Annotated in this window: 39 protein-coding genes; 7 read left to right on the top strand and 32 right to left on the bottom strand. The window is 74.0% G+C overall.

Annotated elements, in window-relative coordinates:
* Positions 1–143: 143 nt before the first annotated feature.
* From ACFWIC_RS26235 to ACFWIC_RS26265, 7 genes are all read right to left on the bottom strand, one after another.
* Positions 144–983 (bottom strand): S1 family peptidase, encoded by an 840-nt coding sequence (locus tag ACFWIC_RS26235; protein WP_380520163.1) that lies wholly within the window; start codon positions 981–983, stop codon positions 144–146.
* 287 nt (positions 984–1,270) lie between these two features.
* Positions 1,271–2,905 carry an RNA polymerase sigma factor gene (locus ACFWIC_RS26240; RefSeq protein WP_380360515.1) on the bottom strand — a complete coding sequence of 545 codons (1,635 nt, stop codon included), beginning with the start codon at positions 2,903–2,905 and terminating at the stop codon, positions 1,271–1,273.
* A 467-nt stretch (positions 2,906–3,372) separates the two neighbouring features.
* The gene (locus ACFWIC_RS26245; RefSeq protein ID WP_329882607.1) at positions 3,373–4,305 is read right to left on the bottom strand and encodes a FadR/GntR family transcriptional regulator; all 933 of its coding nucleotides are present in this window, start codon (positions 4,303–4,305) and stop codon (positions 3,373–3,375) included.
* A 198-nt stretch (positions 4,306–4,503) separates the two neighbouring features.
* The gene (locus ACFWIC_RS26250) at positions 4,504–5,409 is read right to left on the bottom strand and encodes a hypothetical protein (protein ID WP_329950013.1); all 906 of its coding nucleotides are present in this window, start codon (positions 5,407–5,409) and stop codon (positions 4,504–4,506) included.
* A gap of 3 nt (positions 5,410–5,412) precedes the next feature.
* Positions 5,413–7,551: an ATP-binding cassette domain-containing protein gene (locus ACFWIC_RS26255; protein WP_380520154.1), complete on the bottom strand. Its 2,139-nt coding sequence runs from the start codon at positions 7,549–7,551 to the stop codon at positions 5,413–5,415.
* 332 nt (positions 7,552–7,883) lie between these two features.
* Positions 7,884–8,642 carry an NUDIX domain-containing protein gene (locus tag ACFWIC_RS26260; RefSeq protein ID WP_380360510.1) on the bottom strand — a complete coding sequence of 253 codons (759 nt, stop codon included), beginning with the start codon at positions 8,640–8,642 and terminating at the stop codon, positions 7,884–7,886.
* A 112-nt stretch (positions 8,643–8,754) separates the two neighbouring features.
* On the bottom strand, positions 8,755–10,875 hold the full coding sequence (locus ACFWIC_RS26265) for a glycogen debranching N-terminal domain-containing protein (RefSeq protein ID WP_380520164.1): 2,121 nt from the start codon (positions 10,873–10,875) through the stop codon (positions 8,755–8,757).
* A gap of 786 nt (positions 10,876–11,661) precedes the next feature.
* Between ACFWIC_RS26265 and ACFWIC_RS26270 the strand changes: the two genes are divergently transcribed.
* Entirely contained in the window at positions 11,662–12,978 is a 1,317-nt protein-coding gene (locus ACFWIC_RS26270) for an alpha/beta fold hydrolase (protein WP_380360508.1), read from the top strand.
* 86 nt (positions 12,979–13,064) lie between these two features.
* Here the strand turns inward: ACFWIC_RS26270 and ACFWIC_RS26275 are convergent, their stop codons facing one another.
* Positions 13,065–14,849, bottom strand: coding sequence for a DUF4192 family protein (locus tag ACFWIC_RS26275; RefSeq protein WP_380520155.1), 1,785 nt, complete (start codon positions 14,847–14,849; stop codon positions 13,065–13,067).
* A 230-nt stretch (positions 14,850–15,079) separates the two neighbouring features.
* Between ACFWIC_RS26275 and ACFWIC_RS26280 the strand changes: the two genes are divergently transcribed.
* Together ACFWIC_RS26280 and ACFWIC_RS26285 are read left to right on the top strand one after the other, a co-directional pair.
* Positions 15,080–17,278, top strand: a complete 2,199-nt coding sequence (locus tag ACFWIC_RS26280) for a RecQ family ATP-dependent DNA helicase (RefSeq protein WP_329950009.1) — start codon at positions 15,080–15,082, stop codon at positions 17,276–17,278.
* Between the two features lie 368 nt (positions 17,279–17,646).
* The gene (locus ACFWIC_RS26285) at positions 17,647–18,366 is read left to right on the top strand and encodes a hypothetical protein (protein ID WP_355400233.1); all 720 of its coding nucleotides are present in this window, start codon (positions 17,647–17,649) and stop codon (positions 18,364–18,366) included.
* 163 nt (positions 18,367–18,529) lie between these two features.
* On the opposite strand, the gene ACFWIC_RS26290 is transcribed toward ACFWIC_RS26285, so the two are convergent.
* The 3 genes from ACFWIC_RS26290 to ACFWIC_RS26300 form a co-directional block, all read right to left on the bottom strand.
* Positions 18,530–18,925, bottom strand: a complete 396-nt coding sequence (locus ACFWIC_RS26290) for a hypothetical protein (RefSeq protein WP_329950007.1) — start codon at positions 18,923–18,925, stop codon at positions 18,530–18,532.
* Between the two features lie 395 nt (positions 18,926–19,320).
* Positions 19,321–20,031: a ribonuclease HII gene (locus ACFWIC_RS26295; RefSeq protein ID WP_329882599.1), complete on the bottom strand. Its 711-nt coding sequence runs from the start codon at positions 20,029–20,031 to the stop codon at positions 19,321–19,323.
* A 103-nt stretch (positions 20,032–20,134) separates the two neighbouring features.
* The gene (locus tag ACFWIC_RS26300; RefSeq protein WP_329950005.1) at positions 20,135–20,851 is read right to left on the bottom strand and encodes a TetR/AcrR family transcriptional regulator; all 717 of its coding nucleotides are present in this window, start codon (positions 20,849–20,851) and stop codon (positions 20,135–20,137) included.
* Between the two features lie 160 nt (positions 20,852–21,011).
* On the opposite strand from ACFWIC_RS26300, the gene ACFWIC_RS26305 reads away from it, so the two are divergent.
* Positions 21,012–22,559 (top strand): MFS transporter, encoded by a 1,548-nt coding sequence (locus ACFWIC_RS26305; RefSeq protein ID WP_380360498.1) that lies wholly within the window; start codon positions 21,012–21,014, stop codon positions 22,557–22,559.
* A 250-nt stretch (positions 22,560–22,809) separates the two neighbouring features.
* On the opposite strand, the gene ACFWIC_RS26310 is transcribed toward ACFWIC_RS26305, so the two are convergent.
* From ACFWIC_RS26310 to ACFWIC_RS26375, 14 genes are all read right to left on the bottom strand, one after another.
* A complete protein-coding gene (locus ACFWIC_RS26310; RefSeq protein ID WP_380520156.1) occupies positions 22,810–24,549 on the bottom strand; it encodes a DUF4153 domain-containing protein in 1,740 nt (579 codons plus the stop codon).
* A gap of 375 nt (positions 24,550–24,924) precedes the next feature.
* On the bottom strand, positions 24,925–28,116 hold the full coding sequence (locus tag ACFWIC_RS26315; protein WP_380520157.1) for an Ig-like domain-containing protein: 3,192 nt from the start codon (positions 28,114–28,116) through the stop codon (positions 24,925–24,927).
* Between the two features lie 119 nt (positions 28,117–28,235).
* Complete coding sequence (locus ACFWIC_RS26320; protein ID WP_329950002.1) at positions 28,236–29,153, bottom strand: carbohydrate ABC transporter permease; 918 nt, start codon at positions 29,151–29,153, stop codon at positions 28,236–28,238.
* The gene (locus tag ACFWIC_RS26325; RefSeq protein ID WP_329882594.1) at positions 29,150–30,157 is read right to left on the bottom strand and encodes a sugar ABC transporter permease; all 1,008 of its coding nucleotides are present in this window, start codon (positions 30,155–30,157) and stop codon (positions 29,150–29,152) included. The genes ACFWIC_RS26320 and ACFWIC_RS26325 overlap by 4 nt, the downstream gene beginning before the upstream one ends.
* A 236-nt stretch (positions 30,158–30,393) precedes the next feature.
* Positions 30,394–31,782, bottom strand: coding sequence for an ABC transporter substrate-binding protein (locus ACFWIC_RS26330; protein WP_380363564.1), 1,389 nt, complete (start codon positions 31,780–31,782; stop codon positions 30,394–30,396).
* A gap of 226 nt (positions 31,783–32,008) precedes the next feature.
* Positions 32,009–33,238, bottom strand: coding sequence for a cytochrome P450 (locus ACFWIC_RS26335; RefSeq protein ID WP_380520158.1), 1,230 nt, complete (start codon positions 33,236–33,238; stop codon positions 32,009–32,011).
* Between the two features lie 47 nt (positions 33,239–33,285).
* A complete protein-coding gene (locus ACFWIC_RS26340) occupies positions 33,286–34,533 on the bottom strand; it encodes a cytochrome P450 (protein ID WP_329882591.1) in 1,248 nt (415 codons plus the stop codon).
* Positions 34,530–35,249 (bottom strand): ATP/GTP-binding protein, encoded by a 720-nt coding sequence (locus ACFWIC_RS26345; protein ID WP_380520159.1) that lies wholly within the window; start codon positions 35,247–35,249, stop codon positions 34,530–34,532. Before ACFWIC_RS26345 ends, ACFWIC_RS26340 begins: the two co-directional genes overlap by 4 nt.
* Complete coding sequence (locus ACFWIC_RS26350) at positions 35,230–35,619, bottom strand: DUF742 domain-containing protein (protein ID WP_329882589.1); 390 nt, start codon at positions 35,617–35,619, stop codon at positions 35,230–35,232. The genes ACFWIC_RS26345 and ACFWIC_RS26350 overlap by 20 nt, the downstream gene beginning before the upstream one ends.
* Positions 35,616–36,071, bottom strand: a complete 456-nt coding sequence (locus tag ACFWIC_RS26355; protein WP_329882588.1) for a roadblock/LC7 domain-containing protein — start codon at positions 36,069–36,071, stop codon at positions 35,616–35,618. The genes ACFWIC_RS26350 and ACFWIC_RS26355 overlap by 4 nt, the downstream gene beginning before the upstream one ends.
* Entirely contained in the window at positions 36,071–37,810 is a 1,740-nt protein-coding gene (locus tag ACFWIC_RS26360; protein WP_380520160.1) for an ATP-binding protein, read from the bottom strand. Before ACFWIC_RS26360 ends, ACFWIC_RS26355 begins: the two co-directional genes overlap by 1 nt.
* A 223-nt stretch (positions 37,811–38,033) precedes the next feature.
* Positions 38,034–38,597, bottom strand: a complete 564-nt coding sequence (locus ACFWIC_RS26365) for a Clp protease N-terminal domain-containing protein (protein WP_380520161.1) — start codon at positions 38,595–38,597, stop codon at positions 38,034–38,036.
* Positions 38,598–38,600: 3 nt separating this feature from the next.
* Positions 38,601–38,837 carry an RNA polymerase subunit sigma-70 gene (locus tag ACFWIC_RS26370; protein ID WP_329882585.1) on the bottom strand — a complete coding sequence of 79 codons (237 nt, stop codon included), beginning with the start codon at positions 38,835–38,837 and terminating at the stop codon, positions 38,601–38,603.
* A 178-nt stretch (positions 38,838–39,015) separates the two neighbouring features.
* Positions 39,016–39,693 carry a nitroreductase family protein gene (locus ACFWIC_RS26375; protein ID WP_329882584.1) on the bottom strand — a complete coding sequence of 226 codons (678 nt, stop codon included), beginning with the start codon at positions 39,691–39,693 and terminating at the stop codon, positions 39,016–39,018.
* A 68-nt stretch (positions 39,694–39,761) separates the two neighbouring features.
* On the opposite strand from ACFWIC_RS26375, the gene ACFWIC_RS26380 reads away from it, so the two are divergent.
* Complete coding sequence (locus tag ACFWIC_RS26380; RefSeq protein ID WP_380363553.1) at positions 39,762–40,157, top strand: winged helix-turn-helix transcriptional regulator; 396 nt, start codon at positions 39,762–39,764, stop codon at positions 40,155–40,157.
* 369 nt (positions 40,158–40,526) lie between these two features.
* Here the strand turns inward: ACFWIC_RS26380 and ACFWIC_RS26385 are convergent, their stop codons facing one another.
* Together ACFWIC_RS26385 and nrdR are read right to left on the bottom strand one after the other, a co-directional pair.
* Positions 40,527–43,424: a vitamin B12-dependent ribonucleotide reductase gene (locus ACFWIC_RS26385; protein WP_329949996.1), complete on the bottom strand. Its 2,898-nt coding sequence runs from the start codon at positions 43,422–43,424 to the stop codon at positions 40,527–40,529.
* Between the two features lie 214 nt (positions 43,425–43,638).
* Positions 43,639–44,136: a transcriptional regulator NrdR gene (gene nrdR / locus ACFWIC_RS26390; protein WP_329882581.1), complete on the bottom strand. Its 498-nt coding sequence runs from the start codon at positions 44,134–44,136 to the stop codon at positions 43,639–43,641.
* 565 nt (positions 44,137–44,701) lie between these two features.
* On the opposite strand from nrdR, the gene lexA reads away from it, so the two are divergent.
* Positions 44,702–45,364, top strand: a complete 663-nt coding sequence (gene lexA / locus ACFWIC_RS26395; RefSeq protein WP_224281048.1) for a transcriptional repressor LexA — start codon at positions 44,702–44,704, stop codon at positions 45,362–45,364.
* A 185-nt stretch (positions 45,365–45,549) separates the two neighbouring features.
* On the opposite strand, the gene ACFWIC_RS26400 is transcribed toward lexA, so the two are convergent.
* Genes ACFWIC_RS26400 through ACFWIC_RS26420 form a run of 5 tightly spaced genes read right to left on the bottom strand, consistent with a single transcriptional unit; the run spans position 45,550 to position 53,751 of the window.
* Entirely contained in the window at positions 45,550–47,715 is a 2,166-nt protein-coding gene (locus ACFWIC_RS26400) for an ATP-dependent DNA helicase (RefSeq protein WP_380362734.1), read from the bottom strand.
* A 12-nt stretch (positions 47,716–47,727) separates the two neighbouring features.
* A complete protein-coding gene (locus ACFWIC_RS26405; protein ID WP_329949994.1) occupies positions 47,728–49,608 on the bottom strand; it encodes an IucA/IucC family siderophore biosynthesis protein in 1,881 nt (626 codons plus the stop codon).
* Positions 49,586–51,070 (bottom strand): SidA/IucD/PvdA family monooxygenase, encoded by a 1,485-nt coding sequence (locus ACFWIC_RS26410; RefSeq protein ID WP_329949993.1) that lies wholly within the window; start codon positions 51,068–51,070, stop codon positions 49,586–49,588. Before ACFWIC_RS26410 ends, ACFWIC_RS26405 begins: the two co-directional genes overlap by 23 nt.
* 15 nt (positions 51,071–51,085) lie before the next feature.
* Positions 51,086–51,880: a GNAT family N-acetyltransferase gene (locus tag ACFWIC_RS26415; protein ID WP_380520165.1), complete on the bottom strand. Its 795-nt coding sequence runs from the start codon at positions 51,878–51,880 to the stop codon at positions 51,086–51,088.
* Positions 51,772–53,751 (bottom strand): IucA/IucC family protein, encoded by a 1,980-nt coding sequence (locus tag ACFWIC_RS26420; RefSeq protein WP_380520162.1) that lies wholly within the window; start codon positions 53,749–53,751, stop codon positions 51,772–51,774. Before ACFWIC_RS26420 ends, ACFWIC_RS26415 begins: the two co-directional genes overlap by 109 nt.
* A gap of 356 nt (positions 53,752–54,107) precedes the next feature.
* On the opposite strand from ACFWIC_RS26420, the gene ACFWIC_RS26425 reads away from it, so the two are divergent.
* Complete coding sequence (locus ACFWIC_RS26425; RefSeq protein WP_380362739.1) at positions 54,108–55,286, top strand: trypsin-like serine peptidase; 1,179 nt, start codon at positions 54,108–54,110, stop codon at positions 55,284–55,286.
* The last annotated feature ends 51 nt before the right edge of the window (positions 55,287–55,337 follow it).

Here is a 55,337-nt window from a genome sequence, read left to right on the forward strand (position 1 = left end):
CCCCTTCTTTCTGCGGGTGTTGTGGGGGGGGGGGGGGGGGGGGGGGGGGGGGGGGGGGGGGGTGCCCCCGCGCCGGGGGGGCGGCCCCCCCGGCTCCGACGTTTTCACGCCCGGACTCCCGTCGACCCTCCGCGGCGGACCGGTTACAGGACGGCGCGCACCGCGTCCGCGACCGAACCGATCCGGGTGTAGACGCCCGGGTGGGCGGCCTCGGCGCAGCCCGTGCCCCAGGAGACCAGTCCGGCGAGCCTGCCGGCGACCACCAGCGGCCCGCCGCTGTCGCCCTGGCAGGCGTCCCTGCCGCCCTGCTCCTCGCCCGCGCAGACCATGCCCCGGGCGTCGAAGCGGCCGTCCGCACCACCCGAGTACGCCTGCGCGCAGGTCTGGTCCGGGACGATCGGCACGTCGACCCCACGCAGCGTGGGCGAGTAGTCACCGTGACCGGTGCTGTCACCCCAGCCGTAGACCTGCGCCCTGGTGCCCGCCAGGTACGGCCCGGTCTCGCCCTGACCGACCAGTTCGATCACCGGCCGGGCCTCCTGGGACTCGCCGAGAGTGAGCACCGCCACATCGTTCATGTTGGTGGCGAAGGCGTAGTCGGGGTGGACCCAGACCGCCTGGACCGGCACCTCGCGCCCCGCCCCGCCCCGCAGGTCGTCCCGCCCCACCACGACCCTGAGGCCCGGGCGCTCCACCCGCTGCCCCCTGGACTCGTCGTAGAAGCAGTGCGCGGCCGTCACCACCTTGGTCGGAGTGACCAGCGCGCCGCCGCAGAACTGCCCCGAGCGCCCGGCGCCGAACTGCTGGCGACTGGCCAGCGCCACCACCCAGGGCCGGTCGGCGGTGCTCGCCGCCACACCACCGACGATCCGCCCCTTCGCCTGGGCGGCGGGCACCGCCGGCCCCAGGGCGATCAGCGGCGCGGGCAGGGCGGCCAGCAGGGTCAGGACGGCGGCCCGGCGGGCTCGGCGCACCGGGCGCACCGCGTGCGCCGTCGGCGAGTGCACCGGGGTCGGGGCGGCGGTCGGCAGGTCGGCGCGGTCCGGGCGGTCCGGGTTGGGCGACACCGTGTCTCCAGGTGGCTCGGCAGCAGCAGGCAACCGGCACAGCGTAGGTGAACGGCTACGGTGAGCGACCCCCTGCGGCCGCACAGCCACCCGGACGAGCGACAACGGCCACCCGGACGGTGACGCCGACCGCCCCCGAACAGCCCGAAGGCCCGGAGCGTTCGCTCCGGGCCTTCGGGCTGGACCTGCGACGGTCCGACGGATCAGTCCAGGTAGTCGCGCAGCACCTGCGAGCGCGACGGGTGGCGCAGCTTGGACATGGTCTTCGACTCGATCTGGCGGATGCGCTCACGGGTGACCCCGTACACCTTGCCGATCTCGTCGAGCGTCTTCGGCTGACCGTCCGTCAGGCCGAAGCGCATCGAGACCACGCCCGCCTCGCGCTCGGACAGCGTGTCCAGCACGGAGTGCAGCTGCTCCTGGAGCAGGGTGAAGGAGACCGCGTCGGCCGGGACGACCGCCTCGGAGTCCTCGATCAGGTCGCCGAACTCGCTGTCGCCGTCCTCACCCAGCGGGGTGTGCAGCGAAATGGGCTCGCGGCCGTACTTCTGGACCTCGATGACCTTCTCCGGGGTCATGTCGAGTTCCTTGGCCAGCTCCTCCGGGGTGGGCTCGCGGCCCAGGTCCTGGAGCATCTGGCGCTGGACGCGGGCCAGCTTGTTGATGACCTCGACCATGTGCACCGGGATACGGATGGTGCGGGCCTGGTCGGCCATCGCGCGGGTGATCGCCTGACGGATCCACCAGGTCGCGTAGGTGGAGAACTTGTAGCCCTTGGTGTAGTCGAACTTCTCGACCGCACGGATCAGGCCCAGGTTGCCCTCCTGGATCAGGTCCAGGAAGAGCATGCCGCGACCGGTGTAGCGCTTGGCCAGCGAGACGACCAGACGGAGGTTGGCCTCCAGCAGGTGGTTCTTGGCCCGGCGGCCGTCCTCGGCGATGATCTCCAGCTCGCGCTTGAGCTTGGGGGCGAGCTTGTCGGCGGCCGAGAGCTTGTCCTCGGCGAACAGGCCGGCCTCGATGCGCTTGGCGAGCTCGACCTCCTGCTCGGCGTTGAGCAGCGGGACCTTGCCGATCTGCTTCAGGTAGTCCTTGACCGGGTCGGCGGTGGCACCCGCCACGGCGACCTGCTGGGCCGGGGCGTCGTCCTCGTCGTCGTCGGAGAGGACGAACCCCTCCGACTCCTCCTCCGGAGCGTCACCCTCGGCGGCGGGCTTGTCGCCCGGGAGCGCCGCGTCCTCCAGCTCCTCCTCGCCGAGCAGCTCCTCCTCGCCGGCCTTGCCGGTCTTGGTGGCGGTGGTCTTCTTGGCGGCCGTCTTCTTGGCCGGGGCGGCGGCCTTCTTGGCGACCGCCTTCTTGGCGACGGCCTTCTTGGCGACGGCCTTCACGTCGGCGGCGACGCCTGTCCCCTCGACCGTGATCTCGGCGGACACCGTGCTGACCGGCGCGGCAGCGGCCGCGACCGCGGGGGTGGAGACGGGCGCACCGGGCGCGATGCGCACGGGCGGCTTGGTCGGAGTGGCGGGGGTCCGGGTGGTGACCGCCTTGGTGGCCGTGCGCTTGGTGGGGCTCTTGGCAGCGACGCTCTTGCGCTTGGCGCCGGCCGGTTCGGCCGCGCTGACCATGAGATCCACCCCCTCCTCAATCAGAACCTGGTTGAGGCTGCGCATGACGTTCTTCCACTTGGTGACCGGGATCTGGTCCGCCTCGAACGCCTGGCGTACGTCGTCACCGGCGATCTGCCCCTGGGCCTTGCCCCGCTCGATGAGCGCCAGCAGAGCCGCGGACTCGGCGATCTCGGGGGGAAGCGAACGGGATGTGCTGGCCGACACGAACAACCTCTCGGACGATGAGTGGACTCGAACCCGTACCGGCCGCCCGAGCGGGCGGGGAAGGAGATCGCGCGTCGGGCACGCGGTGTCGATTCCGACCGACTCGGGTTTGAGGACTGGGTTTGCAGGACGGCAGCAGCGCCGCGGACCAACACAGCATTCTGACACGTTGGGGTATTCCGGAGCTGCTCCCGCTCAGGAGACATCGCTGCTACACGTCAAGTGTTACGCATGGCCTTCGTGTCGCGGGTCACACCGTTCGCTCTCCGCGGCCCGGGGCCGACTTCCATCATCCCTCACTCGCGCCGAAGCCCGTCACCATGGACACGACACTTGGGCCACCGGGGCGACACCCGGCCCGTTCCGCCGCCCACCGCCCGGACACGCAGAGGCCCTCCGGCTGCGCCGTGGCGGCAGCCGGAGGGCCGGTGGTCGCGGGGAACGGGGGGAACACTCGACCCCGAACGGACCGCTCAGTGCTCCCGGGGCGCCGGGACCGACGGCTCGATCTCGGGGTGGACGGTGAGCAGCGCCCGCGTCGCGGCCTCGGCCGCGGTGCCGTCGCCGGCCCCGAGCGCGTCCACCAGCCGGGCGTGCAGGCTGACGGAGGCCTCGACCGGCCGCTCGCAGGAGATGACCGGGCCGCCGGACACCTGGAGCGCGCAGGCGACGATCCCGGAGAGGTGCTCCAGCATCCGGTTGCCGGCCAGCTGGAGGAGCAGCCCGTGCAGCTCGGCGTCGGCCCGGGTGAAGGTCGAGTGATCGGCCTGGGCTGCGGCGTGACCCATGATCTCGACCAGCTCGACCATGCGCTGCTGGACGTCCTCCCGGCCGTGGCCGGCGGCCAGCCGGGCCGCCAGCGGCTCGATCGCCCAGCGGAGCTCGAACAGCTCCCGGCGCTGCTCGTCCCGCTGGGGGCCGAAGGCGCGCCACTCGATGATGTCCGGGTCGAGCAGGTTCCAGTCGCTGACGGGGCGGACCCTGGTGCCGACGTTCGGCCTGGCACTGACCAGACCCTTGGCCTCCAGCACGCGCAGCGACTCGCGGACGACGGTGCGGGACACCTCGAACCGCTGGCCGATCTCCTCGGGGACGAGCGGCCGGTCGGCGCCGAGGTCGCCGGAGACGATCATCTGGCCGAGCTGCTGGACCAGCTGGCCGTGCAGGCCGCGGCCGCGGCTGCTGGTGGTCTTGCGGCCGACCCGGGCGAGGTCCGACTCGGCGCCCTCCCAACGGGGCGCCGGCGGGGTCGGCCGGTCGGCGTACGAGAAGCGGTCCAGGTCGCCGGAGCCGGGGATGGCCCCGTCGGCGGAACGGGCAGGGGTCATGGTGGGGTGCGCAAGGGTACTCACAGGTCCTTTGTCGGCGATCGGGGAGCACAGCTTGAGAATTCTCGTGAAAAGCACACGAAAGGGTGATCGACCGTGACTGGATAATTGACTTCTTATCAGGAAGAAACGCTCATTGCGGTCACTGGTGGCCGATCTTGGCGAACCGTCAGGGGCCGGACGCCGCCGTTCCGCGTCTCCACGCACCTCCCCGACGGCCGACCCGCAGTCCGTCCGCAGTCCGCCGGGCGGCCGTGTCCCGGCCCGCGGGGTGGCTCAGAGCGCCCGGCGCCGGGCCTGGACCAGCAGGGTGGTCAGCAGCAGTACCAAGGCCGGCGCCGTCACCGCGGCCAGCAACGCCGGGTCGGTCAGGGCCGACCCGCTCTCCGCAACCCGGCGGTCCCCGCCGTACACCCATCCGTACGCCCACTCGACCCCCGACTGGAACGGCAGCAGCTCCGCCGCCCGGGTCGGCCACGCCGTCCCGGTCTGCCGCAGCAGCAGCGCCACGCCCGACTCCAGCAGCGGCGGCAGCGCGCAGAGCAGCAGCACCCCGGCAGCGGCGCTGCGGGTGAGCGAGGCCGTCAGCACCCCGGTCCAGCCCGCCACGACCACCAGCAGGACGAAGGCCAGCAACGCGGCCGGCGCACCCTGCCCGGCCGCCAGTGCCACGGGCGCCAGCACGGTCGGCAAGTCGCCGAGCCCGCCCAGGCCGGCCGAGGCCAGCGCCTCCGCCACCCGACCGGAGAGCGCGGCCGGCTCGGACCACGCCGTCACCGTCGCCCCTGCCGGCAGTGCGAGGTGCACGGCCACCGCGTCGACCAGCAGCGTGACCAGCGCCAGCAGCGCCGCCACCGAACCGGTCACCAGCAGCTTGGCCGTCAGCAGCCGCACCCGGCGCGGGTACGACACCTGCGAGGCCGCCAGCCCCGGGTGCCGCACCTCGTGCCCGTACGACAGCGCCCCCAGCACCCCGGCCCCCAACGCGGCGAACGGCAGGGGCACCAGCGGCACCGTCGCCGTCAGCAGCCGCACCGCCGCCGCACCGTCCAGCCCCCCGTCGGGCAGTTGCCCCGCCAGCACGGCGGCCACCGCCGCGTCACAGAGCACCACGGCACCGAGCAGCAGCCAGGTGGAACGCAGGCCGCGCAACCGGCGCAGCTCGTAGGCCAGAACTCGCACGGTTCACTCGCTCCGAAGGTCGATGGTGGCGGGGGTGACGGGAAGGACGGCGGCTCCGTGGCCGGGTGCCTCTGCCCCGGCCGACCCGGCGGAGGTCCACACCGGGGCGGGAGCGGGGGTGGGCGTGGGCAGAGCCGGCAGCGCGTGTGCCGGCGCCGCGGCCGGGAGGGCTGCGGAGGCGTGCTCGGGTGTCCCGGTCGCCGGTGCAGCCCCGCGGGCCGGCCCGGCCTCCCCGGAATTCGCCGGGGCAGCAGCAGGGTCGGATCCGGAGGCCCGAAGCGAGCCCGAAGCCGGCGCCGGAGTCGGAGTCGGAGTCGTTGCCGCAGCCGCAGCCGCCGCCGACAGCGAGCGCGACCCGGTCGGCATCCGGCCGTGACCGGCGGGCCCGGAGTACGCCGGCAGCCCGCGCGCCCCTGCGGGGTCGGCCGCCCGGCGCTCCGTGACGGCGCGGTCGTCGCCCGCCCCGGTCGGCGGCACGGGCGTCCGCGGGGACCGTACGCCCGACTCCGCGAGGGGCTGGGCGAGGCGGCCGAGACGGACGGTGTCGTCGGTCGTCAGGTCGTCGGAGGGCACCGCGTGTTCGGGGAACGCGGATACCGGCGTGACGCCGGACCGGGCCAGGTCGTTCAGGCCGTCCCGGAAGAGCCGGTCCACGGCGACCGTCGGGGAGGTGTCCGCGTCCTCGTCCTCGACCGGACGCGCGGCCCGGGCCTGGGCCTGGGTCTGGGTCTGGGCCGGAGCCCGGTCCTGGAGCCGCACCCGGGCCGGGTCCTGAACGGACGTCGGGGCCTGAACCTGCGCCGGTGCCGGAGGCGGGGTCACGGCCGGAGGCGGGGTCTCCGCGGGCGTGAGCGGGGGCTGGAGCCGGGGTGCCGGTGCGGATCCGGGCCGGCGGGCCGCACGTCGGCCGGCCCGCCCCGTGATCGCCGACAGCGCGGTCGCGGCCGAGACGGCGACCGGGGCCACGGCCGGCCCGGGTGCGACCGGCAGCGCGAGGGTGGGCGAGGGCGTCTGGTCCCGCTCGGCGGCGGCCGGCTGCGGCACCGGGGCCGGCTCCGCCGACACCTGGGGCAGCGCGACCGTCCGGTCCGCTCCCCCTGCCCCGAGCTCCGCCTTCCGGCCTCCACCGGTCGGCTCCCGCCGCTCCTCCGGAGCCCCCTGATCCCGCTGCGCCTTCGCCGGGCGGTCCTGTCCCGCCCGGTTCTGGAGGTGAAGGTGCCCGGAGCGCCCGGACCCGACCGGCAGGGCGGCCCGGGGCGCGGGCTGCTCGACCACGCGGTCGGCCAGCTCGTGCAACAGGATGCCGTTGCGGTAGGCGAGTTCACCGATCTCGGTACGGCCGATCCCGGCCACCGCGAGACCGGCCCCGCCGTCGCGGCGGACCTGCGCCCCCTGGCCGACCAGCAGGTCCGCGAGCCGCGCCATCTGCGGCCCGCGGACGGCGACCTCCGGGCTGAGCCGGGTGCGGCGGAACTCCGTCACCGGCTGGTCGGCCACCAGCCGGCCCTGGTCCAGGGTGATCACCCGGTCAGCGAACCGGGCGGCGTCCTGCGGAGTGCGGGTGGTGACCAGGACCGTCCCGCCCGCGACGCCGAAGGAGCGCAGGAAGGACTGGAACCACTCCGCGTTGCGCGGCGAGAGCCCCTCGGTCGGCGCGTCCAGCAGCAGGATCCCCGGGTCGCCGAGCAGCGCGGCGGCGAGGGCCAGCCGCCGGTGCATCCCGGGTGAGAAGGTCCGCAGGCGCTGGTCGGCGACGGCCGCCAGCCGGGTCTGTTCCAGCAGCTCGTCGGCCCGGCTCGCCGGGACCCCGACGGCCGCCGCCAGCATCCTGAGGTGACCGCGCGCCTTCCGGCCGGGGTGCCCCGCGGCGTCCGCGGCTCCGCCGGCCCGGCCGGGGTCGGGCAGCACCACGCCGACCTCGCGCTCGGGCCGCCGCAGCCGGCGGTAGGTGCGGCCGTCGAAGAGGGTCACGCCCCGGCCGCGTTCGAGTTCGAGCATCAGCCGCAGGGCGGTGGACTTGCCCGCGTCCTCGGGACCGAGCAACGCCGTCACCATGCCGGGACGGGCGTCGAAGGTCAGATCCAGTACCGCCGGCGGACCGCCCCGTCGGTAGACCTTGGTCAGTCCGGTGATCTGGATCATCGCTGGCTGCTCCCATGCCTCGGCCGACCCGGTCTGCGTGGCGCGGGGTCGTGCCCGCACGGCTCCGCGCCAGCACATTAGGGGGCCGGTCCGGAGATTCCGGGCATTGTGGGGGCGGCACGGGCCCGACGCCCGCGCACCTCACCCGATCAGGGGACAATCCGATCCTGCGAGGAGACCCGGGTAGCCCGGGAGAGCGAGCGAACCACCACGGCGTGCGAGGGGACCGCGACGCGGCCGGGAGGGGCGGGGAGGGGCAGGGCGGGAACGCCGCAGCACCGGTGGCACGCGGTGCGTCCGGACGACGCCGGGGGCGGAGGGAGCTCGGGGGCTCAGGACTCCGGGCGCAGCATCGGCGGGTTGAGCACGTTGGCCCCGCCGGAGGTGAAGAGCTGCGCCGGGCGCCCGCCCTGACGCGTCGTGGTGCCGCCCGAGGGAAGCAGGAACCCGGGTGTGCCGGTCACCTTGCGGTGGAAGTTCCTCGGGTCGAGCGCCACACCCCAGACCGCTTCGTAGACCCGGCGCAGCTCGCCGACGGTGAACTCGGTCGCGCAGAAGGCCGTCGCCAGCGAGGAGTACTCGATCTTGGAGCGAGCGCGCTCCACTCCGTCGGCCAGGATCAGCCCGTGGTCGAAGGCGAGCGGGACCCCGTCGACGGGGTCCGGGCCGAGCAGTTCGGTGACGGGTGCCCAGCGTGCGCCGCTGGCGTCGCCGCCGGCGCGCGGGGTCGGCAGGTCCGGCGCGAGGACCAGGTACGCCACGCTGACCACCCGCATCCGGGGGTCGCGCTGGGGGTGGCCGTAGGTCGCGAGCTGTTCCAGGTGGGCGCCGGCGGTGCCGGGGCCGACCGCGTCGTGTCCGGGGGCGGAGTGGGCGCGCAGACCGGTCTCCTCGGCGAGCTCCCGGGAGGCCGCCTCGGCGAGGCCCTCGTCGGGGCGGACGAAGCCTCCGGGGAGGGCCCAGTAGCCCTGGTAGGGAGGCTCACCCCGTCGGACCAGCAGGGCACAGAGCGCGTGCTCGCGCACCGTCAGCACCACCAGGTCGACCGTGACAGCGAACGGGGGGAAGGCCGACGGGTCATAACGCGACATGGCGACGATCATAGTCGTCTCTCTGACGATAAGCACAGGCCCGCGTACGGACGGTCCGCAGGAGGGCGGGCCCGGCCGACGGCCGGGCCCGCCCCGCGCGGCAGGGGCGGCGTCAGCGGGCGACCAGTTGCAGCTCTGCGGACGCCTCCTCCACCATCGCGACCCCGATCCGGCTGACCCGCACCGAGAACGGCTCGCCCGCGACCCGCAGACCGGTCAACTCCAGCTCTCCGAGCGGCGCGGTGCTGGCCGGGCGGACCAGTACCCGCCCGCCCGGGACATCGGGGCGGACGCCGGCCAGCGCGAACACCGCGTGCGCGGCCCCGGCGGCCGAGACCGCCGCCGGGCGGCAGGCACCCGGGTGCGGCACCGGCGGGCAGCCCGGCGTGCGCTGCTCCCCCGCGTACATCTCGGGCAGCCGGCCCTCGAAGTGGGCGGCGGCGGAGAGCAGACCCTCCAGCAGCGCGCCGGCCTCGTTCTCGTGGCCGGCCTCGGCGAGCCCGGCGATGGCGAGGGCGGTCTCGTGGACCCGTACCGCGCCGCTTCGGTGGCCCAGCGGGTTGAACCGGGGCGACTTGGCGCTCAGCGTGCGCAGCCCCCAGCCGCTGTCGAGCTCCGGCGCGGCCAGCCGATGGGCGAGCAGCCTGGTCTGCTCACGGTCCAGCAGGCTCTCGTGCCGGCCGCCCTCGGCCGAGAGCCCCGGGTCGAGGAGGTGGACCAGGCTGGAGGCGACGGCGGGCAGCGGCTGGCCGCCCGGGGCGAGACCGGCGGCCGGACGGCCGCCGGAGAGGTCGTCCACCCAGAACCGGTCGCGGAACCGTGCGCGCAGTCCGGCCGCCCAGCTCCGCCACTCCTCGGCGCCGGGCCGGCCGAAGGCCGCCAGCAGGTCGGCCCCGTGCAGGGCGGCACGGTGCGCCTGGGCCTGGACCTCTGCCCGGGCGGGCACCGGGTGGGCCGACCTCTCCTCGACCGGCCGGCTGAGGTCGGTGACGAAGCCGTCGACCAGGCCCTCGCGCAGCGCCGCGAGCGCGCGCTCGGCGGCCGGGAGGAGCTCGGCGACCTCCTGCCGGGGCAGGCCCCAGCGCCAGGCCTCGGCCAGCACGGTGACGAACAGCAGCGTCGCCTCGGTGGCGGTACAGGTGGGCGGCAGTTCGGGGCCACCGTGCCGCAGGGCCCCCGGCAGCAGACCCTCGGGGCGGTGACCGCCCTGGCCGGGGACGGGCGCCGGCTGCTGACGGCGGGCCAGGGCCCGGAGGGTGCCGGCGGCGAGCCGGGTGCCGAGCGGCAGTGCCAGCCGGGCCGCCCAGAGCGCGTCGGCCGGGGCGAGCCCGAACCGCCAGGGTGCGCCGGAGGCGGGGTAGAGGTCGGTCGGCCGGTCGGGGTCGGCGAACAGCAGCCCGCCGAGGGCGTCCAGGGAGCGTGCCACCACCAGTGCGGCCCGGGGGTCGTCGCAGCGCACCTCGGGCTCGGCCCAGGGCAGCGGGACTCCGGTGCCCCGACCGCCGGGCGGTCGCGGGCCGGGCAGGGTGGTCTCCAGTTCGGCCCGCAGCTCGACCGACCAGCGGGCCCCGGGCTGGACCTCCAGGTCCCAGCGCAGCACACCGGCGCCGGCCAGGACGGCGTGCGGAGACGGCTGGGCACTGACCGTGGCGCTGTGGGTGGGCCCCGCCCAGCGCAACCCGGAGGACTGCACCTGGCCGGGCAGGTCCGGCGGCCGGTGGCCGGCGGCGATCTCGCCGACCGGGCCGAGGTCGGTGCCGAGCGCGATCTCCAGCGGGAGCCGGGCCGCGCGGCTGCCGGTGTTCCGCACCGTCACGGTCTCGACGCCGTCGGCGTGGCGCAGCCGCTCGACGGTGAGCGCCGGATCGGGGTCGAGGTCGCCGGGGAGCCGGACGGCCCCGAGGAAACGGGCCTGCGCCGCGGTGGTGAGGGTGCCCTGGAGCGGGAGCGGCTCGATCCCGCCGAGCCGCAGCTCCATCCGGGCGACCACGCGGACCCCCGAGCGGTAGAAGCCGTGCAGGCCGTGCCCGCGCAGCTGGCCGTCCGGCCCGGAGGCGGCCATCGCCGGTGCGTTGACGCAGAGCACCGCGTGGTGGGCGGCGGCCGGCTGCGGGCGCGGCGGCGCCGACCGGGCCTGGCCGCCGGGCGCTCCGGGCTGGGCCGGATCCGGTCGGCCGACCGGTCTGGGCGCGCCGACCACACTCTCGGCCGGCATGGCCTGTGGTGGCCTCATCGCGGTCACCGGACTCTCCTCCCCTCGGCGGTCCGGTGGCCGTTCAGGGCCGGTGGGCCGCGAGCATGTTCGATCGCGTGCTGGTGGTGTCTCGGGCCGACGGACCTCTCCGTCGGCCGGTGTGCCGTGCCTGGCCGTACCCGGTACCGGGCCGTGCCATGCGGGACGCGATACCGGGTCGGTATCGGCTCCGCGCCGTTCCCGGGCGTCCCGTCGCGCCCGGTCGTTCACCGGACCCGCCCGGCGCGCCGTCGGGTCCGACGTCCCGCGGCGGCGGTGACGTCATGCCCGGCCGGTGCCCCGCGCGGACCGCTGCCGCGGAGCGGCGGTCCGTTCCGCACCCCGCCGCTCGGGGCCGGCACCGCCACCTGCACGGGTGCCGTGTCGGCCGACCGTCCGGACGGTACTCCGGGCCCGACGGCGGATCCGGACGGGGCGTGGTGCCGGGCCCGGGGCCCCCGGGGTCAACGCCGGAGACCGTCCACAGGTCACGCCCGCCGGCTTCGACCGCGGTACCCGCCCGGGATTCCGGGCGTGCGTGCCGTTGGTGCTCGCGGACCCGCCGGGGCTTTCGCTGTGACTCCGCTCCGGTACCGGTCCGGTGCCGCCTCCCCGCCGTCCTGCGGGCCGTCGAGGCCCGGTCCGTCGGGTGGCCGTCCTGGACGGTGACCGCCGGGCCGGTGCTCGGCCGCGGCCAGGATACGGTGCGGGGATCGCGGCCCCGCCACCGGCAACCCCGGTGGGGGCCGACGCGATCGCTGTGACCAGCAGAGACCGAGGAGTTGTATGTCCACCCCCAGCCGGCTGCCCGGGATTGTCAGCACCGACCACGTCTTCCAGCTGCCCCTCGACCACAGCGCCCCACAGGGCGAGCAGATCGAGGTGTACGCCCGCGAGGTGGTCGCCCCGGGCCGCGCGAAGGACGACGACCTGCCCTGGCTGCTCTTCCTCCAGGGCGGCCCGGGAGGCAAGGCCGGCCGCCCGCTCGGCCGGGACGGCTGGCTGGAGCGCGCCCTCGACGACTACCGGGTGCTCCTCCTCGACCAGCGCGGAACCGGGCGCTCCACGCCCGCGACCCGGCAGACGCTCGCCCGTCGCGGTGGCGCCGAGGAGCAGGCCGACTACCTCGCGCACTTCCGTGCCGACTCGATCGTGCGGGACGCCGAGCTGATCCGCCGCCGGCTGCTCGGCGAGGACCGCCGCTGGAGCCTGCTCGGCCAGAGCTTCGGCGGCTTCTGCACCCTCACCTACCTCTCGATCGCGCCCGAGGGACTGGACCAGGCCTTCGTCACGGGTGGCCTCGCCGGGCTGCGCAGCTCCGCAGACGACGTCTACCGGGCGGCCTACCCCCGGGTCGTCCGCAAGAACGAGGGCCACTACGACCGCTTCCCCGAGGACGTGGCAGGCGTGCGGCGGATCGCCGCCCACCTCTCCGACTCCCCCGCCACCCTGCCCGGCGGCGGGCTGCTCACCGTCCGGGCCTTCCAGGCACTCGGCATGCTGCTCGGCAGCGGCAGCGGCTCCGGCACCCTGCACTACCTGCTGGAGGAGGCCTGGGTGGAGGGCACCGACGGCCCCGAGCTCTCCGACACCTTCCTGGCCGGTGCCGAGGCGCAGCTCTCCTTCGCCCAGGGCCCGCTCTACGCCGTCCTGCACGAGTCGATCTACGGCCAGCGTTCGGTGGACCCCGCCGGCACCGCCTGGTCCGCCGAGCGGGTCCGCGCGGAGTTCCCGGCCTTCGACGCCCGGGCCGCTCTGGAGTCCGACGCGCCGGTGCTGTTCACCGGCGAGATGATCTACCCCTGGATGTTCGACACCGACCCCGCGCTGCGACCGCTGAAGGAGACCGCGGACCTGCTCGCCGCCCGGACCGACTGGCCCGACCTGTACGACCCGGCGCGGCTCGCCGCCAACGAGGTGCCGGTGGTGGCGGCCGTCTACCACGACGACATGTACGTCGACACGGCCGACTCCCTGGCGACCGCCCGGGCCGTCCGGGGGCTGCGGACCTGGATCACCAACGAGTGGGAGCACGACGGCCTCCGGGTCAGCGACGGCAAGGTGCTCGACCGCCTGATCGCGATGGCCCGCGGCGAGGCGTAGCCGCGCCTGCCGGCGAGCCCCGGCCGGTCCCGGCGCCCGGCGGGCACCCGGACCGGACCGGGCGGTGCTCGCGCGGGGCTCCCGGATCACCGGGACGTCCGGGCTCCGGCCGGCGCACTCCGCACGCCCCGGCACCGGCCTCGGCGGGCGGGGGTCGGTGAGACCGGTGCCGCCCAGGGCGAGGAGCGGCTGATCCGTGCCCGCCGGGTGGAGCGCGGTCGCTCCGCCGGGCGGCAGCCCGGCAGCCCCGGCAGGAGACGCGGCACCGGCTCCGCACCGGTCCGACCGCCGCGCACTCGGGCAGCGCCCGACGGCCCCGCGAGGTCCGACGAGCCGGACCTACCGGTCGCAGCGACGACTGCGGCCGGCTCGGGCGGGGTCTCCGTCGGATGCCCGGAATCCGGGGCGGCGCCGGGCACCGGGCCGCTCGCTCCTCCGGACGGCGGCGATCCCTCGGGCCGTGCCCGGCGGCCACGCCTGCGACGGCGGCGGGCCTTCGCCGTCGCGGAGCCGCCCGGCCGGTCGGACCCGCCGGCCCGGTCCGGCGGCGCCGGGTCACCCGCTCCTGCCCCGCCCGGCCCGGTGTCCGTCGGCTCCCCACCTGCGGGCTCGGCCTCCGCAGACTCGGTGTCCGGATGCTCGACCTCCACGGGCTCGACCGCGACCGGCCCGGCAGCATCGGGGGCCTCGCCACCCGGACCGGTACCGGCCCGCCCGCCGTCGGCCTGAGCCTGAGCCTGAGCGACGGTCGGCCCCACCGCCGACGTCCGCTCCCGCTCGGTGCGGCGGCGGCGCTCCGCCTCCACGCTCGCCAGCAGCGGTTCGACCGTGAAGCCACCGTTGAGCGACTCGTACAGGAGCTGGGCCAGCAGGTAGGACGGCGCGAGACGGAGCGTGTGCGCGAGCACCACACGCGCCGTGGCGGTGTCTCCCGCGACCCAGGAGACCCAGGCCAGCAGGGTGAGCGGCGGCGGCGCGTAGCCCGTGTAGGGCGGCACGCAGCGGGTGGCGAGGAACCGCCAGAGCCGCTGGGCGGACGCCAGCTCGCCCGGCCTGGCGTACTCGGCGGCGCGGTCCCGGATCACCCGGTCCTGGAGCACCAGCAGCAGCCGGGCCGTCCGGTCCTCGTCGAGCTCGACGGCGCCCGCCATGAACGCGGCCACGGCCCCGTCGAGCAGCCGGGCGCTCTCCTCCCGGCCGAGCGACGGCCGCCGCCCCGCCGCCGGACCGCCCTCGGCCCGGGCGATCGCCCGCCGCTGGGGGCCGGCGGCGGGCGGGCCGACCGGCGCCAGCCCGGCGACGATCTCCTTGCGGCTCCCGCGCGGGGCGAGGCCCGCGACGGTGGCAGCCACCGCGACCGGGCCGGGCCCGGGAGCGCTGCCGATCGGGTTGCCCGCCGGATCGCAACTGCACCCGTCACGCCGGCAGAGGAAGGACCACCAGCGACCGGCCGAGACGCAGAGCGCCTCCTTGACCCGCACCCCGCGGCTCTCGAAGGCCAGCCGCAACCGCTCGGCGAGCGGCCGCAGCCGCTCGTCCGTCGGCGGACCGTGATCACGGCCCGGGTCCTGACAGAGGTAGAGGAGGACCTGGACCGGCCGCTCGCCCTGCTGCTCGGAGAGCCCGACCAGCAGGTCGGCCGTCTCCTCGGCGGCGGCCGGCCACTCCTCCGGCGACTCGGGGATGTCCAGCCGGATCACCCCGCCCTGGCGGAGGTCCGGGGATCCGAGACCGACCGCGACGATGCTGTCGTCGGGGAAGAACCCGAGGAGGTAGGGCAGCAGCTCGGCCATGTCGGCCGGGCCCCGCATGGTGATCGGCCGGCCGCCGGGGCCGTCGCCGAAGGGGAGCGCGATGCGTTCGTTGTTCATGGCCGGAAGACTGGCGCAATTCGCCGGAGCCTCCGGATTTTTCTTTTTCCCCTGTGGATAAACCCCGCCTGTGCATAACTCCTCCCTCGTTCGGCTCAACACGCACCACCCTCCAGGGGGACATTTGACGGCCGTTCAGCAGTACAGATGATGAAATACGGCCCCGATCCACCCACGCGTGACCGGCCGCCGTTCGCCGCTTGTCGGCACCTCGGGGTTACATGGACGCCATGCAGCAGCCGAAGACCCACACCACCGCCACCGCCGCCGACCGCGCCGAGGTCCGGACCCGGGCCGAGGCCGTCCTGCGCGAGCTGGCCGGCCCGGGCGCCACGCTCCGCGAGGACCAGTGGACGGCCATCGAGGCGCTGGTCGTCGACCACCGGAGGGCCCTCGTGGTCCAGCGCACCGGCTGGGGCAAGTCCGCCGTCTACTTCATCGCCACCTCCCTGCTGAGGGCCCGGGGCGCCGGACCGACGGTCATCGTGTCCCCGCTGCTCGCCCTGATGCGCAACCAGGTGGAGTCGGCCGCCCGGGCCGGCATCCACGCCCGCACCATCAACTCCGCCAATACCGACGAGTGGGACACCGTCCAGGCCGAGGTCGCCGCCGGGGCCGTCGACGTACTGCTGGTCAGCCCCGAGCGGCTGAACAACCCGGACTTCCGCGACCAGGTGCTCCCGAAGCTCGCCGCCTCCACCGGCCTGCTGGTGGTCGACGAGGCCCACTGCATCTCCGACTGGGGCCACGACTTCCGCCCCGACTACCGCCGGCTGCGCACCATGCTCGCCGACCTCTCGCCGGGCGTCCCGGTGCTGGCCACCACCGCCACGGCCAACGCCCGGGTCACCGCCGACGTCGCCGAGCAGCTCGGCACGGGCACCGGCGACGCGCACGCCCTGGTGCTGCGCGGGCCGCTCGACCGCGAGAGCCTCACCCTCGGCGTGCTCGCACTGCCCGACCCGGCGCACCGGCTGGCCTGGCTCGCCGACCACCTCGACCGGCTGCCCGGCTCCGGCATCGTCTACACCCTGACGGTCGCCGCCGCGGACGAGGTGACGGCCTTCCTGCGCGAGCGGGGTTTCGCGGTGGCCGCCTACTCCGGCCGCACCGAGGACGCCGAGCGCCGCACCGCCGAGGCCGATCTGCTCGCCAACCGGGTCAAGGCGCTGGTCGCCACCTCCGCCCTGGGCATGGGCTTCGACAAGCCGGACCTCGGCTTCGTGGTGCACCTCGGCTCGCCCAGCTCCCCGATCGCCTACTACCAGCAGGTCGGCCGTGCCGGGCGCGGGGTCGACCGGGCCGAGGTCCTGCTGCTGCCCGGCCGGGAGGACGAGGCGATCTGGCGCTACTTCGCCTCGCTGGCGTTCCCGCCCGAGGAGCAGGTGCGCCGGACCATCGACGCACTCGCCGAAGCCGGCCGCCCGCTCTCCACCGCCGCCCTGGAGCCCCGGGTGGACCTGCGCCGCGCCCGGCTGGAGACCATGCTCAAGGTCCTGGACGTGGACGGCGCCGTCCGGAGGGTCAAGGGCGGCTGGACGGCCACCGGGCAGAGCTGGGAGTACGACACCGCCCGCTACGCCAAGGTCGCCGCCTCCCGCGAGGCCGAGCAGCGGGCGATGCGCGAGTACGCGGCGGGCACCGACTGCCGGATGGAGTTCCTGCGCCGGCAGCTGGACGACGAGCAGGCCGCCCCCTGCGGCCGGTGCGACAACTGCGCCGGACCGCTGCACGGTCCGGAGGTCTCGACCGAGGCCCTGGAGGCGGCCCGGGCCTCCCTCGGCCGGCCCGGGGTCGGTTTCGAGCCCCGTCGGCTCTGGCCCACCGGGATGGACGCGCTGGGCGTACCGCTCAAGGGCCGCATCCCGGCCGGAGAGCAGGCCGAGACCGGCCGGGCCCTCGGCCGGCTCTCCGACATCGGCTGGGGCAACCGCCTGCGGGCGCTGCTCGCCGACCAGGCCCCCGACGGGCCGGTCCCGGGCGAGGCGGTGGACGCCCTGGTGACCGTCCTGGCCGACTGGGCGCGCGGTCCGGGCGGCTGGGCCGGCCCGGCCGCGGCCGACGGCGGCCGACTCGACCGGCCGGTCGGCGTGGTGACCATGGCCTCGTCCCGCCGGCCCCGGCTGGTCGGCAGTCTGGGGGCCCGGATCGCCGAGATCGGGCGGCTCCCCCTGCTCGGACAGATCGAGTACGCGACCGGACAGCCCCCGCACGGGTCGCGCAGCAACAGCGCCCAGCGGCTGAACGCCCTGGCCGGTGCCCTCGTCCTGCCGCCGGAGCTGGAAGCGGCGGTGGCGGCCGCGGGCGGGCCGGTCCTGCTGGTGGACGACCTGGTCGACTCCGGTTGGACGGTCACCGTGGCCGCCCGGTTGCTGCGGCGGGCCGGTGCCGGTGCGGTGCTGCCGCTGGTGCTGGCGGTGCAGGGCTGACGGCCGGTCCGGAGCCGATCGACTCATATCACCCGAATGGAGTAATTAAGGAGATCACCGGAACGCGGCCGGCCCCGGCGGACACCGCCGGGGCCGCCACCGGCGGAAAGGCGGGACGGAGTTGCGCGGGACACTTCGCGGCATCCCTCAGGCGGCCCGGATCACGATCCGGCAGCAGTCGGGTAGCACTCGCACGAACGTGGAATATATCCGGCAGAACGTTGGCTTTCGGGCGGCGTTCATCATTTCATCGTTGCCGCTCCCGCCCGGCTACCCTGAGAATCGGACCGTACCCGGAACCCGGTCCCGTCGACCAGGTCTTCGGCGTACGCAGGTACCCGCGCGCCCGTGGGTCGGGAAGGAGGATTGTGATCAACGGCATCGACCGAGGTCAGTATCCCCTCGCCCGGAGCTCCTCGCCCAGACGGGTGCTCGACCTGCAGACCTGGACGGCCTCGGGGATCCCGCTGCTCCGCGATCCGCGCGAGTTCGTGCTGGAGCTGCACCAGCGCCACCTGCCCCAGCCCGGCACGGTCGTGGTCGCGGTCCTGGACGCGCTGCACCGGCTGACCGGGTCGGCCTCGTTCGCACCCCGCCCGCACAACGAGGACGGCTGGCTCCACCGCAACGCGATCCTCACGCACCTGCGCCAGGTCGTCCCGCACGACCTGCGCCTTCCCACCCCGACCCGGACGGCCGTGCTGCTGAGCTGCCGGGAGGGCGCGGCCGGCTGGACCGAGCAGGACGGCGCCTGGATGTGGGCGCTCCAGGACGCGGCCACCCTGCACGGGCTGCGCTGCGGCGCGTACGTGGCCCTGACCCCGGTCGGCTGGCAGATCCTCGGGGACGGACGGAGCGGGCGCAATCCGAACGCGGCTTCATGGGCGGACGGACCGGTCCACACCGTGACGGAACTGCCCCCGCGTTCGGCCCTCGACGGCCAGCGCGGCCAGCGGACACTGCGGCAGGCGGCGCCCGAGCGGCCCCGGCGCGGCGAACGGCCACAGCGGTCTCGCCAGTCCGAACACCCGTGGACACCCGCCCGGGTCACGGCCATCGAGCCGACCCGCCGCACCGGCACCCGCTGACGCGACCACCCGCCCGTCCCGGGGCCGGCGCCTGCAGCGGACCCGGCCCACCGGCCGAGCGAGGCGGTCGGGGAGTCCGGACGCCGACCGGGAGTGGCGCAGGCCCCGCGGAAACGTCGAGGCCCGGCACCAGCGGTACCGGGCCTCGAAGATCCGAAGGGTCTCAGGCGGGCAGCCGGCCGCCGGTCGGTGCTCCGGCGCCCGCGAGGGCGGCCGGGGCGGGAGCGGTGCCACCGCAGACCACCAGCAGCGAGTCCGCGTGCTGGAGTGCCTTGGCATGTGCTGCGGCGACGCGGCCGGCCGAGCCGGCAGCGACGGCCAGGACGACGACCGCACGGCGGGCCGGGCGGGTCAGGTCGGCGTCCGCGTAGAACACGTCGCCGCCCTCGGCGAGCTGCGCCCAGTAGCGCTCCTCGCCGAAGGTGAGTTCGTGCTGTTGCCACGGATGCGCCGCGCCGACCGTCAGCACCAGGATGTCTCCCGGGTCACGGCCGGAGTCCAGCAGCCGGTCGACCGTCTCGTCGGCCCGGTCCAGGGCCTCCGCCCCGGTGGCCGGCACATGCCGGATCTCGATCGACGCGGTCCGCGACGGCGGGGGCGGCGGGGTGGGCTTGGGAATCTGGTTCGGGCGCGGCGGCGGCCCCGGACGGTTCGCACGCGCGGGTGCCGGACGCGGCGGTGCCGGACGCGGGCCCGGTACCGGGGCCGACGCGGTGGCGGCCGACGGTACGGCGGTGTTCGCGCTGCCGGTGGCAGGCGTACGGAGGGCGTGTGCGTCCGATTCACGGGGGCTTGGAACGCCGGGGCCCGGGAGGCTCTCGCTGATCTCCGGCTCCTCGGGGAAGACAGGCATACCCGGATATCTATCAAATGCCGGTCGGACGCGCACGGGCGCCCCACCTGTTGGTCACCGCGAACCTCGCGGTCCGGCCCCCGACCCTCCCCGACGGCCCGTCAGAAACCCAGCGCCAGCTGTTCGCCGACCGGCTCCGCCGAACCCGCTCCGCCCACCCCGGGAAGGGGCCGGCTCCGCTTCAGGTGGCGCCATTTGGGCAGTCCGTCCAGATATGACCAGGAGAGGCGGTGGTGTTCGGTCGGCCCGAACTCCTCCAGCGCGGCCCGGTGGACCGGGGAGGGATAGCCGGCGTTGTCGGCGAACCCGTACTCGGGGTGCGCCTCCCCCAGTTCGGCCAACAGTCCGTCGCGGTGGACCTTGGCGAGCACCGAGGCGGCCGACACGCAGATGCACGACTGGTCGCCCTTGATCACCGTGCGCACCTGCCAGGGGCCGCCGAGGTAGTCGTGCTTGCCGTCCAGGATCACCGCGTCCGGCTCCACCGGCAGCGCCTCCAGCGCCCGGACTGCGGCCAGTCGCAGCGCCGCCGTCATCCCCAGCTCGTCACACTCCAGGGCCGAGGCGTGACCGAGCGCGTACGCGCCGACCCAGTCGGCGAGCACCGGGGCGAGCGCCTCGCGGCGGCGCTCGGTGAGCAGTTTGGAGTCGGTCAGCCCCTCCGGCGGCCGGCGCAGTCCGGTGACGGCCGCGCCGACGGTCACCGGCCCGGCCCAGGAGCCGCGCCCGACCTCGTCGAGACCGGCCACGACCTTGGCGCCGGCCCGCCGGAGCGAGCGCTCGACGGAGTGCGTCGGCGGGACGATGGGCATGTCGGAATCCGTTCAGCTGGGCGGACTCCAGCGTATTCCACCCGCCGCAGGACCCGGGAAGGCCCGGGGCGGGCCGGGAACACCCGCACCCCGGCCCCCGGCCTCAGTTCCGCATCAGCGGGACCATGACCTCGTCCACCAGCTCGGTCGCGAACTCCGGGCCCACCCGCCCGCCGCAGATCTTGACCCGGTACAGCAGCATCGCCGGCGCCAGGTCGGCGACCATCGACGTGACCGCGCCGGGCCGGACGTCGCCGCGCTCGGCGCCGCGCCGGAGGATGTCCAGAATGACCCCCTTGGTCGGTTCGATCACCCGCTGGGCCATGAAGTCCTTGAACAGCGCGGCCTGTTCGTGATCCAACTCGGCCATCAGCGCGTGCATCGCACCACCGGAGCGGGAGTGCACGACGGCGGCGAAGCTCTCGACGAGGTAGAGGAGTTCCTCGCGGGCGGACCCGAGGTCCGGAGTGTCGGAGGGGCGTGGCAGAGTGGAGTCCAGGGCGTCGATGACCAGTTCGACCTTGGAGGCCCAGCGCCGGTACAGCGCGGCCTTTCCGGTCCGGGCTGCCTGGGCGACCCCTTCCATCGTCAGCCGCGCGAACCCGCCGGAGGTGAGCTGGTCGAGCGTCGCATCGAAGATCGCGGTCTCCAGCTCCTTCCCCCGCCGCCGGACCGGTCGACGCAGGGCCTCGGCCGCGATCCGTACGGGACAGGGTCCCGAGGCGGCCTCGGTCGACCGCTCGACGGGCCTCTCGCCCGGCCGTTCGACCGCCCGGCCGGTCGACCGAACCGCCGCCTGGCGCCGCACCAACTGATCCATTGTCACCAACCTTAGGGAACGGTTGCGTTCATAATCACGCCCACGCTATCGTCCACAGTAGTGAACGATTCCGTTCCTTCATAGTCCGCGGGACGCCGCCGGACCGTTCCGGACCCCGGGTCCGAAGTACACGAAGCAGTAGCCAGCAGGGGGCATCAACTTGGCTATCTCCGACACACTCAGCAAGAACTCTCCAACGCAGGGCCGTCAAGGACGGAACAAAAACCTCACCCTGACCGTCATCGCGGCCTCGCAGCTGATGGTGGTGCTCGACGCCACCATCGTGAACATCGCCCTGCCGCAGATCAGGGACGTGCTGAACTTCTCCACGACCAACCTGTCGTGGGTGATCAACGCCTACACGCTGACCTTCGGCGGCCTGCTGCTGCTCGGTGGCCGTGCGGGCGACATCCTCGGCCGGCGCCGGGTCTTCATCGCGGGCACGCTCCTGTTCGGGTTCGCCTCGCTGCTCGGCGGCTTCGCACAGGACGGCGGCATGCTGTTGGCCGCCCGCGCGCTCCAGGGCATCGGCGGCGCGATCTGCTCGCCGACGGCCTTCGCCCTGATCGCCACCAACTTCGAGGAAGGGCCCGAACGCAACAAGGCCTTCGGGGTGTTCTCCGCGGTGGCCGGTTCGGGCGCCGCGATCGGCCTGCTGGCCGGCGGCGTGCTCACCGAGTACCTGGACTGGCGCTGGGTCTTCTTCGTCAACGTGCCGATCGCCGTCCTGATCGCCTTCGCCGCGCCGCGCCACATCGCCGAGTCGGAGCGCCAGGCGGGCCGTTTCGACGTGCCCGGCGCGCTCACCTCGACACTCGGACTGGTCGGCCTGGTCTACGGCTTCATCCGTGCCGCCTCGGACGGCTGGTCCGACCCGCTGACGCTCGGCTCGTTCGCGGCCGGTGTGGTGCTGATGGCCGCCTTCCTGGTCATCGAGACCCGGACCGCGCAGCCGATCACCCCGCTGAAGCTGTTCGCCGACCGGAACCGCACCGGCGGCCTGGTGATGATGCTCTGCCTGGCCGCGGCCATGTTCGGCATCTTCTTCTACATCACGCTCTTCGTGCAGGGCCCGCTGGGCTACAGCCCGCTGAAGTCCGGCTTCGCCTTCCTGCCGATCAGCGCGTCCATCATCGTGGCCGCCCAGCTCGCGTCGAGCCTGCAGGTCAAGTACGGCCCGAAGCCGTTCATGGCCGGTGGTTCGCTGCTGGTCACCATCGGGCTCACCTGGCTGACCTTCATGGACGCGGACAGCGGCTACCTGGACGGCGTCCTCGGCCCCACGGTCGTGTTCGGCTTCGGGATGGGCCTGGTCTTCGTCCCGGTGATGCTGCTGGCCGTCGCGGGCGTCGCCGGGGACGAGACCGGTGCCGCCTCGGGCCTGCTCAACTCGATGCAGCAGATCGGCGGGTCGCTCGGCCTGTCGATCCTGACCACGGTGTTCGCGCACTACGCGACCGCCGAGGCCAAGGTCCAGCTGCCCGGCTTCATGGCCACGGCCACGCCGGAACAGAAGGCCTGGCTGATGGAGAAGCAGGAGTTCCCGCAGGGCACCGGCGCGGCCAACGAGGTCCTCGCCCAGGGCATATCGCACGGCTTCATCGCGGGCGCCGCGCTGGCGGCCGTCGCCCTGGTGGTCGCGGTCTTCGTGGTGAAGGCCAAGGCTTCCGACCTGCCGACGGAGGCCTCCGGCGTCGCGATGCACTGAGCGCGGCGCACCCGCACCGCACTTCACGCACCTCGCACCACACTTCACGCACCACGCACCACGCACCTGATCGGCGGACGCCGGACGGTGTGCGCGGACCGATCCGGCGTCGACCGCCGGAGATGACGGGCCGGCCGGGAGCAGTTCGCTCCCGGCCGGCCCGCACGCCTTCTCCCCGCCGGTTCCTGCCCGACCCCGCCGAGCGGCCCCGCGAGGCACCCCGCCGAACGCCCCGCGCCGAGCCCGGGGCTCAGCGCTCGCCGCGGTAGTCGCCGCCGTACAGTCCCAGCCGCGCGCACGCCCCGTCGTCCTCGGCCGAACGGTCCACCGGCGGACGGGCGGCGAGGATCCGCCGGGCCCGGGACTCGGCCAGGCTGGTGGCGTACCAGGGCGTGTCGTCCGCGAGCCCGGTCGCGAGGACGTCCAGCGCGCAGGTCCGGTGGTCGCCCGGCAGCCGGTCCAGGGCCGGAACCGCGTCGAGCGAGAGGCTCCGGACGTTGCGCAGGTCGATCTGCCCGGTCCGCTCGAAGCGGGCCACGTTCTGCTCCGCGACGACCGCGTCCGGCCCCATCAGCCCGTACAGCGCGGCGGCCGTCGCCGCACTGAGCACGGCGGCGCGCGGCAGCCAGGCCGTCGAGCGGGTCAGGCCCGCCGCGATGAGCAGTAGGAAGACGACGCCCAGCCAGACCTCGACCACCAGGACCCAGAGCCGGAGCGCGGTCAGCCCGGAGGCGTCCACGTAGAACCACATCCGTCCGAGCGCGGAGGCCACCACGGTCAGGGTGAGCAGGCAGAGCGTGCCGAGCAGCAGCCGCGCCAGCCGGCGGTCGGCCTCGGTGCCGCGCGGCGCCCAGCGCTTGGCGAGGGCGACCACGACCAGGGTGAGCACGGTGACCACCAGCAGCTGCCAGAAGCCCTGGCGGGCGTACTCGGAGCGGCTCATCCCGGTGTTCTCCATGATCGAGTCCCGGCCGCCGAGCACCACCACGGCCTGGACCACCGCGAAGGCGCCGAACATCAGGTTGAGCGCGCCCAGCGGCAGGGCCCACTCCAGCCGGCCGCGGGCCCGGCCCGGCGGGACCGGCGTGCGGTCCCAGCGCCGCGGGCCCGCCGCGATGTGGGCGAAGCCCAGCGCGGTCACCAGGCCGATCGTGAAGAGCACGAAGCGGACCGGGAGTTCGCCGAGGTCCACGCTGGGGGTGAGGCTCTCGAACATGTCCGCCATGGCCGCGTCGGCGCCGGCGAAGAGCGCGCCGAAGACGGCCAGCAGGACGGCGGCCACCAGCACTCCCTTGACCACCGGCACCACCCGGCTCCGGCCGGGCACCCTGCCGCCGCGCAGCCCGCTCCGGGCCCAGCGCAGGCCGGGCACGAGGTTCCACAGCACGCCGGGCAGCGCGAGCAGGACACCGGCCCAGCGGCGCCCCCCGTGCAGCGCGAGCGAGGCCAGGCCCAGGGCCCAGACGGTGGACAGCAGGACCGGCCAGCCGGCCTCGTACAGCGCCGGGACGGCGAGCAGGGCGACCGCGAGGGCACTCCACAGGACGGTCCAGCCGCGCACCCGCCGCCCTGCCGCGCGGGCGGCGAGCCCGGCACCCGCGGTGGCGAGCGCGGCGCAGAGGAGCAGGTTGACGCCGAGCCCGTCGATCAGCAACCAGGACGCCAGCAGGCCGGTCAGCAGCGCCGCGAGCAGGGCCCGCCCGGTGGCCGGCGACTTCCGCTCGGGGTCGCTGAGCCGCAGCCACTGGAACGGCTGCGGCACCGGCGCGCCGGGCGCCCGGTAGGGGCCGTACGCGGCCGCGGCGACCGGGCCCGCACCCCACGCACCGGCGGCGCGCGGGGCTGCGCCGACCGCGCCCGGGGGCACGTCCGCGCCGGTACGGCCGCCCGTACCGGCGCCCGGGACTGCCTCGGGGCCGGCGCCGGCTGCGGGTCCTGAGCCCGCCCCGGACGGTGCTCCGTCCGGGGCGGGCGTGGTGGGTCCGGACATGGGTTCCCCCTCAGTGGTCGGGCGGGCGGGCACGCGGAAGCCGCCCTCGGGGCGGTCCGCCGAGCGACGCGGCAGCACGGGGCGTGCGGCGCCGACGGGCGCGCGGAACCACACCGGTGAAGGCGTCAGGAGCCGCGGCCGAAGCCGACTGTAGACCATTCTGAACAAGTTCAAAAACACCGGACCCGGCTCTGTCGCACGCCTGTGACAGAGCCGGGTCCGACTTCGCGGAGCCCCTCCGCGCAAGCCCCTCGGCACCCCTCAGCACGCCCCTTCAGCACGCCCCTTCAGCGCGTTCCTTCAGCGCGTTCCTTCAGCGCGTTCCTTCAGCGCGTTCCTTCAGCGCGTCCCTTCGGCGCCCCTCGGCGGATCTCCTCAGTACGTCCCGTACAGCGAGTACTGGAAGGCGTCCTTCACCGCCGGCCCGAAGTTCACCGGCCACGTCCCGAACGGCACGACCGTGTTGCTGTACGCGCCCTGCCCGCCGGCGCCGGTCGAGTAGTTCATGTTGTTCACCGTGGCGCCCGTCCCGTTGCTGTTGTAGACGAACCAGTAGGACGTGCCCGCGCTCAGCGTGATGTCCACCGCCAGCGAGTTCCACGCGTTGGCGGTGAGCGTGCCGCTCCCGGTCGCGGCGACCAGGGCGCCCGGCGAACCGCCCACGTCCGTGTAGACGGCCAGCTGGAAGCGGTTGTCGGGCGCCGCGCTGACCGGTCCGACGTGCACGCTCATCGAGGTCAGCGCCACCGGGGCGGCGCCGGTCGTCACCCTGTTGCCGTTCAGGTGGTTGGAGTCGGTGTCGTCGATCAGCGAGCCCACCGCGGTGTTGCCGATCGTCCGCGGCTCCGCTCCCCCGGTGGTGAACGAGACGGCGTACGGACCGGCCAGGACGTTGCCCGAGCTGTCCCGCACGCCCTGGACGGTCGCGGTGTACCCGGTGGTGAGGGCGAGCGGGGCACCCGGGGTGAGGACGACGCCGTTGGCCGCCGCGTCGTAGGCCACCGTGCCCGCCACGGTGGCGCCGCCCGCGCTGGTGCGCAGGGTCGCGGTGGAGGCGGTCACGCTCGCCGGGTCCAGCGGCTCGCCGAACGAGAACCGGACCGCCGCCCCGGGCGCCACGCCGGTGGCCCCGCCGGCCGGCGCGGTGCCGGTGACCGCGGGCGGGGTGGTGTCGCGACCGTAGGTCGCGGTGTACGAGCCCACCGCGCCGTCGAAGAACGCGTACGGCACGCCCTTGACCGTCTCGATCCGGTACGGGAGGCTCCGGCCGCCCGAGCTGAGGCCGGTCAGCGTCCCGGCGGCGGCGTCGACCGGCAGCATCGCCCGCAGCCCGGTGGCTCCTCCGGTGATGTCGAAGGTGAGCGCGCTCCCGTTCCAGGCCAGCCGGGAGAAGGCCGAACCGTTGCGGCCGTCCAGCCAGGTGAGCATCTGCCGGCCGGAGACCACCGGGACACCGCGTGCCTTGGCGGCGGCGACGATCGTGTCGGAGGCGGCGGAGGCGGCGAAGTCGGTGTGGATGTTGGCGGTCAGCGCCGCGTAGTAGCCCTTGGCGCCGTAGGCGGCGTCGAGCAGCGTGGCGACGGTGCCCGGGTAGGACTGGCCGGACTCGTCGGTGAGCTGGGTGGTGGCCTGGTACTCGTCGATCACGCTGCCGTCGGTGTCGGCGAACCGCATGATCTGCGCGGTGCCGTTGAAGTAGCCGGGCCGGTCCTTGGTGAAGGCGGACGGGTAGAAGTAGTAGTCGGTGTCCAGCCGGATCCCGTTGGCCAGCTTGGTCTTCGCCTGGGTGGCCCAGTCGTCCCACTCGACGCAGTGCGTGCGGCTGCTCGAAGGGGACGGCAGTGTCGGGTACTTGGCCCGCCACCCGGCCAACTGGTCCCGGTAGAAGCCCTGCAGGGCGGCGGCGGAGCCCCAGGGTCGGCAGTCGGTGGTGACGTGCACGCCGACCTCGAAGCCCTGGTCGCTGTAGGCCTTGGCCCGGGCCGGGGTGAGCGGGTCGTCGGTGTAGATGTACGAGGAGCCGCGGATGCACTCCCAGTTGGCCACCGAGCAGCCCGGCGGGCTCTGCGCGAGGTAGCCGTCCCAGCGGCCGGCCGTGCCGCCGACCCCGTGGTCGTCGCCGGTCATCACCACGACGGCCTTGACGTCCCGTGGGAAGTACCAGAACCGGGGCAGCGGTTTGGCCGTGGACCCCAGCCGGGTGAGCAGGTTGGCGAGCAGCCGCTGCTGCTCGTCGGCGATCGGGATCAACGCCTTGTCCAGGTCGTTCCAGTCGGGCCCGCCGTCGGTGCCGAAGAACATCTCGCTGGCCTCGTAGCCGTCGACTCCGTCGCGCTGCCGCCCGGCCCAGGCGACGTTGCCCTGGCGGGTCTGCACCACCGACCTGGCCAGGTCGTAGCTGAACGCGGCGGCCCGGCCGCTGCCGGCGGTGTGAAGGGTGACCGCCGGGTTGGCCGTGGCGGTGGCGGCGTCGCTGTAGAGGGTGGCGACGGCGGTGGCGCCGCTCAGGGTGTAGAGGTCGGCGGCGCCGTGGTAGCCCATGGTGTCGCCGGTGATCCCGGTGCCGGGCGAGGCGCCGGTGTTCACCTTCAGGTAGGCGTCGGAGCGGGTTCCGGTGACCGGGGTGAGGCCGAACAACGGCGCGAGCTGCCGGTCCGGGCGCATGGCGACCAGCCGCCCGCCGCCGCCGGTCCAGGTGGTGAACAGGTCCGCCTGCGCGGCGGTGAGCGGCATCTCGCCGAGCAGCACCACGTCGGCGGCGGCGAGGAGCTGGCCGGTGACGGCGGAGATGTCCACCTGGTGGTAGGCGTTGAGGCCCTCCGCCTTGAGGATCTCGGCCAGGTACCGGGTGTACGGGTTGGCCTGGCTGGTGACCAGCAGGATCGGGCCCTCCCCGCCCGGACCCGGGCCCGGCGGTGTGGTCGGCGGTTCCGGGTCGGCGGTGTAGGTCGCGTGGATCGAGAAGCTCAGGCCGCCGGAGGTGACCGGGCCGACGTCGGACGGCCAGCTGCCGAACGGCTGGCCGCCGTTGCCGTACACGCTGGTGCCGCCGGGGCTGTACCGGAGGTTGTTGACCGCCGCGTTGGTCCCGTTGGTGTTGTAGGCCAGCCAGTACGGCGTGTTGGCGGCCAGGGTCGCCGTCAGCGGGACGCTGTTCCAGCCGTGGGCCGCGAGGGTCCCGGTGGCGCTGCTCACCAGCAGGCTGCCCGGGCTGCCGCCGTTGTCCCGGTAGATCGCCACCTGGTAGCGGTTGTTGGGCGCCGCGTCCACCGCGTCCACGAACACCGACAGGCCGGTGACCGTGCCACCGGCCGAACCGGTCACGTAGCGCGAGGCGTTGAGGTAGCCGGAGTCGGCGGAGTCCGTGGCCGTACCGGCCTCGGTGGTGCCGAGCGTGAGCGTCACGGCCGCCGCGGGATCGGCCGCGGCCGGTGCGGCCCCCGGTCCGGAGACCAGCGCCGCCGCCACGGCCAGGGCCGCCGGCAGCCCCCCGGCCCTCCGCCCCCACGGCCGCCACCGCCGCCACCGCCGCCACCGCCGGCCCGAGCGTATGCCTGCGTCTGCCATGACCGCCCCCTGTGTCACCTCGGCCAACTGCCTTTAACGGTGTACCGGTTCCGTGCCGACCGTGTCCACGAGACCGACACGTTCGGCGTGAATCGAAACGCCTCCGGGGGGCGACCCGGCTATCCCTTGACCGATCCGGCCAGCAGGCCGCGGACGAAGTACCGCTGGAGGGCGAAGAACACCGCCAGCGGGATCACGATGGACAGGAACGCCCCGGCGGTCAGCAGCTCCCAGCGCCCCCCGAACGATCCGGACAACTGCGCCAGCCGGACCGTCATCGGCGCCACGTCGGGCGTACCGCCGGCGAAGGTCAGCGCGACCAGCAGGTCGTTCCAGACCCAGAGGAACTGGAAGATCGCGAACGAGGCCAGCGCCGGGGTGCAGAGCGGCAGCACGATCGAGCGGAAGATCTTGAAGTGCGAGGCGCCGTCCACCACCGCCGCCTCCATCAGGTCGCGCGGCAGCTGGGCGATGAAGTTGTGCAGCAGGAAGATCGCCAGCGGCAGCGCGAACATCGTGTGCGCCAGCCAGACCGGCGCGTACGTGCCGCCGAGGTCCAGCGCCGGGACCAGCGTCACCGAGCCCAGGTGGGCGCCCCCGGAGAACAGTTGGAGCAGCGGGATCAGCGCCATCTGGAGCGGCACCACCTGGAGCGCGAAGACCACGAAGAACACCGTGTCGCTGCCCCGGAACCGCACCCAGGCCAGCGCGTACGCGGCCATCGCCGCCAGCGCCAGCGGGAACAGGGTGGCCGGGACGCTGATCGCCAGCGAGTTCACCAGGAACGGCATCAGACCGGTCGAGACGCCGGAGCCGCCCTCGAACAGCACCGTGTGGTAGTTGTCCAGGCCGAGGTCCGGGTGGACGAAGACGTTCCACCAGCCGTCGGCGGTGACGTCCTTCTTGGGCCGCAGCGAGGTGGCCAGCAGGCCCAGCGTGGGAACGGTCCAGAGCACCGTCACCACGATCACGAACACCGAGGCCGCCGGGGTGGAGAAGGCCTTCCGGACGGGACCGCCGTCACGCCGTGCGCTCATCGCACCCCACGCTCCTTCCGCAGCTGGACGATGTTGTAGGCCACCAGGGGGAGCACCGCGAGGAAGAGGACCACCGCGAGCGCGCTGCCCCGCCCGGTGTTGAACTGCACGAAGGACTGCGAGTACATCTCGTTGGCCAGCACCTGGGTGCCGAAGTTGCCGCCGGTCATGGTGCGGACGATGTCGAAGGCCTTGAGCGTGGTGATCATCACGGTGGTGAGCACCACCACCACCGTCGTGCGGATCATCGGCACCGTGACGTACCAGAACAGCCGCATCCCGCCCGCGCCGTCCAGCCGGGCCGCTTCGGTGACCTCGTCCGGGATCGCCTTGATCGCCGCCGACAGCACCACCATCGCGAAGCCCGTCTGCACCCAGACCATCACCGCCATCAGCAGGAAGGTGTTGAGCGGCTGGGCGAGCATCCAGTTCGGCGGGTGCTCCCAGCCCAGCGCGACGGCGACCTGGCTCAACAGGCCGATCTGCCGCTGTGAGGCGTCCCGGGACTCGTAGACGAACTTGAAGATGATCGACGCGCCGACCAGGGAGATCGCCATCGGCATGAAGATCAGCGACTTGTACACCGCCTGGCCGCGCATCCGGTCCACCAGCAGTGCCAGCACCAGACCGAGCCCGGTGGCCGCCAGCGGTGCGATCACCAGCCAGAGCAGCGTGTTCACCAGCACCTCGTGCAGCGAGTCCGTGGTGAACGCCCAGCCGAAGTTCTCGCCACCGACGAACCGGCTGCTGTCGTCGTTGTGGAGGCTCAGCCAGACGGTGCGGACCAGTGGCGCGACCAGGCCCACCAGCAGCAGCACCACCGCCGGACCGAGGAAGACGGCGACCGCCAGCGGGCGGGCGAGACGGCCGGAGGCGCGGCCGGCGACCAGGAAGACCAGCAACAGGATGCCGAGGAAGCCGGCGATCGCGCCGAAGCCGTTGCCGAACTTGACCACCGCGTCGCCCCAGGCGCCGTCGGCGAGTGCGGAGGCGGGGAGGGACATGGCTGGGCGTCCTTTCCTTGCGGTCGGCGAAAGGGAGGAAACGACGGGCCGGGACGGAAGTCCGGGAGGCGGGAGGGTCGGCGACCCGAGGACCGGAGACCGGAGACCGGAGGAGGGGAGGGCGGAGGACGGGCGGTGCGGTTGGGTGGCCCCGCACCGCCCTCGACGGGCGGTCCTCCGACAGCGCCCGGACCGCGGCCCGCCGCCGGACGGCGGCACCGCGGCCCGGGCGGCGGCTACTGCGGCCAGGCGGCGTCGATGTCGGCGGCGGTCTTCTGGATCGACTGGCCCTCGGCGAACCAGGCGGTGAGCGACTTCCACTCCTGCCCGGCGCCGACCGCGGCCGGCATCAGGTCCGAGCCGTCGAAGCGGAAGGTCGCCGCCGGGTCGGTCAGCGCGTCGGCGGAGAGCCGGTCGATCGGGTCGGTGTACAGGCCCTTGTCCACGCCCTGGTTGGCGGAGACCCAGCCGGTGGCCGTCCTCACCCGGCTGCTCGCCCACTCCGCGCTGGACAGGTAGTTCTGCACCGCCTGCACCTCGGGCCGGCTCGCGAACGCGGTGAGGAACTCCCCGCCGCCCTCGACCGGGTTGGGCACCGAGGGGTTCACCGCCGGCAGCCGGAAGGCGAAGATGTCACCGTCCGGACCGATCGTCGCCTCCTTGGGCCACTGCGCCTTGTAGAACGAGGCCTGCTGGAGCAGGAAGCACTTGCCGGTCAGGATCGGCGCGCCCGCGTCCTGGAAGGTGGTGGTCGCGATCGACTTCACGTCACCGTACCCACCGTTGACCCAGGCCGGGTTCTGCATCCAGTCGGCGACGGTCTTCATGGCCGCGGCGATCTTCGGGTCGGAGAACTTCACCTGGTGGCTGACCCACTGGTCGTACACCTCGCCGCCGTACGAGCCGAGCACCACCTCCTCCAGCCAGTCCGTGGCGGGCCAGCCGGTCGCCGTCCCGGAGCCGATGCCGCCGCACCACGGCTTGCCGCCGCCGGCCTTGGCGATCCGGTCGCTGAGCGCCATCAGGTCGGCCCAGGTCTTCGGGACCTCGTAGCCGGCCTGTTTGAACGACTTCGGCGAGTACCAGACCAGGGACTTCATGTTGGCGCTCATCGGCGCGGCGTAGAAGGTGCCGTTGACCGAGCCGTAGGTCTTCCAGACCGGGCTCCACTTCGCCTGGTTCTCCACGGTCTGCTGCGGCGGCTTGGCCACCTTGCCGCTCTTGACCATCTGCGCCAGCAGGCCGGGCTGCGGGATGATCGCGAAGTCCGGGGCGTTGCCGCCGCTCACCCGGACGGGCAGCTGCGACTCGAAGTCGTTGGTGCCCTCGTAGCTGATCCGGATGCCGGTACAGGAGCCGAACTCCGCCCAGGACTTCTCCAGGTTGTCCGACTCGGGGCTGAGGATCGACGCGAAGACCGTCACGGTCTTGCCCGAGTGTCCGGCGTACGGCTGGTACTTGGCACAGTCACCGGACAGGGTCTTGGCCCCGCCGTCGGCATCGCCGTCCGAACCACCGGAGCTGTTGGAACAGGCCGCGGTCAGCGCCACCGCGGCCAGCAGCGCCGGCAGGGCGAGCAGACGGCGGCGGGCACGCGTGGACGGCACGGTCGGGGTGGGGGTCAATGCGGTCCTCCTCGCCAGGGCGTGAAACGCTCGGCAAAACGACAGAACGACATTGCGCTGTACCGGAGATCGGTTTCGGCATGGACGCGGCGGACGGCCGATCTGATGACGTTAACGCAGCCGCCACGTGCCGCCAAGGTGCGCGTACCGTCTTCACCACCACGTGCCCCAGTTGTGACCCTGCCACGCCGTCCGCGCGCCCGGCCGTCCCGCACCCGACGACACGTCAGAACAGCCTGACCGGAAGCTCCTTGAGTGCGTTCACCACCAGCGAGCCGCTGGGCCGCAGCTCCTCGTCCGGCACCGCCGGCGCCAGCCCCGGGAACCGCTCGAACAGCGCCGGAAGCGCGATCCCCGCCTCCAGCCGGGCCAGCGGCGAACCCGGGCACACGTGCGGGCCGTGGCCGAAGGACAGGTGCCGGATCGGGTCCCGGGTGACGTCGAACAGCTCCGCCGTCGCCCCGTGCTGGAGCGGGTCCCGGCCGATCGCGTTGTACGAGATCAGCACCGGGTCCCCCTGGGGGATCACCGCGTCGCCCACCGGAACGTCCTCGGCGGCGAAACGGAACAGGAAGTTGCTGGTCGGCGGCGTCCAGCGGAGCGACTCCTCCACCACCGCGTCCCACCCGACCTGCCCCGCCCGCACCAGCTCCAGCTGGTCCGGGTGCGCCAGCAGCGCCCGGACCGCGTTGCCGATGAGGTTGACCGTGGTCTCGTGGCCGGCCGCGATGATCACCCGCAGGGTGGCCGCCGCCTCCGTGTCGGTCAGCGCCCCGCCCTCGGTGTCCGCCAGCAGAAGCGCGCTGGCCAGGTCGTCGCCGGGCGCCGAACGGCGCCGCGCCACCAGGTCGTTGACGAAGGCGTTGAGGCTCGCGACGGTCGCCTGGATGCCCCCCGGGTCGGGCCGGGCACCGAAGAACCGCTCGTACAGGTCCCGCAGGTGGGCGTGGTCGGACTCGGGCACACCCAGCAGCGAGCAGATCACCGTCATCGGGAGCGGGAAGGCGAACGCCGACTTGAGGTCCACCACGGGGTCCCCCGCCGCCAGCGTGTCCAGCAGGCCCCGGGTGATCGCCTCGACCTGCGGGCGCATCAGCTCCACCCGACGCGGCGTGAACGCCTGCGCCACCAGCACACGCAGCCGCCGGTGCTCGGCACCGTCGGTGGTCACCATGCTCGGACCGGGCACGGCCAGACCGATCAGCGGCCAGGTCTTCGGCACCTCGCCGCGCTGGAGAGCCGCCCAGTGCCGGGCGTCCTTGACCAGCCGGGCGTCGGTCAGCAGGTCACGGGCGGCCGCGTGCCGGGTGACCGCCCAGGCGGCGACGCCACCGGGCAGCACCACCGGAACCGCCGGGCCGGCGGCCCGCAGCAACGCGCCCTCGGCGGCGTTGTCGCGCGCCAGCGGGTCGAGGACGATCGGGGCGGGGACGATCGGGGCGGGGGCTGCGGTCATCGGTGACAACTCTCCTTCGGTCCTGGTCCTGCTCACGACGGCGGGCCTCAGCCCGCGTACCCCGGGGTGTACGACACCGGGAGGGCCACCAGCCCGCGCACCCACGCCGACGGGCGCCACACCAGCGCGTGCTCGGCCACCGCCAGCCGCAGGTCCGGCAGCCGGTCCAGCAGGACCTCGACCGCCGTCGTCGCGATCACCTCCGCCGCCTCCTGCGCCGGGAACGGGCAGCCGTGCTCGCCGTACGAGTAGCTCAGGTACGCCCGGTTGCCCTCGGCCGGACGGCCGTCGGCCTGCCGCACCGACGGGTCCGCGTTGGCCCCCGCGAAGCCCAGCAGCAGCATGTCCCCGGCGGCGATCCGCTGCCCGCCGAGCCGGGTGTCCCGGGTCGCCCAGCGCCCGGCGAAGATCTGCGTCGGACTGTCCTCCCAGAGCGCCTCGTTCAGCGCCTGGCTGATGCTGCGCCGGCCGCCGGAGAGGGAGGCGGCGAACCGCTCGTCGGTCAGCATCAGCCGCATCGCGTTGGAGATCCAGTACGAGGTGGGCTGGTGGCCGGCGATCAACAGCACCCGCAGGTCCCGCATGACCTCCTCGTGGTCCAGGCCCGCCGGGTGCGCCAGCATCCGCGAGGCGACGTCGTCGCCCGGGTGCCCGGCCTTCTCCTCCACCAGGTCGAGCATGGTGGCGAGCAGCCGCTGCGCGCCGGCCGGCGCGTCCGGGCCTCCGTCCAGCATGGCCAGCACCCCCTCGATCAGGACGGGCGCCTGCTCCTCGCTCAGCCCGAGCACCCGGCAGAGCACCAGCAGCGGCAGCCGGTGCGCGTACTCGGCGACCAGATCGGCCTCGCCGCGCCCGGCGAACCCGTCGATCAGCCGGTCGGCGAGCTCCTCGCAGTGCTTGCGCAGCTCGTACGGGTCGACGGCGGCCAGCGCGTCCGTGACCGCGCGGGAGCGGCGGACGTGCTCCTCGCCCTCGGCGTACAGGATCGACGGCACCGGGGCCATCATCGGCTTGAGCGGCCAGTCCGCCGGAACGCCCGCCCAGCCGGTCCAGCGGGTGGAGTCCCGGCCGAACAGCTGCGGCTGACCGGTCACCAGCTGCAGTTCGCGGTACCCGATCACCAACCAGGCCGGAACGCCGCCGGCCAGCTCGACCGGGGCGACCGGGCCGTGCGCGGCCCGCAGCTCACGGTAGAGCTGGGCCGGGTCGGTCTGGAAGCGCGGCCCGTACAGCGGCGTGGCGGCGCCGGCGTGCGCGGGGCAGCCCGGCGGCGGGGTGACGGCGGGCTCGGTCACGGGGTGCTCTCCTCATAGACGGTGGCGGTGGCGGCGACGAGGGTGCCCGCCGCCTCGGCCTCGGCCCGGGCGGCCAGGTGGCGGACCAGCTCGATCAGCACCCGCTTGCCGGACTCCCGGTCGCGGGCGTCGCAGTCCACCAGCGGCACCTCGGGCGGCAGGTCGAGCGCCTCCCGGACCTGCTCCAGGGTGTGGGTCGGCTCGCCGAAGTTGTTGCGGGCGACGATGAACGGCGTGCCGTGGTGCTCCAGCCGGTCGATGGCGTACCAGGAGTCGGCCAGCCGCCGGGTGTCCACCAGGACGACCGCGCCGAGGGCGCCGCTGAACAGCCGGTCCCAGAGGAACCAGAACCGCTCCTGGCCCGGCGCGCCGAACAGGTACAGCACCTGGCTGGCGGAGAGCGTGATCCGGCCGAAGTCGAACGCGACCGTGGTGGACCGCTTGCCCCAGGCGCCCGAGGGGTCGTCGATCCCCTCGCCCGCCTTGGTCATGGTCTCCTCGGTGTTCAGCGGGCGGATCTCGCTGACCGAGCCGACCAGCGTGGTCTTGCCCACGCCGAAGCCACCCACCACGACGATCTTGAACGCGTTGTCGGCGGTGCGGCGCAGCGGGGTCCGGCGGGCCGGCCGGGTGTCGGGGGCCGCCTCCGGGGACGGGGACGGGGCACCGTCCGGGGTGGTGGCGGTGTCCGGGGCTTCAGAGCCGTTGGAGTCCATGCAACACCTGCTTCAGCGTGTCGAGATCGGGCAGCCGGGCCTTGTTCGGCGCGAACCGGGGGTGGCGGGCGGTGATCGACCCCGCCTCCAGCAGGTCGCCGAGCAGGATCTTCACCACCGAGACCGGGAGGGCCAGCTCGGCCGCGACCTCCACCACGGCGGTCGGCGCCCCGCACATCCGCAGGATGCGCGCGTGCTCCGACTGCATGCCCGGCGCCGGCTCTCGCTCGGCGACGATCAGGGTGACCAGGTCGAAGGCGTTCTCCGGGGCCCGGCTGCGACCGCGGGTGATGGTGTACAGGCGGTCCGGTTCGTCGTCCCGGCCCGGCAGGGCCGGCCGCCCGTCGGTGCTCCCCCCGCGCTCGCTCATGCCCGGGCACCCTCACCGGTCACGACGTCCCCCGACCCGCCGTCCGGCCGGGCGTCGTCCCGGGCCGGGGCGCTGAGGTGGGCGCCGATCTGCTCGATCAGGCCGTGCATGTTGTGGCCGACCACGCCCACGTCCGCGTCCTCGTCGGTGACCACCGCCAGGTGAGCGCCCTCACCGGCGGCCACGATGCAGAGGATGCCGCCGTGGAACTCGGTCATCGACTGCCGCACGCCGCCGCTGCCGTCGCCGAACTCGATGGACGCGCCGTGCGCCAGGCTCTGCAGCCCGGAGGCGATGGCGGCCAGCTGGTCGGCCCGGTCGGCGTTCAGCCCGGAGGTGTGGCAGAGCTTGAGGCCGTCGGCGGAGAGCACCAGGGCGTGCCGGGTGCCGGGAGTGGCGGTCAGCAGGTTTTCCAACAGCCAGTCGAGGTCGCGGTCGGTGGCGCTGCTCATCAGGAGTCCTTCTCGGTGACGGGGGAAGCGTCGGACGTGGTCGGGTCCGGGGTCGGGTCCGTGGTCGGCACGTCGGTGCCCGCGGCCTGCTGGGCGGCCCGGCGGAACGCGCCGAACCGGGCGGCGGCGGTCGCCGTGCCGGTGCGGGCGGGCCGCTCGGCGGGCTCGGCCGGCGGGGCGGCCGAGGTCAGCGTCTGACCGCGGCGGCGCTGCGGAAGGCCGCTGTCGGTGACCGGCGCCGGGACGTGCACCGACCGCGACTCCGGGGCCTGCGCCCGGTCCGGAGTCCGGTCCGGAGTCCGGTCCGCCACCCGGGCCGACGGGGTCTGGGGAACGGGAGCGGGAGCGGCCAGTGCGGGAACGGCCGGTGCGGGAGCGGTGAGCGCGGGGGTGAGCGCGGGGCGCGGGCCGGCCGGCACGATCTGCTCGGATGCGACGGGCGCCGGGGCGGGCTCCGGCGCGGCGTGCGTGACCAGCTGCTGCGGGATCAGCATCACCACCCCGGTACCGCCGCGCGCCGAGGGCCGGAAGGAGATCTGCAACCCGTACTTGCGGGCCAGCACACCGACGACCGCGAGGCCGATCCTGGTCCCCGCAGACAGCGTGGCGAGGTCGAGCGGCTCGGCCGAGACGGCCCGCTCGGCCCGGCGCAGCCAGCTGTCGCCGAGCCCCAGGCCGCTGTCCTCGACGGTGATCGCCAGACCGGCCGGGACCTCCTCGACGTAGACGTGCACCTCGGCCGGCGGGGCGGAGAAGGTGGTGGCGTTGTCCATCAGCTCGGCCAGCGCGTGCATCACGCCCTCGGCGGCGAACCCGGCCACGGCGGCCGTGCTCGCGTTGTGCAGCCGGACCCGCTGGTAGGCGCCGATCCGGCCGAGCGCGCCGCGCAGCACCGACTCCACCGCGATCGGCTTCGCCCAGCGGCGGCCCGAACGGGCGCCGGTGAGCACCGCGATGCCGTCCGCCATCCGGCCGGCCTGCGCGGTGGAGTGGTCCAGCCGGAGCAGGTCGCCGAGGACCTCCTCGTCGTGCCGGTGCTGCATCTCGCGCAGCTCCGCGTGCATGCTCGTGGCCAGTGCCTGGACCCGGCCGGCGGCGGTCGCGCAGACCGCCAGGGCGGCGGCCCGCAGCCGCTCGCCCCGGCCGATCTCCTCCGCGACGGCGCGCAGCAGCGGGTACTGGGGGTGGTCGCGGTGCGCGGCCAGTGCGCCGTCCACGGACGTGCCGGTCCGCAGCCGCTTCGCCACCTCGGGGAGCACCTCGTCGGCCAGCCGGTCCAGCGCCGCCCGCTCGGCCCGCTCCGTCTCGGCCTCGGCCCGCGCGAGGGCGAGTTCCTCCCGGGCGGTGGCGGCGTCCGCCTCGGCGCGCGCCTGCTCGGCGAGGGCCTCGTCCCGCTCGGTCTCCCGGAGCGCTGCCAGCTGCAGGGCGGCCGTCCTGGCCTGCCTGGCCGCATCGGCGACCACGAGCGCCGCCGTGGCCGCGTCGTCGTGCCCGGCCAGTTCCTCGCCCAGTCGGCGGGCCCGCTCGGTGGCGGTTCCCGCCTGCCAGACCGCGATCAGCCACAGTGCGGCGACCGCGCACACGGCGGCGGCGGTCTGCGGCTGCCCGGCGTCCATCGCCCGCAGCACCCCCACCGGTCCGGCCACCGCCGCCAGCAGGGCGGCGGCCGCCATCAGGGCCTTGGTACGCGCGGCGGGCCGTCGGCGCGGACCACCGTCGGGGCTGGTGCGATCTGTCATCGGTGCGGTGTCCTCGGCAGCGGGGAGGGGCGAATGCGCGACCGCCCGGCCGACGTCGCGAAACGTCTCCGGGCGGGTGATTCGGTACACGCAGTCGGCCGATCATATCCATTCAGACGATGTGCTCAACCGACAAGTTGACGGTCCGTCTCGTCCACGAACGCTCCGCACACCGCGCCACACCCGAGCCGTCCACCTGGCTCACCGCACCGTCACTCCGCGCTCACTCCAACCCCACTTCGACCGCCCGCCGCACGGCCACCGGATCGAGCCCGTGGGCGGCGATCACCCGGGCCCCGAGCCCCTCGCCCTCCCGCACCACCCCGAGCAGCAGGTGCCCCACCGCGATGTGACCGGACTTCAGCCGCAGCGACTCGCGCAACGACAGCTCGATCGCCTTCCGCGCCCGCGCGCCGAACGGCCTGCGCCCCGCCCGACCGTCCGACCGGAACCACCCGCGCCGGCGCGACCCGTCCTCCGGCGGCGCGTCCAGGGCGCCCGCCCCGAACACCGACTCCACCGCCTCCCGGACGGCGTCCAGGTCCACCCCGATCGAGGCCAGCGCCTGCGCGTCGTCCCCCTCCCCGAGGAGCCGCCGGACGGCTCGCCGCGCCTCCTCGTGATCCAGCCCGGCCTCGATCAGCACGCGCGCCGCGGGGTCCTCCGGCTCGGTCAGGACCGCCAGCAGCAAGTGCTCCGTGCCGACGTGGCCGTGCCGGAGCTCCGCGGACTCCTGCCCCGCCCGGCCGACCACCCGCCGGGCCTCTTCGGTGAATCGTTCGAACATGGCTCAATCCCCGTCCTTCACGTCGACCGTCCCGCGCTTCGCGTACTTCTTGTGCACCGCTTGCCTGGTCACCCCCAGACACACCGCGATCTCCTGCCAGGACCACCCCCGCTCGCGCGCGTTCCCCACCTGGAGTCCCTCCAGCCGGTCCGCCAGCTCCCGCAGGGCACGGACCGCCCGCAACCCCACGGCCGGATCCCTGCTGCTCGCCGCAGCGGCGAGCTCTCCGCTCTCGCTCATGATGTCAACCTAGGTTGACACTCGCCCGGCGTCAACCCTGGTTGACAAAGAGAACCGAAGAGGCGGGTCGAGGACACGACGTCCTCGCCCCGCCTTCAGCGCTGACCTCACCCGCGAGGCTCCCGAACACTCCGGTGCAGGACCTGCACCCGGCATGGGACCACTCCCGGCGCGGGGCCTACTCCCGGCGTTCGGCGCTCCCCGCCCCGTCGGCCCCGTACGCCTCGCGGAAGACGGTGCGCTCCCGGGCACGCCGGCCCGGATGGCGCCGCTCCTCCGCCGGATAGCCGACCGACACCAACAGGGCGATGGCCAGGTCGTCACGGTCGTCGATCCCGATCACCTTCTTCACCTTCGCCTCGTCCCAGCCGTTCATGGGCGACGTCGCCAGGCCCAGCTCCGTGGCGGCGAGCATCACGAAGGACGCCGCGATCATGGCGTCCTTGACCGCGTACTCCCGGAGCAGCCCCCGCCGGTCGAGATCCTCCTGGAACACCCGGGCCGCGGCGGAGAACATCGCGGCGAACTCCTCGCTCCACGCTCCGCTGCGCCGTGCCTGCTCGTAGACGTCGCCGTGGTCCTCGCGCCAGGACTGGGGCTCGGCGACGAAGACCAGGACGACCGGAGCCTCTTGCGGCTGGGGCTGGCCCCCCGTGGCCCGGGCCAGCCCGGCGCGGCCCTCGCCCCCGGACACCGCGACGATCGACCGGTCCTGCAGGTTCCAGCTGGTGGGGGCCTCGACGGCGAGATCGAGAAGCGCGTCGAGCGCCGCCTCCGGGATCGGGTCGGGCCGGTAGTGGCGGACGGTGCGGCGGGTGCGGATCGCTTCCGCGACGGACATCGTGGGACTCGTCATGTCACTCACTATTGGAGAGTCGCTCTCCACGGGGAAGAGGGCACTATTTAGTGCGTTACTCTCCCCGCATGAAGACCACTGTGGAGTCGTCCGGGCTGCCCGCCGACGTCTACTCCGCGAAGTGCCCGACCCGTCAGGTCCTCGATCACATCTCCGGCAAGTGGACCGTTCTGGTCGTGGACGCCCTCCTCGAAGGCACCCTGCGGTACACCGAACTGAGTCGGCGCATCGAGGGCGTGTCGCAGAAGATGCTCACGCAGACCCTGCGCGTCCTCGAAGCCGACGGGTTCGTCGCCCGCACCGTGTACCCCACCGTGCCGCCCCGGGTCGAATACGACCTGACGGAGCTCGGCCGCAGCCTCGCGGAGCCGATCACCGCGCTCCGGCAGTGGACGGAGGCCCATATCAACGAGATCGAGCAGGCCCGGGCCCGGGCCGCTCCGGCAGCCGGGAAGGCCCTCTGAGCAGGTGCGGTGCGTGCCACCCGCCCGGCGGGGGCGGGGAGTCGGCACTCCCCGGCTCCCCGCTCCGACCGGACGAACCACGCCCGGCGGGTGCCTGGTTCACGGGCACCGACCGCGCGTGAGGGAGGGGGGGGGGGGCGCGGGGGGGGGGCCCCCCCCCCCCCGGAAACCCCCGGGGGGGGGGGCCCCCCGCCACCCCCCGCCCCCCCGCCCCTCCCGCCCCACCCCCCCCCGGGGGGTGCCGGTTCCCCGGCCCCCCCCGGGGGGTGGGGGGGGGGCGCGGCCCGGGGGCCGCCGCCCCTCCCTCACAGGATCACGCCTCGGGTTCGGTCACGCCGGATGGTGCGTCCGACGCGGCTCCGCCCGGTGTCAGCTGCAGCCGCTGGTGGAGCCGCAGCCCTCGCAGAGGTAGCAGCTGCCGGCGCGGCGCATCTTGGTACCGCAGGAGAAGCAGAGCGGCGCGTCGGCGTTGAGGCCCAGCTGGATCTCGATCAGCTCGGTCGAGTTGTGGGCCTGCGCCGGGCTCGCCTTGGCGGCCGGGGCGACGGCCGCGACCGGCTTTGCCACCGGGGCCGGAGGCACCGGAGCGGACTGGGCGAGCGACTCGGTGTCCAGCTCCTCCTCGGCCTCCAGCGGCTCGTAGGAGCCCGTGTCCAGGTGGCGCTGACGCTCCTCGACGGAGTGGATGCCGAGCGCCGAGCGGGTCTCGAACGGCAGGAAGTCGAGCGCCAGGCGACGGAAGATGTAGTCGACGATCGACTGCGCCATCCGCACGTCCGGGTCGTCGGTCAGGCCGGCCGGCTCGAAGCGCATGTTGGTGAACTTCGAGACGTAGGTCTCCAGCGGCACGCCGTACTGGAGGCCGACCGAGACGGCGATGGAGAAGGCGTCCATCATGCCCGCGAGGGTGGAGCCCTGCTTGGACATCTTCAGGAAGACCTCGCCGAGGCCGTCGTCCGGGTACGAGTTGGCGGTCATGTAGCCCTCGGCGCCACCGACCGTGAAGGAGGTGGTGATGCCCGGGCGGCCCTTGGGCAGGCGCTTGCGGACCGGGCGGTACTCGACGACCCTCTCCACCGCGGCGGCGGCCGGGGCCTGGTCGGCCTTGACCTGGTCCCCGGACTTCGTCTTGGCCGAGAGCGGCTGGCCGACCTTGCAGTTGTCGCGGTAGATGGCGAGCGCCTTGACGCCCAGCTTCCACGCCTCGAAGTAGATCTCCTCGATCTCCTCGACCGTCGCGGCCTCCGGCATGTTGACCGTCTTGGAGATGGCACCGGAGATCCACGGCTGGATCGCCGCCATCATCCGCACGTGGCCCATGGCCGAGATCACGCGCTCGCCCATGGCGCAGTCGAAGACCTCGTAGTGCTCGGTCTTCAGGCCGGGCGCGCCGACCACGTTGCCGTGCTCGGAGATGTGGGCGACGATCGCCTCGATCCGCTCGGCCTGGTAGCCGAGGCGCTTGAGGGCGCGCGGGACGGTGCCGTTGACGATCTGCATCGAGCCGCCGCCGACCAGCTTCTTGAACTTGACCAGCGCGAGGTCGGGCTCCACGCCGGTGGTGTCGCAGTCCATCATCAGGCCGATGGTGCCGGTCGGGGCGAGCACCGAGGCCTGGGCGTTGCGGAAGCCGTTCTGCGCGCCGATCCGGAGGACGTCCTGCCAGGCCTCGTTCGCGGCGGCCCAGACGGGGGCGTCGAGGACGTCGCGGGAGACGGCGGCCAGCGAGGCGTCCGCGTGCTGCTTCATGACCCGCTGGTGCGGGGCCGCGTTGCGGGCGTAGCCGTCGTACGGGCCGACGACGCCGGCGAGTTCGGCGCCGCGGCGGTAGGCGGTGCCGGTCATCAGGGAGGTGATGGCGCCGGCCAGGGCGCGACCGCCCTCGCTGTCGTACGCGTGGCCGGTGGCCATCAGCAGGGCGCCGAGGTTGGCGTAGCCGATGCCGAGCTGGCGGAAGGCGCGGGTGGTCTCGCCGATCTTCTCGGTGGGGAAGTCGGCGAAGCAGATGGAGATGTCCATCGCGGTGATGACCAGCTCGACGACCTTGGCGAAGCGCTCGGCGTCGAAGGAGTCGTCGTCGCGGAGGAACTTCATCAGGTTCAGCGAGGCGAGGTTGCAGCTGGAGTTGTCCAGGTGCATGTACTCGGAGCAGGGGTTGGACGCGTTGATCCGGCCGGACTCCGGGCAGGTGTGCCAGCTGTTGATGGTGGAGTCGTACTGGATGCCGGGGTCGGCGCAGGCCCAGGCGGCCTCGGCCATCTTGCGGAAGAGCTTCTTCGCGTCGACGGTCTCGATGACCTCGCCGGTCATCCGGGCGCGCAGGCCGAATTCGGTGCCGTTCTCGACGGCGGTCATGAATTCGTCGTTGACCCGGACGGAGTTGTTGGCGTTCTGGTACTGGACGGAGGTGATGTCGTCCCCGCCGAGGTCCATGTCGAAGCCCGCGTCGCGGAGGGCGCGGATCTTCTCCTCCTCCTTGACCTTGGTCTCGATGAAGGCCTCGACGTCCGGGTGGTCGACGTCGAGGACGACCATCTTGGCCGCGCGGCGGGTGGCGCCGCCGGACTTGATGGTGCCGGCGGAGGCGTCGGCGCCGCGCATGAAGGAGACCGGGCCGGAGGCGTTGCCGCCGGAGGAGAGCAGTTCCTTGGACGACCGGATCCGGGAGAGGTTGAGGCCGGCGCCGGAGCCGCCCTTGAAGATCATGCCCTCTTCCTTGTACCAGTCGAGGATCGACTCCATGGAGTCGTCGACGGCCAGGATGAAGCAGGCGGAGACCTGCTGGGGCTGCTTGGTGCCGACGTTGAACCAGACCGGCGAGTTGAAGCTGAACACCTGGTGGAGGAGGGCGTACGTCAGCTCGTGCTCGAAGACCTCGGCGTCGTCCGGGCCGGCGAAGTAGCCGTTCTTCTCACCGGCGGCGCGGTAGGTGAGCACCACGCGGTCGATGATCTGCTTGAGGCTCCACTCGCGCTGCGGGGTTCCGACGGCGCCGCGGAAGTACTTGGACGTGACGATGTTCACGGCGTTGACCGACCAGGAGTCGGGGAACTCCACGTCGCGCTGCTCGAAGTTGATCGAGCCGTCGCGCCAGTTGGTCATGACGACGTCGCGCCGCTCCCAGCGGACCTCGTCGTAGGGGTGCACGCCAGGAGTGGTGTGGATGCGCTCGATCCGAAGGCCGCCCTTGGGCGCCTTGCCGGCACCCTTGGCCCCGGTCCTGTCGGACTTCGACCCTCGTGCGGAACCGCTCGTGGTGTCTGTCACTTCTCGCTCCTCCTCCTGGTTGGGCAAACGCCCGGAGTGCACCGAAAAATCCGGGCACGACCGGTTCGCTGTTCCGATGCGCGGACAGGCGGGTCCCCCGACTGGCCGTGCACGTTTTGTCATGTTCTGTGCGCCGTTTTCGGGCACACGTCGACCCAAGGGGGCCGTCGGGTTGCTGCCGACCCCGGAAGGGGCCGGTGATGGGGCCGGGCCGCTAGGGCGCGGCGGCGGGGACGGGCACGCAGGTGCCGTCCGCCTCGGGGACGGGCTGCTCGGCGCGGAGTTCCGCGATGGCGGCCTCGAAGTCTTCGAGCCCGTCGTACGCCTGGTAGACGCTGGCGAAGCGCAGGTAGGCGACGACGTCGAGCTCCTTGAGCGGGCCGAGTATGGCAAGCCCGACGTCATGGGTGGTGAGTTCGGCGTTGCCGGTGGCGCGCACGCACTCCTCGACCCGCTGGCCGAGCTGGGCGAGGGCGTCCTCGGTGACCGGGCGGCCCTGGCAGGCCTTGCGGACTCCGGAGATGACCTTCTCCCGGGAGAACGGCTCGGTGACACCGCTGCGCTTGATGACCATCAGGGCGGCGGTCTCCACCGTGGTGAAACGGCGGCCGCAGTCCGGGCACTGCCTACGGCGGCGGATACAGCTGCCGTCCTCGGTGGTCCGGCTGTCGACGACACGGCTGTCGGAGTGCCGGCAGAAGGGGCAGTGCACCTGAGGATCCCTCCTTGGCAGGACGTGCGGACTGAGTCGAGTCTATGCGATCCCGGGGCACCCGAGGCAACCCGATCCTGAGGTCTCAACCACAAGTTCTGGGTCACGGAGAGGACTGTAGCCACTACATGTAGGTCTGAGGCGGATCCAGAGGCGCTGGCGTGTCGGCCCGGACTAAACTGCCTGAGCCGGCTTCGGCTCGAACATTTAATCGATGTACAACAAAGCCTTGATCGAGTCAGCCAACTCCCGAATAATTCACTCGAACGTGTGTTTGGCGCAACCTTTCGATACGAGGTGCGTTGGGCTGGAAAAAGGGAGAGGACAGCCGTCGAGAGGGGCAGCCATGAACACCGTCGAAACCAACACCATCCCGGTGCAGGAACACTCCCAGCTCAAGGTGGGGCAGCGCACCACGAATCAGCAGAGTGTGGACATCAGCATGGACCGTAGCGAAGAACACCGCCTCTCCGGCCCGGGCCTTTCCGGCGTGGGCCGCGTTCCGGACCAGCCGGTCGAACACTCCCCCGCGCTGGACGACGCCCACCCGGCGCCGACCCGTTCGATGCCCGGCCGACCTCCCGGGATCCGCACCGACGAGGCGGGACTCACCGAACGCCAACGCCGGGTGATCGAGGTCATCCGGGACTCGGTCCAGCGCCGGGGCTACCCGCCGTCGATGCGGGAGATCGGTCAGGCCGTCGGCCTGTCCAGCACCTCCTCGGTCGCCCACCAGCTGATGGCCCTGGAGCGCAAGGGATTCCTCCGGCGCGACCCGCACCGCCCGCGCGCCTACGAGGTCCGCGGCGTGGAGGTGGCCCGCCCGAACACCGCCGAGACGGCCGGCCGACCGTCCACCTCGTACGTCCCGCTGGTCGGTCGGATCGCCGCCGGCGGGCCGATCCTGGCCGAGCAGACGGTCGAGGACGTCTTCCCGCTGCCGCGCCAGCTGGTCGGCGAGGGCGAGCTGTTCGCACTGACCGTGCGCGGCGACTCGATGATCGAGGCGGCCATCTGCGACGGCGACTGGGTCACGGTCCGCCGCCAGCCGGTCGCCGAGAACGGCGACATCGTGGCCGCGATGATCGACGGCGAGGCCACCGTCAAGCGTCTCAAGCGTGAGGACGGCCGGATCTGGCTGATGCCGCACAACCCCGCGTACGAGCCGATCAACGGCGACAACGCGACCATCCTGGGCAAGGTCGTGGCGGTCCTCCGCCGACTCTGACCACCGGCCGGGAGCGACGGGACCGAAAGGACCGGCGCGCCGGCGCACCAACGAACCGACGGGGGAACGGCCTACGGGAAGGGGCTCCACGCGACATCGCGCGGAGCCCCTCCGTCGTCCCCGGGGGAGCCGCGGGCCCCGCCCCGGAACGGGCGCGCCCCGGGAGCAGCCCTTCGCGGACCTCCTCAGCCCCGCTCGGCCACCGGCCTGATCGGGGCCGCAGCGGCATCGATCGCCGCCAGCGAGCGGCGCACCTGGTTGCGGTCGGTGGTGTACCAGAACTCCGGCATCGAGGACCGGAAGAAGCTGCCGTACCGCTTGGTCTCCACCCGCGGGTCGAGGACCGCCACCACGCCCCGGTCCTCCGCCGCGCGCACCAGCCGACCCGCGCCCTGCGCCATCAGCAGCGCCGCGTGGGTGGCCGCGACGGCCATGAAGCCGTTCCCGCCCCGCTGTTCGACGTCCTTCTGGCGCGCGCTCATCAGCGGGTCGTCCGGGCGCGGGAACGGGATCCGGTCCATCACCACCAGCTGGCAGGCCGAGCCGGGCACGTCCACGCCCTGCCAGAGCGAGAGCGTGCCGAACAGGCAGGTGGTCGCGTCCGAGGCGAACTCGCGGATCAGCTCGCCCAGGGTGTTCTCCCCCTGGAGCAGGATCCGGTTGTCGAGCCGCTCCCGCAGCGCCTCGGCGGCCGTCTGGGCGCCGCGCATCGAGGAGAAGAGGCCCAGCGTCCGCCCGCCCGCAGCGCCGATCAGCTCGGTCAGCTCGTCCAGCATGTCGGGCCGTTCCGGGTCCCGCCCCGGGTCGGCCAGGTGCCGGGCGACGTACAGGATGCCCTGCTTGGGGTACTTGAACGGCGAGCCGACGTCGATGCCCCGCCAGTGCGGCACCGGCTCGTCCTCGGAGCCGGAACCTGAAGCAGCGCCGGAGCCGGAGCCGGCCGCAGCGGGGTTGTCGCCCGGCGTGCGCGCGTCCGGCAGCCGCGCGTCGGACGGCAGGCCGACCGACGCGGCGACGCCGTTGAAGTCCCCGCCGAGCTTGAGCGTGGCCGAGGTGAGCACCACCGACCGCTCCTTGTACAGGCCCTCGCGCAGCAGTCCGGAGACGCTCAGCGGGGCGACCCGCAGCGAGGCGGTGCCCAGGCCGAAGCGGTCGCTGCGCTCGATCCAGACCACGTCGTACTCGGAGTCCCGGAGCAGCCGGTCGGCGGTCTCGTGCAGCGTCTCGGCGGCGGCCATCGCCTGCTTGCGGACGGCGTCCTCGTCGGTGAGCGCCTTGTCCCTGGTCTCGCCGAGCGAGGTGATCACCTGCCGGGAGGCGTCCCGGATCGCGGTGACCGCGTACGCCAGGTACTCGGGCAGTTCCTCGACCCGACCGGGCTGGGCGGTCTCCATCAGGCCGTGGTAGTTCTCGGCCGCGGCCTGGAGCGCGTCCACCGCCTTCTCGTTGGCCAGCCGGGCGGCCCGCTTGACCGCGCGGTTCACCGCGCCGACGGTGAGCTCGGCGGTGGCCGCGCCGGTGACCCGGTTGACCAGTTCGTGGGCCTCGTCGACGATCAGCAGCTCGTGCTCGGGCAGCACCGGCGCACCCTCGATGGCGTCGATCGCCAGCATCGCGTGGTTGGTGACCACCACGTCCGCGAGTTTGGCCCGCTCGCGGGCCTTCTCGGCGAAGCACTCCTGCCCGTACGCGCAGCGGGTGGCGCCCAGGCACTCCTTGGAGGTGACCGCGAGCTGGGCCCAGGCCTTGTCGGAGACGCCGGGGCTCATGTCGTCCCGGTCGCCGGTCTCCGTCTCGTCGGCCCAGTCGCGCAGCCGGAGCACCTCCTGGCCGAGCTTGCCGGTGGGGCCGCCCAGGGCCTCCACCGGGTCGAAGAGGCCCTCGCCCTCGTCGCCCGGGGTGCCCTCGTTGGCCCGGTGGAGGCAGAGGTAGTTGGAGCGGCCCTTGAGCATCGCGAACAGCGGGCGGCGGCGCAGCACCGGGTGCAGGGCCTCCACGGTGCGCGGCAAGTCCCGTTCGACCAGCTGGCGCTGGAGCGCCAGCGTGGCGGTGGCGACCACCACGCGGTCCCCGTGGGCGAGCGCCGGCACCAGGTAGGCGAGGGACTTGCCGGTGCCGGTGCCGGCCTGGACCAGCAGGTGTTCGCCGTTGTCGACGGCGTCGGCCACGGCCTCGGCCATCCGGAGCTGGCCGGGGCGCTCGACGCCGCCGACGGAGGCCACCGCGGCGTGCAGCAGCTCGGGGATGCGGGACCGGGGGACGGCCTCGACCGGGGCGTCCGGGGTGTCCGCGGAGTCGACGCCGTCGGCGGCGTCCTCGGCGGGGACCTGGGATTCGGAGTCGTTCGTCATGACCGTCCCAGCCTACGGGGCGGGGGTGACAATCCGGCCCCGTCGGCCGGGCAGCTGCACCGTTCCCCCTTCCGCGAGCGCGTTCGGGACGGTGCCGTGCCGGGCCGCGTGCGGGCGGTGCGGGCGGTCTCCGTAGCCGTCCAGCAACAGCCGGTTGCGGTTGAGGCAGAGGCGGTCGATCCGCGGCAGGAACAGGTCGAAGAGCGCGAACCGCTCCGCCAGGTCGGGGAAGCGCTCCTGGTACCGGAGGACCTCGGCGCGCAGCAGCGCCCAGAACTCCGCCTCGGGCAGTCCGGCCTGCGCCTCCAGCAGCGGCGCCAGGTACCGGTAGACGCCGATGAAGAGCCCGGAGTGCAGGAACTGGCAGAGGCCCGGAGGGTCCTCGCGCAGCAGTACGGAGTCCACCTCGGCGGGCAGGCCCCGGAGTTCGGGCAGGTCCTGGTCGCTCAGGTTGACGTCGTCGACGAAGTCCTTGACCGCCAGCCGGGCCGGCACGTCGTGCTCGTCGAAGACGACGATGGCGTTCTCGCCGTGCGGGGAGAAGACCAGCCCGTACCGGTAGAGGAAGTGCAGCAGGGGCGGCAGCATCGCGGCGAACAGCCGGCCGGTCCACTCGGCGGGGGTGAGCCCGGAGCGGGCGACCAGTTCCGCGACGAGCGCCCGGCCGTCGGTGCCGGTCTGCAGCAGGGCCGCCAGGGTGCGGCCGTGCTCGCCCGGGTCCAGGGCGGGGCCGAGCGGTTCGCGCCAGATCGCGCCGAGCAGTTCCTTGTACTGGTACGGCGCCTCCGGCAGCTCGCGGTAGAGCGGGTGGTCGACCGTGACGGAGGCGATCTCGCCGAGGAGCACCACCCGGCACTCCTCGCGCAGGAACGGGTCCGCGTCGCGCAGTCCGTGGATCCAGGCGGTGACGGCGGGCGCGGCCAGGGTGCGCTCGGTCGGCAGGCCGCGCCAGACCAGGGTGTTGAGGACGGCGAGCGGCAGCTTGACGGTGCAGCGGTCGGGACGGCTCCGGTTGAAGAAGGAGCGGATCGACTGCTGGGGCAGCCGCAGGTCGCCGTCGCTGGCGAGCGGGACGATCTCGCCGGAGGCGATCCAGGGGGCGAAGAGCGGGACGACGGTCTCGTCCCACTGCCAGGGGTGGACCGGCAGCAACAGGTAGTCGTCGGCGTCGGGGCCCAGCGCGGCGCGCAGCGCGGCGGGGTCGTCCAGCTCGCGCCGGTAGAGCTGCTCGGGGTCGGTCAGGCCGGGGACGCCGCGGTACTCGGCGAGCCTGCGGTGGACGGCGATCCAGGGCAGTGGCCGGGGGGTGCGGGCCTCCGGGGCCCAGCGGGCGGCGTCGGTGGCGGAGAAGCCGATCCGGCCCTTGTTCGGGACGATCCACGGGTGGCCGCCCTGCCGGCCCTCCAGGTCGGTGTGCCCGAGGTCCGCGAGTTCGGCGGCGGTGAGGCCGGTGGCGAGGAGGTGGGCGTCGGCGATCAGGGTGGCGGTGAGTTCACGGATCAGGTGGCCGGTGGTGTCGCCGCGCAGGCCGAGGACGTGCCGGGCGTAGGGCAGGAAGCGCAGCGGGTCGAGGCCGTCGGGCCGGGTGCAGCGGACGGAGGCGGGGTCGACGAGCCAGCTCCCGTAGGCGCCGCGCCGGGCGGTGAAGCGGTACTCGGCCTCGGGCAGCTTGAGCAGGTGGTCGCGGCCGGCGCCGGTCCCGGTGCGGTCCCCCGTCCCGGCGCGGTCCCCCGTCGGGACCGGGGTTCCGGTCTCGACGGGGGTGATGAGCTCCTCGTAGGCGAACTCGCCGAGCATCTTGGCCAGCAGCGCGCGGCCGGCCCGCTGCCAGTGCCCGGCGGTGAGCTGCGGGGGCAGGTACAGCGGCGGTTCAGCGGCCGGCGGTTGCGGCACGGGTCGGCTCCTGGGGTCGGGGGACGGCGGGGACGTGGTCGGCGGGGGCGTGGTCGGCGGAGAGGCGGTCGGCGGGGGCACGGTCGGCGCCGGTGCGGGGGTCACCGGTGCGGGGGTCACCGGCGGGAGGGAGCCGGGCTCCGACGGGAGGCGCGAAGCCGGTCCAGGCGGTGCGGGCGGGCAACCGGTGGAGGGTCCGGCCGGTCACGGCGTTGAGGATCACCGCGGCCCGGTGGGCGCCGAGCCCGAGGTCGGGGGTGCCGACGCCGTGGGTGTGCAGCTCGGCGTTCTGCACGTAGAGGCCGCCGGTCACCTCGGGGAGGGTGGCCACCCGGTGGGAGAGGTCGACCCGGTAGCGGCCGTCCTCGTCCCAGTCGATCAGGTGGGAGAGGGGTTCGAGGGCGGCGGGGCGGGCGGCGCGGTAGCCGGTGGCGAGCACCACCGCGTCGGTCCGCAGGACGTGCTCGGCGCCGGAGTCGGTGTGTCGGCAGCGGAGTTCGAGTCCCCCGCAGGGACCGGGCCGGGCGTCGGTGACGGCGGTGCCGGGGGTGATGTCGACCGGGGCGGCGTCGATCGGCCGGCCCACGGTCCGCTCGTACAGGTGGTCGTGGATCTCGGCGAGGGTCTCGGCGGAGGCGGCCTTGTGCAGCTGCCACTGCGCCTCGACCAGGGCGCCCCGGACGGCTGCGGGCAGGCCGTGGAAGTACCGCGTGTAGTCGGGGGTGAAGTGTTCCAGGCCGAGCTTGGAGTACTCCATCGGCGCGAGCGCCCGGGTGCGGGTGAGCCAGCGCAGCCGGACCCCGTCGCCGTCGTGGCGGCGCAGCAGGTCGAGGAAGACCTCGGCACCGGACTGGCCGCTGCCGACCACGGTGATGTCCCGGGCCCCGGACAGCCCGTCGCGCCGGTCGAGGTAGTCGGCGGAGTGGAAGGCTCCGGGGTGGCCGTCGAGCGCGGCGAAGGCCTCGGGGCGGACCGGCCGGGTGCCGACGCCGAGCACGAGGTGGTACGCCTCGACCGTGGTCGACCGGCCGGTGGCGGTCTCCCGCAGTTCGGCGCGGTACCGGTCGCCGGTCCAGTGCAGGGCGGTGACCTCGGTGGCGAAGCGGCAGTTGGCGAGCCGGCCGGCGGCCCAGCGGCAGTAGTGGTCGTACTCGCGGCGGGTGAGCTGGAAGCGTTCGGTGAAGTAGAACGGGAAGAGCCGGTCCTGTTCGCGCAGGTAGTTCAGGAAGGACCAGGGGTTGGTCGGGTCGGCCAGCGAGACCAGGTCGGCGAGGAACGGCACCTGCATCCGCGCACCGTCGACCAGCATGCCGGGGTGCCAGCGGAACTCCGGTCGCTGGTCGCAGAAGAGGGTGCGCAGGCCGGGCACGGGTTCGGCGAGCGCGGCGAGCGAGAGGTTGAACGGGCCGATGCCGACGCCGAGCAGGTCGTACGGCTCGGGCGGGGCTGCTGGGGTGTCCATGAGTCGGGAGGTGTCCTAGGCGGGATGCGTGGGTTGACGGGATGCGGGTCCGGGCGCGGGGCGGGACGCCGCGGCGTCCGGGCCGCCGGAGGTGACGGGGTGCGGGCCGTGGGACGTGACGGGGTCCGGGAGGCGGAGGGTGGGGTCCGGGAGCCGGTCGCGGACCATCAGCGCGGCGCGTTTGCCGGGCAGGTCGAGTTCGGCGGCGAGCCGGAACCCGGCCCGTTCGAAGGTCCGGACCGAGCGCCGGTTGCGGACGTCGGGTTCGGCGACCACCCGCTCGCACCGCGGACGTTCCCGCAGGACACGGGCGGCCAGCGCGGCCAGCAGGGTGGCGCCGAGGCCCCGGCCGCGGCTGGCCGCCGGGCCGAGCAGCAGGTGGAGGCCGGTGTCGTGCGGCCGGGCGGGGTAGTGCGCGGCGAGCGGGTCGAGGTCGGCCCGGTAGACCTCCCAGTAGCTCATCGGGGCGTCGTCGAGCAGGCCGAGGCAGGGCACGCTGCGCCCGTCGCCGTCGAGCTGGGCCCGGACGTGCCGTTCGGTGCCCGCCTGCGGGCCGGCGAGCTCCCAGAAGGCGTCGACCTCGGGGTCGTTCATCCAGCGGACGAGCAGCGCGAGGTCGGCGGGGAGCCGGACCGGGCGGAGCCGGAACTCGCCGGCGGGGGTGGGCATGGCACCCCAGCCGGACGGGTCGTCGGGCGTCGTCACGCGCCGGCCACCGGGTTGGGGATGTCGACGTAGACGGACTGGGTGGCGACCGGGCCGACCAGTTCGTCCATGCCGTTGAGCCGGGTGAGCAGGTTGGCCTTGCAGGGCAGGGTGGGGGCGTCCAGCAGCAGCGCGGGCAGCGTGGAGCCGGTGGCGCCGGCGGCCGGTCCGGCGAGGAACCGGCGCAGCGCGGCCAGCAGCAGGGCCTCGTCGGCGAGTTGCTGGGAGCCGAGGGCGCCGATCAGGCCGAGGACGTGGTTGATGCCCAGGTAGTAGGCGAAGTGGTGGTCGATCACCTGGTCGTCGAGGAAGGTGTCGCTCTGCGCGCCGAGGCCGGGCAGCCGGGCGGTGAGCCGGTCGGCGGCGCTCTGCCGGTAGTAGTAGCCCTGGTTGTCGCGGTAGCGGCCGCCGCGCGGCCAGCAGTCGGCGTCGAGCAGGACGAGGCTGTTCTGCTGGTGCGCCTCCAGCGCGATGCCGGCCTGTCCGTCGAGCCAGAGGACGGGCAGCACGACGGCGTCCAGGTAGCGCAGGAACCATTCGGCGGCGACGGTGCGCAGCGGGCGGCCGGTGCGGGCGGCGAGGGCGCGCAGGGTGTCGCCGAGGCGGGACGGCACGGTCCCGGCGGCGCCCCCGGCGCCCCCGGTGGCCGCGGACGCCGCGGCGCCCGCGATCCCCTCGATCCCCTCGATCCCCGTGGCGGCGGTGCCGTCCGGCCGTTCGGCGACCAGCCCGGCCACGCAGTAGGCGCGGTCGGCGGGCGCGAAGGGCTGGGCGCGGAGCACGGTGTCCAGGCCGCCCGGATCGCCCAGGCCCGGGTGGTCGACGCCGATCCACGCGGGGTCGCGGACCACGTCGAAGCCGGGGTGGGCGGCCCGCCATTCGGCGCCGAGGCCGCTCTCCAGCAGCCGGTGCATCTCCAGGCCGCGGTGGAGCTCCTTGCGGAGGTTCTCCCGGCGGGAGTTGGTGATCCGCAGGCCGAGCGAGAGCTTCAGCATCCAGGGGGTGCCGGGCCGGTAGACGGTGCGGACCGAGGAGGTGGGGTACCAGGCCGCGCCGACCGGGCCGAGGTCGTGCAGCCGGCCTTCGGCGAGCAGGGCGGCGACGGCCGGGCGGTGTGCCAGTTCGCGGGCCTGCCAGGGGTGCAGCGGCAGGGCCGCGGTGCCGGGCGGCAACAGGGCGGCGTCGCCGAGGAGCCGGGCGGTGATCCGGTCGACGCTCTCGGGGAGGGCCGAGCCGGCCGCGAGGAGCTCCCGGTCGACGGCGTACCAGTGCACCTGGAAGGAGCCGTGCAGTTCCGGCGAGTAGGCGGCGCTCTGGGCGGGGCCGAGGCCGTCCCGGCTCTTCGGGGTGGGGTGCATCGGGTGGCCGAGCAGGAGGGACTGTTCGGCGGCGAGGAACCGGGAGCCCTCCGGCCCGCCGGCGGGCGGGGCGGGGGTGGTCCGGTGGTGGGTGAGGATGTCGGCGGTGCGGACCACCGAGTCGGCGACCCGGGCGGCGAGGTCGGCGATCTGTCCGGGGTCGGGCCGGTCGGCTGCCGCCGCGGCGAGCAGGGCGGCGGCGGTGACGGCGTCCACGGGGGCGTCGGCGGTGCCGGGGCCCGCGGCGAGGGTGGCCGGACCGAAGCGGTGCCAGCCGGCCGGCGACCAGTGGCGGACGGGGGCGGAGAGCCGGGCGGCGCCGCCGAGGACGGCGATCCGCAGGTGCCCGTCCGGGCCGGGGGTGGCGCCGGTCTCGCGGGCCCAGCAACGCAGCAGGGCCTCCAGGGCCGCCTGTTCGGCGGCGACGGCCGGATCCGGGTGGAGCAGCCGGTCCGCCCGGCCCTCGACCGCCGGGGCGGGCACCGGGACGGAGACCGCCGGCGCGGCGGCGGCCGGGGCGGGCACCGGCGCGGCGGCGGGCGCCGGAACGGCGACCGGGAGGGGCGGGGCCGTGGCGGACGGGACGTCGGGCGGTGCTCCGGTGAGGGCGGTGCTCAATGCTGCTCCTTGGGGCGCGTGGGATGCCGACGCGCGTGGGGTGGAGAGGAACTGGCGGGCGCTCGCACCGTCGCGTCAGGTAAGGGTTACCTATCCCTGACGGGTGATCACAAGAACGGCTCACTCGTCCGGGTGAAGAACGGCCGTTGTTCACCGCTCAGGGGGAGGGAGGGCCCTTCGTACCGACGAGCCGGGCGGGACCACCCCGCCGAGGCCGCCCGGTCCACGTCACAGATCGGTGACCGCCGGCCGCGCCCGGAACCCGGGGGTCGGCCGGTGCCGTCCTGATGCCCAGTGAAAGACTCCGAGGCGGCGGTGCGCCGCCCGTACGCCGAACTACCAGGGGGAAGCACACCATGCCAGTGATCCACCGGTCAGCCGTGGCCGCGGCCCTCGCCGCGGGGACCCTGCTCGCCGTCACCGCCTGCGGCCCGGACGGGCCCTCCGGCGGCGGGGGTACCGCCGCGCCGCCGCCCGCCACGGGCAGTGCCACCGCCACGGGGGGCGGCAGCGGCGCGATCGGCGGCATCACGCTCCCGACGGGTCTCCCGAGCGGCCTGCTGGAGGGCCTGCCGAAGAGCTGGGACGACCTGACGAAGTGGACCTTCGACGACTGGGACAAGTGGGCGTCCAAGAACGTCTTCAACAACCCGATCGTGAAGGACTTCTGGAACCCGGACAAGATGGGCGACTCCAAGCCGGCCGACCCGGCGCCGCCCACCGCCAAGCCGGCCGGCGACGCCGGGGTCACCGACCCCGAGCCGCCGGTGGTCAAGGCCGTGCCGGTGCCGCGCCCGTACACCAAGCAGCCCTCCGGGAAGATCTTCTTCTCCGCCGACGGCGGTCGCGGCAACTGCTCGGCCACCGTGATCGCCGACCCGGCGCACCCGGGCAAGAGCAACCTGGTCTGGACGGCCGGCCACTGCGTCCACCCGGGCAAGGGCGGCAAGTACTTCAAGGACCTGGTCTTCGTGCCGGCCTACAACAACTCCGGCGCCTCCAGCGGCGGCAAGAAGGCCCCGCTGGCCGAGCTCGCACCGCTCGGCACCTGGTGGGCGAAGGACGTGGTGACCTCGCCGCAGTGGCTGGTCGAGGGCGGCGGCACCGGCGACGCGGCCAGCCAGTACGACTTCGCGATCATGCGGGTGAGCAACCAGAACGACACCGGCAAGTCGCTGGAGGAGACGGTCGGCTCGGCCGTCCCGGTCTGGTTCGACGCCCCGCGCGACAAGGTCGCCGTCTCGGCCGTCGGCTACCCGCTCTTCAAGCCGTTCGACGGCCAGGAGCTCTACAAGTGCGAGGGCGGGAAGCCGACCCGGCTCTCCTTCGACCCGAAGCGCCCGTCGATGCTCACCATCGGCTGCAACATGACCCAGGGCTCCAGCGGCGGCGGCTGGTTCGCGCCGATGCCGGACGGCCGGACCGCCCTGGTCTCCAACACCTCGATCGGCACCCAGGACCACACCTCGCTGAGCGGGCCGTACCTGGAGACGGTCGCCAAGCAGGCGCTGGACTGGATCTCCAGGAAGAAGTAACCGGCCGTACGCCGACGGGCCCCGGTCCGCCCTCCCGAGGGAGGGCGGACC

This window comes from Kitasatospora sp. NPDC127035 (assembly GCF_042726075.1).
Taxonomy (GTDB): domain Bacteria; phylum Actinomycetota; class Actinomycetes; order Streptomycetales; family Streptomycetaceae; genus Kitasatospora.

What these genes read in the sequence shown, in the direction of transcription:
- ACFWIC_RS26295 (WP_329882599.1), bottom strand. Translation starts at nt 20,031, where the DNA reads ATGCCCATCGTCCCGCCGACGCACTCCGTCGAGCGCTCGCTCCGGCGG.
- ACFWIC_RS26355 (WP_329882588.1), bottom strand. Translation starts at nt 36,071, where the DNA reads ATGAGCAGCGCCACCGACCGCGACCTCGACTGGCTGTTGGAAAACCTG.
- ACFWIC_RS26280 (WP_329950009.1), top strand. Translation starts at nt 15,080, where the DNA reads ATGCAGCAGCCGAAGACCCACACCACCGCCACCGCCGCCGACCGCGCC.
- ACFWIC_RS26400 (WP_380362734.1), bottom strand. Translation starts at nt 47,715, where the DNA reads ATGACGAACGACTCCGAATCCCAGGTCCCCGCCGAGGACGCCGCCGAC.
- ACFWIC_RS26350 (WP_329882589.1), bottom strand. Translation starts at nt 35,619, where the DNA reads ATGAGCGAGCGCGGGGGGAGCACCGACGGGCGGCCGGCCCTGCCGGGC.
- ACFWIC_RS26380 (WP_380363553.1), top strand. Translation starts at nt 39,762, where the DNA reads ATGAAGACCACTGTGGAGTCGTCCGGGCTGCCCGCCGACGTCTACTCC.
- ACFWIC_RS26270 (WP_380360508.1), top strand. Translation starts at nt 11,662, where the DNA reads ATGTCCACCCCCAGCCGGCTGCCCGGGATTGTCAGCACCGACCACGTC.
- ACFWIC_RS26365 (WP_380520161.1), bottom strand. Translation starts at nt 38,597, where the DNA reads ATGTTCGAACGATTCACCGAAGAGGCCCGGCGGGTGGTCGGCCGGGCG.
- ACFWIC_RS26375 (WP_329882584.1), bottom strand. Translation starts at nt 39,693, where the DNA reads ATGACGAGTCCCACGATGTCCGTCGCGGAAGCGATCCGCACCCGCCGC.
- ACFWIC_RS26315 (WP_380520157.1), bottom strand. Translation starts at nt 28,116, where the DNA reads ATGGCAGACGCAGGCATACGCTCGGGCCGGCGGTGGCGGCGGTGGCGG.
- ACFWIC_RS26265 (WP_380520164.1), bottom strand. Translation starts at nt 10,875, where the DNA reads ATGAGGCCACCACAGGCCATGCCGGCCGAGAGTGTGGTCGGCGCGCCC.
- ACFWIC_RS26370 (WP_329882585.1), bottom strand. Translation starts at nt 38,837, where the DNA reads ATGAGCGAGAGCGGAGAGCTCGCCGCTGCGGCGAGCAGCAGGGATCCG.
- ACFWIC_RS26255 (WP_380520154.1), bottom strand. Translation starts at nt 7,551, where the DNA reads ATGATCCAGATCACCGGACTGACCAAGGTCTACCGACGGGGCGGTCCG.
- ACFWIC_RS26260 (WP_380360510.1), bottom strand. Translation starts at nt 8,642, where the DNA reads ATGTCGCGTTATGACCCGTCGGCCTTCCCCCCGTTCGCTGTCACGGTC.
- ACFWIC_RS26275 (WP_380520155.1), bottom strand. Translation starts at nt 14,849, where the DNA reads ATGAACAACGAACGCATCGCGCTCCCCTTCGGCGACGGCCCCGGCGGC.
- ACFWIC_RS26320 (WP_329950002.1), bottom strand. Translation starts at nt 29,153, where the DNA reads ATGAGCGCACGGCGTGACGGCGGTCCCGTCCGGAAGGCCTTCTCCACC.
- lexA (WP_224281048.1), top strand. Translation starts at nt 44,702, where the DNA reads ATGCCCGGCCGACCTCCCGGGATCCGCACCGACGAGGCGGGACTCACC.
- ACFWIC_RS26425 (WP_380362739.1), top strand. Translation starts at nt 54,108, where the DNA reads ATGCCAGTGATCCACCGGTCAGCCGTGGCCGCGGCCCTCGCCGCGGGG.
- ACFWIC_RS26410 (WP_329949993.1), bottom strand. Translation starts at nt 51,070, where the DNA reads ATGGACACCCCAGCAGCCCCGCCCGAGCCGTACGACCTGCTCGGCGTC.
- ACFWIC_RS26360 (WP_380520160.1), bottom strand. Translation starts at nt 37,810, where the DNA reads ATGACAGATCGCACCAGCCCCGACGGTGGTCCGCGCCGACGGCCCGCC.
- ACFWIC_RS26300 (WP_329950005.1), bottom strand. Translation starts at nt 20,851, where the DNA reads ATGGATCAGTTGGTGCGGCGCCAGGCGGCGGTTCGGTCGACCGGCCGG.
- ACFWIC_RS26325 (WP_329882594.1), bottom strand. Translation starts at nt 30,157, where the DNA reads ATGTCCCTCCCCGCCTCCGCACTCGCCGACGGCGCCTGGGGCGACGCG.
- ACFWIC_RS26345 (WP_380520159.1), bottom strand. Translation starts at nt 35,249, where the DNA reads ATGGACTCCAACGGCTCTGAAGCCCCGGACACCGCCACCACCCCGGAC.
- ACFWIC_RS26335 (WP_380520158.1), bottom strand. Translation starts at nt 33,238, where the DNA reads ATGACCGCAGCCCCCGCCCCGATCGTCCCCGCCCCGATCGTCCTCGAC.
- ACFWIC_RS26310 (WP_380520156.1), bottom strand. Translation starts at nt 24,549, where the DNA reads ATGTCCGGACCCACCACGCCCGCCCCGGACGGAGCACCGTCCGGGGCG.